The organism is Paracoccus sulfuroxidans, assembly GCF_007830335.1.
Taxonomy (GTDB): domain Bacteria; phylum Pseudomonadota; class Alphaproteobacteria; order Rhodobacterales; family Rhodobacteraceae; genus Paracoccus; species Paracoccus sulfuroxidans.
The window spans coordinates 1-55,814 of the sequence record NZ_VLKU01000001.1; the positions used below are offsets into that span (position 1 = coordinate 1).

Consider the following 55,814-nt stretch of genomic DNA (forward strand, 5'->3'; position numbering starts at 1 on the left):
ATCAGTTCGATCTCCTCGCGCTGGCGGCCAAGCTCCTGCCGGATCGCCCCGAAAATCGCGGGGTCACGGCTGTCAAGCGTCTCGGTGAAGAATCCTTGCAGGGGGTTTTGTACGTTCATGTTAGCTCCTCTCTAACCGGTCCAGCCCAGGGCTGACGAAATGCAATTCATGGTCTGCATCAGGGGCACTAGGCTGTCGCGTCCGGGGTTGGCGCGATAGTCATGCAAAAGGCTGATCTGCAGATCGTGCACGCGAACAAGATCCTCGCGGACACGGTTGTAATTGGCCGACATGTTCGGGAAACGCTGCCCGATCTGCTGGCCGCCGTTCAGGAAGGTCACCGCGTCACAGGTGTCGGTATATTCCTTGCAGATGCGGCCGAAGATGTCGTCGCGCACCGCCGGGTCCTTGACCAGCGTCGCGTATTTCGCCGCGATCTCCATATCGGCGTGGAAGAGCGATTTCTCGACCTCATCCACGATCAGGCGGAAAACGCGCGATTCCTTGAACATCCGCGCCAGCGTCTCGTCGCCCGCTTCCTGATGGAAGCGGCGATAGTTCGCGACGGCCGCGCCGAAACCATACCAGCCGGTGATCAGCTGGCGGTTCTGCGACCAGGCAAAGACCCAGGGGATGGCGCGCAGATCGTCAAGGCTTTGCGCCCCGAAGCGCCGCGCGGGGCGCGAGCCCATCTTCAGCTTCGCCAGTTCCTCGACCGGGCTCGCCTGCTGGAAATAGTCGATGAAGCCGGGCCGGTGCAGCAACCCGCGATAGGTTGTCTGCGACATGGCGGCCAGAGCCTCCATGGTGTCGTTGAACTCGGCCGAGCCGGGCGCCGCCGCCGTTTGCAGCGATTGCGCCAGAACCGAGGCCGCCAGCCGCTGCAGCTCATGCTGCGCGGTCGCGACATTGGCGAATTTCGCCGAGACGACCTCGCCCTGTTCGGTCGTGCGCAGCTGGCCGTTGACCGTGCCGCTGGGCTGAGCGGCAATCGCCCGTTCCGTCGGCGCGCCGCCACGGCTGACCGAACCGCCGCGACCGTGGAAGAACGAGGGAACCAACCGGTGGCCCGCTAGCACCTTGGTGATGCTGCGTTGCGCCTTTTCCAGCTCCCAGCTGGAGCAGAGGAAGCCGCCGTCCTTGTTGCTGTCGGAATAGCCCAGCATGATCTCGATGCGGCGATTGCCGTCTTCGAGGCTGCGCCGAGCCAGCGGGACGCGCAGCAGCTCGTTCAGGATCTGCGGCGCCGCGCGCAGGTCTTCGATGGTCTCGAACAGGGGCACGACCTTCAGATCGACCCGTTCGACACCGAAACCGGCATAGCGCGCCAGCAGATAGACCCCCAGCAGGTCGTCGCTGGACCGGGTCATCGACAGGATGAACGGCCCGATGGCGCGGGGATCGGCGCTCAGATGCGTCTCATGCATCAGCTTCAGCAGATCCAGCAGCTCATGCGCCTCATCGCCAAGACGGGTACGCTCCATGCGGGGCAGTTCGGGCTGCGACAGTTCGGTCCGCAGGCGCTGCGTCCATTCGGGCGTGCCATAGCTGGGGGCATCCTCGCCCCAGATCTCGCCCAGAACGCGGGTCGTGACCGAAGAGTTCTGGCGCACGTCCAGTGTGAAGGTGCGGAAGCCGAAAACCTCGGTCTGCCAGCGGATCGGACGGATGAACTGGCGCGCCAGATTTTCCGCGCCAATCGCGTCCAGCGCGGTCTCGACCCGGCGCAGCTCGGCGATGAAGTTGCGCACATGCGGATAGGCCAGCGCGGCATTCGTGTCATCCGGAGTGGCGGTCGCGGCCAGACGGCGCTCGATCGCGCTCATCGCCTGACGGAACATCTCGCCAGTGTTGCGCGGCTGCTGGCCCTCGGGCAGGGGGGCCGCGTCGATGACGGCGCGCAGCTCTTCGCGGGCCGTGTCGGCCAGTTGCGAGATGGTGCTGCTGATGCTGAGCCGCTGGGCGGCCAGCGTCACGCTTTGGCGATGCCGCTCGAGGATGGCGGCGCGGGCCTGACGCAGGGCATAGCGGGTCGTGGCCACGGTGACGCCGGGGTTGCCGTCGCGGTCGCCGCCGATCCAGGAATGGAAATGCAGGCAGGGCGTGACCTCGCCATCGGCGCCGAAATGCGTGTCGACCGCCAGCTGATAGCGGCCCGTCACATGGACGGCGGCGTCGTAAAGACTGTCGCGGAAGAACTGCAGGCCCCAGGCGATCTCGTCATTCGGAGAGGGACGCTCAAGCCGCAGTTCGCCCGTCATCCACAGAAGGTCGATTTCGCATTCGATGGCCTGCATCAGCCCGTCGCGTTCGCGGGGCGTCAGCGCCGTATTCTCCAGCTCAACCAGCATGCGATAGATGCGGCGGTGGATTTCCAGAACGGTGACGCGCTTGGCCTCGGTCGGGTGGGCGGTCAGGGTCGGGCCCACCAGAAGGTGACCGGCCGTGGCGCGGAACTGGGGCAGGGGCATGTCGGCCCCTTTTTCCAGCACGCGGGCAAAGCTGCCCTCGACCGCGCCGGGGCCGGTTTCGGCCTCGACCGTGCGACGCAAGCGGGTCGCGACGTTTTCGTCGATGATCCGCAGGATCTGGAACCAGATGTTCAGACCCTGCAGATACTCGGTGAGGTTGGCGGCATCAAGCTGGCCGCCCCCCTCATGCGCAAGGGCTGGCAGGATCTGCGGCGCGCGCCGTTCAAGGACACGCCGCCAGAGCCCGCGCAGGTCATTGCGCAACGCTTCCGCGTATTTATCCTGCCGGGTTTTCTGCATGTTCCCGGTGTCGATCCCAACAGCCCCATCTGCCATCAGTTCACCCGATCGCGCGGTTCGCGCCCTGCAAAGAAGTCTTCCAGATTGTCGATGACCCGGAAGCCCATGGCCTCGCGCGCTTCGCGGGTCGCGCTGCCTAAGTGTGGCAGCATGACCAGACGCTCGCTTTGCTTGAGGTCGGGGTTGATCGTCGGCTCGCCGTCGAAGACGTCCAGTGCCGCGCCGCCGATGGTTTCATACCACAGCGCCTGCGCCAGCGCGCTTTCGTCGATGACCTCGCCGCGCGCCGTGTTGATCAGATAGGCGTCAGGACGCATCAGACCCAGGCGGCGTGCATTGATCAGGTGGCGGTTGGCCGCGCCCCCGGGACAATGCAGCGAGATGAAGTCACATTCCGGCAGCAGCTCGTCGATCGAGGCGATCTGCGTGGCCTTGTTCTGGGCCAGCACCTCGGGGGCGACGGGGCTGCGGTTATAGGCCAGGATCTTCATCCCGAAGCCGTGGTGGGCGCGCCGGGCCATTTCCTGCCCGATGCGTCCGTATCCGATGATCCCCAGGGTCTTGCCCGAGACTTTCGTCCCGACCAGATGCGTCGGACGCCAGCCGGTCCACTCGCCCGCGCGCAGCTCACGTTCGCCTTCGCCGGCGCGGCGCGCCACCATCAGCATCAGCGTCATGGCCAGATCGGCGGTGCATTCGCTCAGCACGTCGGGCGTGTTGGTCACGACAATGCCGTGACCCGAGGCGCGCTCGACGTCGATGTGGCTGAAGCCGACACCGTAATTCGCGAAGATGCGGGTTTGCGGGCGTTCGATCTCCATCGAAGGCGTGCCGAGCTTGTCGGTCACCGTCGGCAGGATCGCATCGTACTGGCCCATGGCAGCCCGAAATTCTTCGGGCTGCATGGGCTTGTCGTCACGGTTCAGCTGAACTTCGAAGAGGTCATTGAGACGCGCTTCGACAGCAGCGGGCCAGCGACGGGTGACAAGAACCCTGGGTTTCGCCATCTTTCCCCCCTGTTTACTGCATGGCCCGGGCGATGGTCTCGCCGATCACAGCCGGGTTTTCCGCAATGGTGACACCGGCAGCGGTCAGGATCTCGACCTTTTCCGAGGCGCTTTCGCCGAAGGCCGAGATGATCGCGCCCGCATGGCCCATGGTGCGGCCTTTGGGTGCGGTCAGGCCCGCGATATAGGCGACGACCGGCTTCGTGACGTGGTCGCGGATATAGTCCGCGGCTTCCGCCTCTTGCGGGCCACCGATCTCACCGATCATGCAGATGATGTGGGTGTCGGGGTCGTTCTCGAACTGCTCGAGGACATCCTTGAAGGACGAGCCGTTGATCGGGTCGCCACCGATGCCGACCGAGGTCGAGATGCCGAGGCCACGCTCTTTCAGCTGCGCTGCAGCCTCATAGCCCAGCGTGCCCGAACGGCCGATGATGCCGACGTTGCCCTGCAGATAGATGTGGCCCGGCATGATGCCCAGCATCGCTTTGCCGGGGCTGATCGTGCCCGCACAGTTCGGGCCGGTCAGCACCATCCGCTTTTCCTTCGGGTAGCGGTACATGTAGCGCTTCACGCGGATCATGTCCTGCGCCGGGATGCCGTCGGTGATGCAGACGCAGTAGCGGATGCCCGCATCGGCGGCTTCCATGATCGAGTCGGCAGCCGAGGGCGGCGGCACGAAGACCAGCGAAGCTTCGGCGCCGGTGGCCTCGACGGCCTCCTTGACGGTGTTGAACACCGGAACGCCTTCACAGGTCTCGCCACCTTTGCCGGGGACGACGCCGCCGACAACATTGGTGCCATATTCGATCATTTCCTTGGTGTGGAAACGGGCCATCTTGCCGGTGATGCCCTGAACGATGACGGGGGTGTCGCTATCCAGAAAAATGCTCATCTCAGACGACTTTCAGATTGGTGTTGCGGGCATTGTCGCTTTTCCATGCAGCGACGACACGTTCAGCGGCCTCGTTCAGCGTGGTGGCGCGGATCAGGGGAAGACCGCTTTGCGCGATGATCTTCTGACCTTCTTCGACATTGGTGCCAGCCAGGCGCACGACCACCGGCACGTCGACCGGGTTTTCGCGCAGAACCTTGACCACGCCCTCGGCCACCCAGTCGCAACGGTTGATACCGGCGAAGATGTTGACCAGCACGGCCTGCACGTTCTTGTCCGACATCACCAGACGGAAGGCTTTCGCCACACGCTCGGGCGTTGCACCGCCGCCGATGTCGAGGAAGTTCGCAGGCTCGCCACCGGCCAGCTTGATCGTGTCCATGGTGGCCATGGCCAGACCGGCACCGTTCACGATGCAGCCGATGTTGCCCTCAAGACCGACATAGGAGAGGCCGCCGTCTGCCGCACGCGATTCACGCGGGTCTTCCTGCGACTTGTCGCGCAACTCGGCCACCTGCGGGTGACGGAACAGAGCGTTGTTGTCGAAGGTCATCTTCGCGTCGAGCGCCAGGATGCGGTCGTCCGAGGTGATCACCAGCGGGTTCACTTCGACCATGGTCGCGTCGAGTTCGCGGAAGGCGCGGTAGCAGCCCTTCAGCGTGCGCACCATCTGCTGGATCATCGCCGGCTTGATGCCAAGCGCGAAGGCGATTTCGCGGCACTGGAATTCCTGCAGACCGACAGCCGGTTCGACCGTGGCGCGCACGATGCTTTCCGGACGCTCGGCCGAGATTTCCTCGATCTCCATCCCGCCTTCACCCGAGGCCACGATCATCACGCGCTGGCTGGCGCGGTCCAGAACGAAGCCCAGATAGATTTCGCGGGCGATCGGCACAGCCGCTTCGACATAGACGCGGTAGATGCCTTTGCCTTCCGGGCCGGTCTGATGCGTGACCAGCTTCTGGCCGAACATCTCTTCGGTGACCTGCTGGATCTCGGTGTCGCTGTTACAGACCTTGACGCCGCCAGCCTTGCCGCGACCGCCTGCATGGACCTGAGCCTTGACGACCCAACGGTCGCCGCCCAGTTCGCGGGCGCGGTAAGCTGCCTGCTCGGGGCTGTAGGCCAGCGCGCCCGGTGCGATTCCGACCCCGAAATTATTCAGGATCTCTTTCGCCTGATACTCATGAATGTCCATCTAATCCTCCTCCCAAAGGGTGCAATTACTCGGCGGCGACAGCGGTCTTGTAGTGACGCTCAAGGCCAGCCATGACGGTCTGCATGTCGATATTGGCGCCCATGGCCGACATCTCGTCAGCGAAGCGCTGCACGATCTCGGTGATGGCGCGCTGGTTCAGCAGGTTCAGGATGCCGATGCGGACCTGGACGGGCTCGGACAGCGTCGGCCAGATGCCGAAGCCTTTCGAGCGGCAGGTCTGGACCAGTTCCTGTTCGCGGCCAGCAAGGCCATCGGGCAGGTTCAGAACGACCAGCGAGGTCATGTCCGAGGTCACCTTGCAACCCATCGCGGTCACGGCTTCACGCAGCGCGGCCTCGTGGAACGCATAGTCGCGGGCGCGCTTGGCCACGGTCTGCTGCAGCGTGATGCGCAGCGCTTCGTGGAAGGCGCAGACGGCATAGGCGCTGTGGGTGCGGTGATAGGTGCCTTTTTCGACGTCCTTGCCGTCGACGATGCCCCAGTGACGCGCTTCCAGGATCGGGTGGTGCACGAAGGTACGGGTCCCGGTCTTGCGCAGGTTCGCGATATAGCGGTCCGAGAAGGACACCGGCGCATAGGTCAGCGGCAGACAGCAGATGCCCTTCTGCGGGCAGGAGGCCCAACCATGGACGCCCGGGAAATCATCGATGGCGAAATCTTCGACGCCCAGCGACGACACGGCGTCGACCAGACCCATCACGTCATGCTTTTCACAGGCATCCGAGAAGCCGCGGATGTCGTTGATGCGGCCCGAGCCGGTTTCCCAATGCGCCATGGCGGCCCATTTCGGCTTGTGCTCGGCCAGCGCCTTCTCGACGATCTCGCCGGTGACCGACTGGCCATGCGGGACGTTGATGATGGTGACCGAGGCGGGCTGGGGGTCCAGCGGGTTCGCGGCCAGCTCCTCGGCGGTCGAGGCTTTCATGCGGACGGTCAGCCCGTCGATGCCCGAGAAGGTGCCGTTCACGAACATCACCACCTTGTCGCCGGGCAGAACGGCGCTGAACAGCGTATCAAGGCCGCTCCAGCCGGTTCCGGCCACGCCGAAGGTGTAGACATTCCTGGTCCCCATGACTTCGCGCAGCATCAGCTTGCACTCGACCATGCCGCGCAGGACGTCTGCCTGCATGTGGTCGGCCACGCCTGCACTGGCAAAACGCTGCAGGACTCGCGGATCGGTGTTGCCGGGCCCCGGACCTGCTGCCAGCGTCGGGGGGATCTCAAGCTGCCCGAAGATCGTTGCTTCAGTCATCGTTGTTTCCCTTTGATCTACTAAACTGAATGACAGGAAAAACCTTAACGGGCCTTTCAACAACGTCAGTTGCTCCTGCTTTTTGATATTTCTTTTGGTAGGAAATCGACTATACTAATGGGTAGTTCTGCGACTTTTCGCGGAGACATGCCTACCTAAATGGGTGGTTTTAGGGGCGAAATGAACAACTCTGGGACGAAAGATTCGGTAATTTCGATCATGCTGGCCGACAGCAACCCGCTGGTTCTCAGCGCGATGGCCGAGGTGTTCGAGCGTCATCCGCGATTCTCTCTGGTCGCGACGGCCTCGACGGCCGAGGGCTTTCTGGGAACGGCCATGCGGGTTCCGGCGCAGGTGGGCGTGATCGACTGGAACCTGCCGATTCTGGGCGGCGCGCGGCTGCTTGAGGTGCTGCGCGAACAGGAGCACGCGCCGCGCATCGTGGTTTACGCCGATGAGGGCAGCGATGCGCATCTGGGCGCGCTTGGGGCAGGGGCGGCGGGATTCGTCGCCCGCAACGGCCCGGTCGAGGCGCTGCTGGAGACCTGCGCCTCGGTTGCGGCGGGGCGGATGATCTTCCCCTATCTAGACGTTCGGCAGTTGCAGAACGACCCGATGAACATGCTCTCGAAACGCGAGACGAAGATGCTCGAGGCGTTGGCGACCGGGATGACGAACCGTGAACTGGCCCAGCAATTCGGCATCACCACCAACACCGTGAAGTTCCACCTGTCGAACCTTTACGACAAGCTGGCGGTGAAAAACCGGGCTCAGGCCATCGCGTTTTTCTATTCCAACAACCAGGGCCGAAAGCCCGACACAAGTGGCAGATGATATGAGACTTAAGTCGTCTGCGGAATAATAGTTCGCGGTTCTTTATTGACAGGAAAGAAAGTTGCTCCCTTCCTTGCGGGGATTTCAACAACCCGGCAGGAGCACCCAAAAGATGAGCTTCCATCCTATTGAACAAGCCCAGGCACGCCTGAATCGCAGCGAGCTGGCCGTCCCCGGCAGCCAGCCCAACATGTTCCAAAAAGCAGCGGAATCAGACGTTGACGTGATCTTCCTCGACCTCGAGGACGCAGTTGCGCCCGATGAAAAGGCGCAGGCGCGCAAGAACATCATCAAGGCCCTGAACGAGATCGACTGGGGCAAAAAATCGATGTCCGTGCGAATCAACGGCCTCGACACCCACTACATGTATCGCGACGTCGTCGACGTCGTGGAACAGGCGGGCGAGCGTCTGGACCTGATCATGATCCCGAAAGTGGGCACCGCCGCCGACGTCTATGCCGTCGACATGATGGTGACGCAGATCGAGGATGCGAAGGGCTATAAAAAGCGCATCGGTTTCGAGCACATCATCGAAACCGCGCTTGGCATGCAGAACGTCGCGGCCATCGCCGGCGCTTCGAAGCGCAACGAAAGCCTGCATTTCGGCGTTGCCGACTATGCGGCCTCGACCCGTGCACGCACCACCGTCATCGGCGGCGTGAACGAGCATTACTCGGTCCTGACCGATCCGGCGGCCGATGGCTCGCGTCAGATCCATTGGGGTGACATGTGGCACCACGCGCTGGCGACCATGGTCGTCGCCGCCCGCGCGAACGGCCTGCGCCCGATCGACGGTCCCTTCGGCAACTTCCAGGACCCGGATGGCTACAAGGCCGCCGCTTATCGCGCCGCCGTTCTGGGCTGCGAAGGCAAATGGGCGATCCACCCCAGCCAGATCGCTCTGGCGAACGAAGTGATGAGCCCCTCGGCTGCTGAAGTCGAGCGTGCTGAAAAGATCCTGAAGGCGATGGCGGAAGCCGAAGCCGCAGGCAAAGGCGCGGTGTCGCTGGACGGCCGCCTGATCGACTACGCGTCGATCCGTCAGGCTGAAGTGCTGGTCCAGAAGGCTCGTCAGATCGCCGCCTGAGGCCTAGATCTGAGTGAAAATGACTGGCCGGAGCATCGCTGCTCCGGCCAATCTGCGTTTGACCGTCGATTAGGGTCGCCGCTTATGGCGATCCCGAATCTGACGCGAACCCGCTATTAACTTCTATTATAATATATATTAAACAACTAACTATCTACGTATTCTGAAGTAAATTGTAGGTACTGTTCCAGTGCTCACGGCGGGCGGGACCGCGCCCATCAACCCATTCCCTCCCGGTCAGAGCTTGAATCGCCCGCCCCGGCGGGGAATATGCAGAGGCGATTGCGGGACGAAAGCAAAGGGACGACCTTCAGATGAGCGGTCAGGATGCCGGGAAAGACGATGCGCAGGCCCTGAAGGCAGAGCTTAAAGCCCAAGAGCGCGCCAACCGTCAGGCTGCGAACAAGGCCGAGCGTGAGGCGCGGCGCGAAGAGAATAAGGCCAAGCGTCAGGCCCAACGCAAGCCCGCTGCACCGGCCCGTACCGAAGCGCCGAAGCCCCGCGTCAAGCGCAAGCCCGCCGCGCTGCCCCCTCCCGCCATCCAGACCCGGCCTTTCAACATCCTGCTGGTCGGGCAAAACGGCGCGATTGGCCGTCAGGCGGCGATCTTTGCCGCGAGCCTTCGGCGCAACTCGCCGCAGTGGCAGGGCAGGCTGATCGTGGCCGAGCCGCAGAACGACGGCGCCTGGTCGGACGCGCAGGTGCGCATGACGCAGCCGACCCGCGATGCGCTGACCGCTTTCGGGGCGGAAATCCTGCCCTTCACCGCCCAGCATTTCGGCCGCTCTTATCCCTATGGCAACAAGATCGAGGCGCTTGCGGTCCTGCCCGCGGATGAGCCCTTCATCTTCTTTGACAGCGACACGCTGGTGACCGGCCCGCTGGAAAGCCTGGCACTGGATTTTGCGCGCCCCTCGGCCTCGATGCGCCGCACGGGGACCTGGCCGCAGCCGCCGCTTTACGGCCCCGGTTTCTCGGGTATCTGGAAATCGCTCTATGACCGGTTCGGCCTCGATTTCGCCTCGACGCTGGACCCCAGCCAGCCCGATGAGCATTGGGAGCATTACCTCTACTTCAACGCAGGCTGGTTCTTCGGGCCGGACCCCGCTGAATTCGGTCGCCGCTTCCTCGCATGGGCGCGCGCCGTCCGGGACGAGCCGGGCGATGCGCTGGCCTGCCAGAGCCTCGATCCGTGGCTTGATCAGGTGGTGCTGCCGCTGGTCATCCATTCCTTGGGCGGCGGGCGTCCCGATGCGGCCCTCGACGGTCTCGACGGGGCGGTCACCTGCCACTACCGCAACCTGCCGCTGATGTACGCGCGCGAGAATGAGCAGGTCCTAGATACCTATGAGGCCGTGACGCGTGACCCCGCGATTGCCCCCTTGATGCAGGGCGATGAAGAGTTTCGCCGCGTGGTCACCGAACAGGGTGGGCGCGATGTGATCCGTCCGATGTTCGAGGCCGAGATCGACGCCATGCCCGAAAACCTGCTGCGCCACCGCCTGCGCAAAGAGGGCTGGTGGTTCTGACGCCCACGCCCCGGAAATAAAAAGGCCCGCTGTTTTCAGCGGGCCTTTGTCACTCAGCGCAGGCTCAGGGCCTCATCGCAGCGGGCGCAGGTGCCCGGATGCTTATGCTCGCCCACATCGGGCAGGATCTTCCAGCAGCGCTGGCATTTCTCGCCTTCGGCGGTCTCGAAGACCACGCCGACGCCCGGCACCTCGGCCAGACGGAACGCTTCATTCGGGGCCGGATCGCCGGTCAGCACCAGATCCGAGGTGATGCAGACGGTGGCGAAATCGACCGATTGCAGCGCCGCCAGCACCGGGGCATCCTCGACATGGATCACCGGTGCCGCCTCCAGCGACGAGCCGATGACCTTGTCCGCCCGCTTCAGCTCCAGCGCCGCCGTGACCACGCGCCGCGCCCGGCGGATCGCGTCCCATTTCTGAGCCAGAGGCTCGTTCAGCCAGGCGGCAGGCGTCACCGGGAAGTCGTGCAGATGCACGCTGTCATCCTCGCCCGGGAAGCGGCTCAGCCAGACGTCCTCCATGGTGAAGGGCAGGATCGGCGCGAGCCAGGTCACCAGACGCTGGAACAGGATGTCCAGCACTGTGCGCACCGAACGCCGCTCCAGCCCCGAAGGCGCGTCGCAGTAAAGCGCGTCCTTGCGGATGTCAAAATAGAAGGCCGACAGATCGGTGGTCGCGAACTGGAAAAGCGTCTGGAACACGCCCTGGAAGTCATAGGCGTCATAGCCCTTGCGCAATTGCTGATCCAGCTGCGCCAGACGGTGCAGCACCCATTGCTCCAGCTCGGGCATGTCCTTGGGCTCGACGCGCTCGGCCTCGGTGAACCCGTCGAGGTTCCCCAGCACGAAGCGCAGCGTGTTGCGCAGACGGCGATAGCTGTCGGCGGTGCCCTTCAGGATCTCTTTGCCGATGCGCAGATCGGCGGTGTAATCCGATTGGGCGACCCAAAGACGCAGGATATCCGCGCCATATTCCTTGATGACATCGGCGGGCGAGACGGTATTTCCCAGCGATTTGGACATTTTCATGCCCTTCTCATCCAGGGTGAAGCCATGCGTCAGCACGCCGCGATAGGGCGCGCGGCCCCGCGTCGCACAGGCCTGCAACATCGAGGAATGGAACCAGCCGCGATGCTGGTCGGTGCCCTCAAGATACAGATCCGCAATCCCGTCGGGCGAGCCATCGGCCCGGTCACGGATCACGAAGGCATGGGTCGAGCCGGAGTCGAACCACACATCCAGCACGTCCATGACCTGAACGTAATCCTCGGGCGCGGCAACGCCCTCCAGCATGCGGGCCTTGAAGTCCTCGGCATACCAGGCATCGGCACCGTCCTTCTCGAAGGCGGCGATGATGCGGTCGTTGACGCGCTGGTCGCGCAGCAGGAAGTCCTCGGCATCGGGCTTGGCACCCTTGCGCACGAAGACGGTCAGCGGCACGCCCCAGGCGCGTTGACGCGAGAGCACCCAGTCGGGCCGGTGCTCGATCATCGAGAACAGACGGTTCCGCCCGGTCTGCGGCGTCCAGCGCACCAGCTTGTCGATCGAGGTCAGCGCACGGCTGCGGATCGTCGTGCCATATTCGTCCATGCCATCGCCCAGCACCTTGTCGATGGCGGCGAACCACTGCGGCGTGTTGCGATAGATCAGCGGCGCTTTCGAGCGCCAGCTGTGCGGGTAGCTGTGCTTGATCTTGCCCTTGGCCAGAAGCCCGCCCGACCAGGCCAGCTGCTTCAGGACCGAGACATTGGCCGGGCCCTCGCCCCCTTCCGGGGTGATGATCGCCTGCCCGCCGAACAGCGGCAGATCGGGGCGATAGCTGCCGTCCGGCTCAACGTTATAGGTCATCGGCAGGCCGAACTTCAGACCCAGCTGATAGTCGTCATCGCCATGCGACGGCGCGGTATGGACAAAGCCCGTGCCCGCGTCATCGGTGACGTGATCGCCCGGCAGCAGCGGGACGTCATAATCCCATTCGCCATTGCCACCCTCGACGCCACGGAACGGATGCGACAGCACCAGCCCCTCCATATCGGCGGCGGTGACATCGGCGAGGCGGGTAAAGCTTTCGACCTTCGCGGCCTTCATCACCGCCTCGGCCAGCGCATCGGCCACAACGATCAACTCACCCGCCTTGGCGGTCGCATTCTCGGCCACCTCGCCCAGCTCATAGAGCCCATAGGCGATCTCGGGGTGATAGGCGACGGCGCGGTTCTGCGGGATGGTCCAGGGCGTCGTGGTCCAGATCACCACGCTCGCGGGCTTCTTCGTTGCAAAAATACCCTGCGACGTCTCCACCGGGAATCGCACCCAGATCGTGTGGCTGGTGTGGTCGTGATATTCGACCTCGGCCTCGGCCAGCGCGGTCTTCTCGACCGGAGACCACATGACCGGCTTCGACCCCTGATAGAGGCTGCCGTTCATCAAAAGCTTCATGAACTCGGCCGCGATCACCGCCTCGGCGTGATAGTTCATCGTCAGGTACGGATCGTCCCATTTCCCGGTCACGCCCAGACGCTTGAACTCTTCACGCTGCGTCTCGACCCAGCCCTCGGCGAATTTGCGGCATTCCTGACGGAACTCGACGATATCGACATCGTCCTTGTTCTTCTGCTTCAGGCGGTATTGCTCTTCGATCTTCCATTCGATCGGCAGGCCGTGGCAGTCCCAGCCCGGCACATAGCGGGCGTCGCGGCCCATCATCTGCTGGCTGCGGGTGATGAAATCCTTCAGCACCTTATTCAGCGCATGCCCGATGTGCAGGTTGCCGTTCGCATAGGGAGGGCCGTCATGCAGGATGAAGGGCGAGCGGCCCTTCTCGCGGCGCAGGCGGTCATAGATGCCCAGACGCTCCCAGCGGGCCAGCCATTCGGGCTCGCGCTGCGGAAGGCCTGCGCGCATCGGAAAATCGGTTTCGGGAAGAAACACCGTGTCACGGTAATCGGGCGCGGCGGTGTCGGTCTTGGTGTCGCTCATCAGGCGGGAATCCTTCGGTTGCAGGGCAGGCGCGCTTTACCCGACGGCGAGGATCCCCTGCGCCGCCGGGACACTAATTCGATGAATCCGGTCCATGCTGAACATGGTTGGGTTTATATGAACTCGGCCCCCGACCTGCAAGCGGTCTGGCCGGTATTGTCAGATGCGGTGCCGCGCACCCTTGCGAGCGCGCGCGCCATGCGGCAAGCGGTTCGCATGGGACAGAAAATCGCCATAGCCGGGGCCGGGATCGGCGGCCTTGCAACCGCCGTGCTGGCAGCGCGGGACGGGCATGAGGTCACGGTCTTCGACCAGTTCGACGCGCCCCGGCCGGTCGGCTCGGGTCTGGTCATCCAGCCGGTCGGGCTTGCGGTGCTGGATCTGATCGGCGCGGGTGCGAATGCCCGCGACTGGTCCAGCCCCATCCGCCGCATGCAGGGGCATGAGGCGCGGCGCGGGCGGGTGGCGCTGGATGTCTCTTACCCCAAGGACGCGCCCGGTCGCGGCATCCACCGCGCGAGCCTTTTCGAATCCCTCTGGCGGCAGGCCCGGGCCGAGGGCCTGACCGTCGTCACCTCGGCGCGGGTGACCTCAGCCCCGCAGGACGGTCGCTGCCGCCGGGTCCTCTTGGAGGACGGGCGTGATTTCGGCCCCTTCGACCTGATCATCGACGCCAGCGGTGCAGGCTCAGCCCTCTCGCCGCTCAGGTCGCGCCCGCTGCGCTTCGGCGCGGTCTGGGGCACCGTTCCCTGGCCCGAGCAGACCGCCTTCTGCCGCGAAAGGCTGCGGCAATGCTATCTGGGCGCCAACCACATGATCGGTATTCTGCCCATCGGGCAACGCCCGGACGACCCCCAGCCCATCGCCGCCGTCTTCTGGTCGCTGCCGCAGGACCGCATCGCCGAATGGCAGGTCGCGCCGGTTGAGGCGTGGAAGCGGCAGGCGGAACGCCTCTGGCCGCAGATGGCACCGTTCCTGCAGACGATCCGCACGACCGCTGATATGACGCCCGCGCGCTACAGCCACGGCACGCTGATCCGGCCGCACGCGCCCGGCCTTGTCCATCTGGGCGACGCCGCCCATCGCGCCAGCCCGCAACTGGGGCAGGGGGCGAATATGGCGCTTCTGGATGCCCTCGCGCTGGTCACCGCGCTTCGCAGTGGCCCCGAGGATGCGCTGGCCGATTTCGCCCACATCCGGCGCTGGCATGTCTGGATCTATCAGACGATGAGCGCCTTCCTGACCCCGCTTTATCAATCCGACAGCCGCGTCCTGCCCTTGTTACGCGACCGCCTTCTCGCACCCGTCTCGGGCCTGCCGGTCGTGCGGGGCATGCTGACGCGCCTTGTCGCGGGCGACCTGATCCCGCCGCTCTCTGGTCTGCGCCTGCCTTAGGGCAGGGCGCGGCAAGTCGCCGCCTTGCGGGCGCTGCCCGGTCGCGCCATATCCATCGACATGAGCCTTTCGCGTTTCGATATCACGGCAGAAGAAATCGACCAGGTGGTCGCGGTCTTCTATTCCGCCGTCCGCCGGCACGAGGTGCTGGGCCCGGTCTTCGCCCGCCATGTCGACGACTGGCCCGCGCATGAGGAAAAGATCTGTCGCTTCTGGCGCAATGCGATCCTTTATGAGCGCAATTATGACGGCAACCCGATGCGTACACATCTGGCGGCGGGCGATGTGAAAGCCGATCATTTCGCCCCTTGGCTGATGCTCTTTGACGAAACCCTGCGCCGGGTCCTGCAGCCCGAAACGGCGCGCGCATGGTCGGCCCTGGCCCATCGCATCGGCGCGGGCCTGCGCATGGGGGTCGAGGATATTCGCGCCCCCCGCAGCGGTCCGCCGATCTTGCGCTAGCACCCCTACGGGTGTAAACAAAACGGGAACAGTCCGGGAGGCCCTCATGCAGATCGACTATCTGGAATTCTCCTCGCCCGAGCTTCAGAAGACGCAAGGCTTCTTTGCCAAAGCCTTCGGCTGGGACTTTGTCGACTACGGCCCCGAGTATCAGGAGATCTCGGGCGCGGGCCTGACCGGAGGCATTGCCGCAGGCCCCACGCGTGCACCGCTGGTCATCCTGAAAACCGATGATCTTGAGGCGGCGCTGGCCCGCGTCGAAGCGGCGGGCGGTCAGATCACCAAGCCCATCTTCGCCTTCCCCGGCGGACGCCGCTTCCAGTTCCTCGAGCCCGGCGGGACCGAAATGGCGGTCTGGTCCGAGGCCTAAAGCGGGTCGCGTGGCGGCCGGGGCTTATAGACCGGCAGCCGCCAGCCGCAGGTCATGCTGCCCGCCCTGAGCGCGATCACCACGGCCGAGCAGACGAGCAGGGCAATCGGACGGGCGACATCCAGTTGCAGCAAGATGACCGCCGCCAGCGCGCCCGCAAAGGCGGCGGTGATGTAAAGCTCGCCCTGCTTCAGGATCAGCGGCACCTCGTTACTGACCACGTCCCGCATCAGCCCGCCCATCGTGCCCGTGGTCATCCCCATCACCACGATGACCGTCGGGCTGACCTCCATGCTCAGCGCCACGCCCACCCCGGCGGGAACGGCCACTGCCAGCGCCATGGCATCCAGCCATAACAAGGCCTTGTAGCGGCTTTCCAGAAGATGCGCGGTGACAAAGACCAGTACGGCCGAGCCCGCGGTCAGCAGGATCAGCTCGGGCCGGTCGACCCAGAAGACCGGCAGGCGCCCCAGCATCAGATCGCGCATGGTGCCGCCGCCGATCCCGGTCAGCGTGGCAAAGAAGATGAAGCCGACCAGATCCAGCTGCCCCCGGCTCGCAACCAGCGCGCCGGTCAGCGCAAAGATGAAGACGCTGGCATAGTCCAGAAACGAGACCAGAAGCCCGATCTGTGTCATCCTGCCTTGGCCGGTTTGTAAGGTGCCATGCCGGCGCGGGCCAGCTCATCTGCGCGTTCGTTTTCGGGGTGGCCGGCATGGCCCTTGATCCATTCCCAGCGAACCTGATGGCGCGCCTGCGCGGCATCCAGACGCTGCCACAGATCGACATTCTTCACCGGCTTCTTGTCGGCGGTGCGCCAGCCGTTGCGCTTCCAGCCGTGCATCCATTGCGTGACGCCGTTCTTCACATAGGCGCTGTCGGTCGTCAGGGTCAGCGCGCTGGCGCGCGTCAGCACCTCCAGCGCCGAGATCGCCGCCATCAGCTCCATGCGGTTGTTGGTGGTGTCCGGCTCGCCGCCCGAAAGCTCGCGCTCCTTGACGATGGTGTCGCCATCCATGGCGCGCATCAGCACGCCCCAGCCTCCGGGGCCGGGGTTGCCGCTGCAGGCGCCATCGGTCCAGGCGTGAAGTTCCGTCATTCTTGCAATCCCGTCAGGCGCGCGCCAGCGCCAGTTTCAGCCCCAAGGCCCCGAATGAGGCCGCAAACGCCCGACGGATCCAGCGCATCGCCCGCGCCGATCCCAGCAGCGCATCGCGCCCGCTGGCCGCCAGGGCCGCATAGCCCAGAAAGGTCAGGAAGGTGACCAGCGAAAACACCGCGCCCAATTCGGCCATCAGCGGCAGGCCGGAACCGGCGGCCATGAATTGCGGCAGAAACGCCATGAAGAACAGCGGCAGCTTCGGGTTCAGGATGTTCAAAAGCACCCCGCGCCAGACGATCCGCCCCAGCGGCGCAGGTTCTGCGGGCGCGACCGACATGCTGCCCCGATCCTGCAACACCGCCCAGGCCATCCACAGCAGATAGGCCACGCCCATCAGCTTCACCGCCTGAAACAGAACCGCACTGGTGTGCAGCACCGCCGCCAGCCCGGCCATGGCGACGATCATGTGGAATATCGTGGCGATGGTGCAGCCGATGGCCGCCCAGAAGCCCGCCCGCATCCCGCCGCCCAGCGTCATCGAAAGCGTATAGACCACCCCGATCCCCGGAGAGACACAGACGATGAAGGCCGTCAGCAGATAATCCCAGCTCATCCGTCCAACCCTTTATATCCGGGCAGGGCGGCAATGCGCCCCAGCCAGCGATTGACCCCGGGAAAACGCTGCATCTCGAAACCGCCGCGCGACCCCGCCGTATGGGTATAGGCGTAAAGCGTCAGATCGGCGAGCGTCAAGCTTTCCCCGACCAGCCAGTCATGGCGCGCCAGCCGGTCCTCCATGATCTGCAACAGCGCATGCCCGCGCTCCAGCAACTCGGCCAGCCGCTCGGGCGTCGCCAGCGCGCGCCGCGCAGGATAGAACTGCAGCGCCCCCCGAACCGCGACGACCCCCTCATGCTGGTTCTGCTCCCAGAACATCCAGGCCAGCATCTCGGCGCGGGTAAACGCATCACACGGCACCAGTGCCGACCCTTCCCCCAGCCACATCAGGATCGCATTCGATTCCGGCAGCAAGCGCCCGTCATCCAGCTCCAGAACCGGAGCCTTGCCAAAGGGCAACCGCCCCTCCGCCCTGGCCTCCGCCAGCGCAACCGAGCTGTCCTCGACATCGACGATCTGGCACTCCCGCCCCAGCAGCGCCATGAGCAGCCGCACCTTGTAGCTGTTTCCGGATGAGGGCATCGAATAAAGCTTCACGGACGGGTCTCCATCTTTCATGTCGAAATATCCCGGGGGAGGCCCGCAGGGCCGGGGGCAGAGCCCCCTCTCGCTCACCTCGGCAAAGCGATCACGCCTCGCGCAGAACCCGCGGCACCTTGAATTCGACCCGCTCCAGCGCCGTCTCGACCAGCTCGACCGTCAGATCATAGCGCTGCCGGAAGGCGTCGACGACCTCATCGACCAGAACCTCGGGCGCGCTCGCCCCGGCGGTGACGCCGACCGCACGCGCACCCTCGATGGCGCGCCAGTCGATCTCATCGGCGCGCATGACAAGCTGCGAATAGGCACATCCGGCGGCACTTCCCACCTCGACCAGACGGCGCGAGTTCGAGCTGTTCGGTGCCCCGATCACCAGCAGCGCCTCGATCCGGTCGGCAATCGCCTTGACGGCCGCCTGCCGGTTCGTGGTGGCATAGCAGATGTCTTCCTTGGCCGGGCCGATGATGGCGGGAAAGCGCGCCTGAAGGGCCGCGACGATCTCGGCGGTGTCATCGACCGACAGCGTGGTCTGGGTGATGAAGGCAAGACGCGCGGGATCGCGCGGCACGACGCCCGCCACATCCGCGACGGTCTCGACCAGCAGAACCTCGCCCTGCGGCAACTGTCCCATGGTGCCCAGAACCTCGGGGTGACCGGCATGGCCGATCATGACCATCTGCAGGCCCTCGGCATGGTGACGCTCGGCCTCGACATGGACCTTGCTGACCAGAGGGCAGGTCGCATCGACAAAGACCATGTCGCGGCGGCGCGCCTCGGCGGGGATCGCCTTCGGCACACCATGGGCCGAGAAGATCACCGGGCGGTCATCGGGGCATTCGTCCAGCTCCTCGACAAAGACCGCGCCCTTGTCGCGCAGCCCGTCGACGACGAATTTGTTGTGCACGATCTCGTGGCGCACATAGACCGGCGCGCCCCATTTCTGCAGCGCGAGTTCGACGATCTTGATGGCCCGGTCGACACCGGCGCAAAAGCCGCGCGGGGCGGCCAGATAGAGGGTCAGGGGCGAAAGCGTGCTCATGCCTCTGACCTACCCTTGGGCGTGGGCCACTGCAAGGCGGCGGGCTGATCCAAAGGACCGATCACGCTCATTTGCCCTCGAACGAGGTCAGCACATGGACATCCTGCCCCAGTTCTTCCAGCAGCGCGCGGCCCCCCAGATCCGGCAGGTCGATGACGAAGGCGCAGCCGATGACCTCGGCGCCCAGCCGCTCGCACAGCGAGATCCCGGCGGCAGCAGTCCCGCCCGTCGCCAGCAGGTCGTCGACGATCAGAACGCGATTGCCGGGCACCAGCGCGTCGTCATGGATCTCCATCACGCCCTCGCCATATTCCAGCTTGTAGGTCTGGCTGACGACAGCACCGGGCAGCTTGCCCTTCTTGCGGATCGGCACGAAGCCCACGGACAGCTGATGCGCAATCGCGCCGCCCAGAATGAAGCCCCGCGCCTCAAGCCCCACGACCTTGTCGATCGCAAGCCCGGCATAGGGGGCCAGCAACTGGTCGACCGCCATCCGGAACCCACGCGCATCGGCAAACAGCGTGGTCACATCGCGGAAGATGATGCCCTCATGCGGGAAGTCATGGATCGTGCGGATATAGTCGCGGACGGTTCTGGTGTCGCGGGTGAAGCCGTTTCTGGCCGTGCTCATGGGCGTTCCATTTCGAAGGTCGAGGTGGTGGTCGTGTAATCCTTGTAGCCCAGCCGCGAAAGCCATCCATTGGCGCGCAGGTCGAACCGGCCATCGACAATGCAATCCTCGCGCAGATGGATGCCGGTGACGACGCCAAGGACCATCCAGTTCGCATCGCCCGCCAGCCGCAGGATCCGCGTCATGCGGCATTCGAGCGATGCTGCCGCATGGGCAACGCGGGGGCAGTCGATGGTCTCGCATTCGGCCGAGGCGATGCCGGCTGCCTCGAATTCGCTGACACCGGCAGGCAGGGCGGCCGAGCTTGCGTTCACCTGATCGCGCATCGCGCCATCGGCGATATTGACGCAGAAGACGCGCGATTCGGCGATCTGCGCCACGCTGTCCTTGGTCTGCGGGCGGTCGGGCTTTGACGAGGTCGAGGCGAACATGATCTGCGGCGGCACATAGGCCACGAGGTTGCAGAAGGAATAGGGCCCCAGATTGTCGCCAAGCGCACCGCGCGATGAAATCCAGCCGATGGGTCGCGGCGCGACGATGGCGTTCAGCGGATTATGGGGCAGGCCGTGCCCTTCCTCGGGTCGATAGAACATGGGGATCTCGCGACGTTTGGGTCGCTTTGGTCTGCCTGTGCTTCTCGGTCACGTCAAGACGCAGCGATTTTATCGTCACATGGTCGTGCGGGATGTTTAATACCGTGCAACTGCATGTTATCGGGCAACGCTGCCCTCACACCGCGTTGGAGCCGTGGCCCGGATGTATGAGCTTTGCCCCGAGACCGCTGACGACATTCATGAGGTCGAGGCCCTTCTGGACCTGTGCTTTGCGCCGGGCCGGACGGCGCTCTCCTCGTACCGGTTGCGGGACGGCGTGCCGCCCGTCTCGGCGCTGTGCCTTGTGTTGCGTAACGAAATGGACGTGCTGGTCGGCTCGATCCGCTATTGGCCGGTTCGGATCTCGGGCCGCTCGGTTCTGCTGCTCGGGCCGGTGTCGGTCCACCCGACCACGCAGGGCGAGGGGCTGGGCGCGTTCCTGATGCGCGAAAGTCTGGAAAAGGCCCGTGAGATGGGCTGGGCGCGCGTCATGCTGGTCGGTGATCTGCCGTATTATCAGCGCTTTGGCTTTAATAAGCTCGAAGGTGTCGAGATGCCGCCGCCCACCAACCCCGAACGTGTGCTGGGGTTGGAGTTGCAGCCCGGCGCATGGGAGGGCGTGACCGGTCTGGTTGAGCGTGAGACGGCACCGGACGTTCTGGCGGGACTGGAAGAGATCGCCGAAACGCCCGGGCTGCGCGGAAGCTGTGAAGAGGTCGAGCCCTCGCAGGCCAACCTCTCCAAAGGTTGAACTTATTCCGTGGCTTCCGAGGTGTATTTGAAGTCGTCTGGATGGTTCGTGACGCTGCCCGTCAGCGTTGCGTAAAGCAGGGTCTTGCCGTCGATCGACTCGGCATTGCCGCCGATGTTCAGCCATTCCAGTTTTTCGCTGGCACCGTCGTTTTCGCTGGTCGAAAGTACCCCGTACATCACCTTCTCTTGCGGCTCATAGAGCACCGCCATCGCATTCGCGCCGCAATCATGCTGCTTGCAGGCCGACATGGCGAGATAGGTTTTCCCGTCGAACGAGACCTCATCGCCCTCGGAGGTCACGGCATTCGCAGCGATCCAGTCGGGCATCTGGTGATCTGCGGCCATCTTGTCGAAGGCCTCTTTCATCGCGCTGTCGGTCGCCAGATCGGCCAGCGAAGGCTTGGCATCCTGCGCGAAAACTGGGGCAGTGGTCAGCAGGATTGCGACGGCGGTTGCGATCATTCTCATCTTGGGTCCTTCGGGTTGTTCGATGTGCAGGCTGTTGGCTGCTAAGGGAACTTGCAAGGCGGGGGATTGTTTCCCCCTGCAGAGTACACAGATTCATGATGGGACCGCTTCTGGTCCCGGGCCGGTATCCTGCGGGCAGGGAAACCCGGCGCCACAATCGCCCAGGCAGAGTTGATGAACCGCAACGTACCCGCCAGGAAAGCCCCGGTCGTCCTTCCTCCGATCGACGATCCCACCGTTCACGCCGAGATTGCGCGTCTGGCACGGCGCTACAAGGATGCGGGCGGTCTGGGGATGGAGATCCTGAACACCATCGGCGGCAAGGCCGAAGGGCTGATCGAGCGTCTGCCCGAGCCGGTGCGCAGCCGCATCGACCGGATTACCACGGCAGGGCTCAACGGTGCCTTTGATGCGGCCACCCGGACGCGGCGGCTGGTCAAGGACCGGGGCGACTGGTTCAACCGGTTGCTCTCGACAGCCTCGGGGGCGATTGGCGGCTTTGCCGGGATCGCGGGGGCGTCGCTGGAACTGCCGGTGACGATTACGCTGCTGCTGCGCGCGATCCTCGACATCGCAGCCGAGCATGGGTTCGACCCCGACAGCGATGAGGTGCGGGCCGAGGCGCTGCGTGTCTTTGCCTCGGCGGGTCCGCTGGCCGATGACGATGGCGCCGATCTGGGCCTACTGGCCGCGCGCATGTCGATCACCGGCACGACGCTGCAGGGGCTGATCACCAAGGTTGCGCCGAAACTGTCTGCGACCATGGCGCAGAAACTGGCGGCACAGGCGACGCCGGTGCTGGGCGCGGCGGCGGGGGCGGCGATCAACTACAGCTTCACCCGCTATTATCAGGAACTCGCACGGGTGAACTTTGGCCTGATGCGACTTGCGCGCGAAACCGGCCTGCCGCGCGAGGCGCTGGTCGAAGCGCTGGAGCTGCGCATGCGCCAGCTCGACGGCAAAGAGCGCCGCTCGGCCTAATCCTCGGTCTCGATTGCCAGTTGCAGCCCGGCGACGGGCGCGTCCAGATGGTCGATCCCCAGCGGGGCCGAGGGGCGCGCCAGCCGGGATTTCACGATCCAGTGCAGCCGTTCCTGCGCGCGGGTGATCGCCACATAGGCCAGCCGCTTCCACAGCGGAATGCCCGCCTCGGTGCGGTTCGACCATGCGGCGGCAGAGATGTCCGGCGCAAAAACCTGCACATCCGGCCATTGCGAGCCCTGCGCCTTGTGGATCGTCACCGCCGCACCATGCAGGAAGGTCGCGCCCATGCGCGCGGCATAGGGGATGAAGGGTTCCTCGACGTCGGGGGCCTCGATCTTGATGATGCTGGCGGCCGAGAGGCGCGGATCTTCGGCCCCCACCACATGCAGGCGCGAGAAGCCGGGCTTGCGCCCCGGTCCCAGATAGACGACCTGCGCGCCCTTGATCAGCCCGCGCGCCTCAAGGTCGATGCGTTTCTTGCGATGCTTGAGCGGCAGTTCCAACCCGTCGCAGATCAGCGGCTCGCCCGGCAGAAGCGCGTCGCCCGGCGCGCCATAGGCGGCGCGGAAGGCCTGGATCAGCTTGATCCGCGTCACATTGCGCCAGACCAGCACCGGGCTTTGCGCCATCAGATCGCTTTCCACACGCTCGGCCCAGATGACACGGGGGTCGCGGGCGGCGGCCTGCCGGACCATCCGCTCGAACCCGTCGAATTCCAGTTCCGGATCGGCTAGCGCATGGGCGAGGTCCAGAATCGGGCTGTCGTCGCTTTGCCGGTGGATGCGGTTCAGGACCAGCCGCTGCGAGGGGGCAAGCTTGTCGAAGACCATCTCGCCCGATTGACCCACGGGGGCCAGCTGGGCCGGGTCGCCGAAGAGGATCAGCACCGGGAAGATCTCGCGCAGATCCTCGAACTGGCGCTGGTCCAGCATCGAGGCCTCGTCGATCAACCCGATGTCCAGCCCGTCCTCGCGCCGCTTCCAGCCGCGAATGAAGTCCGAGCCGCGCAAACCCGCCGCCGCCAGCGCCCCGGGAATCGAGGCGTGCTGGTCATAGAAGGCCTTGGCGCGGTCCAGCGCCTCATCGGTCAGTTCGGGGATCTGCGGCCGCTCGCCCACGCCCGTCAGCCATTCGGCGATGCGTTCGTATTCGGGGTCATAGATCGGGGTGTAAAGGATGCGGTGGATCGTCGTCGCGGGCACGCCGCGCATGCGCAGAACGAAGGCCGCCTTGTTCGTGGGCGCAAGAATCGCGGCGGTGCGCTGATCCTTGCGGCGCTTGGCCTCATAATCGCCCGAGATGATGTCGACGCCCGCCTCGCGCAGCACGCGCGAGAGTTCCGCCAGCAGGAGCGTCTTGCCCGAGCCCGCCTTGCCGATCACTGCCATGACCCGGGCCTTGCCGGGCTGCGGCGGCAGGATCTCTTCCGTGGTCAGGTCGATGCCGTTTTCGGCCAGCACATCGGCCAGCGCATCCCAGGCTTCGGCCTGGTCGGAGGAGAGGACAGGAAGGCTCATGCTTCGTCTGTTAGCCCGGCAGGCCCCGGTTCGAAAGGGCAAACCGCCTCAGCTGCGTTCATCCTTGGGCGATCCCATGACCACATGGGTGGTGATGGTCGAGATCAGGGGGAAATCGCCCAGCACATCGGTGTGGAAGCGCTTGTAGGCGTCAAGGTCGGGCACTTCGATCCGCAGCAGGTATTCGGCGGCACCGGTGATGTTGTGGCATTCGCGGACCTGCGGGGCGGCCAGGCAGGCGCGCTCGAACGCCTTCTGCGCCTCGGTCGAGTGACGTGCGAGGCCCACCGTCACATAAGCGGTGAAGCCGTTCCCGCGCGACTGTGGGCTGACGATGGCGCGGTAACCCGCGATGATGCCCCGCCGCTCAAGATCCTGCACCCGGCGCAGGCAGGCCGAGGGCGAAAGCCCCACTTCGTTGGCAAGCTGTTGATTCGGAATGCGACCGTCATGCGACAGGATCTGCAATATCTTGCGGGATATCAGGTCCAGTTCGCTTTGAAATTGCGCCATATCGGGGTCTCGTTAACAATAAAACTCTGAAATTGTGTCTGCTACGAAATAATATCGCGAGACATTCGTGGGACATTCAAGATGACAATTCAGATCGCCCTCGCACTTACCGCCTTCGCCTTCGTCACATCCATCACTCCCGGCCCCAACAACATGATGCTGATGGCATCGGGCGCCAATTTCGGCCTGAGGCGCACCATCCCGCATATGCTGGGCGTGGCCCTGGGTTTCGGCGCCATGATCGCCCTGTTGGGGCTGGGCATGGATAAGGTGATCGCAGACCATCCCCGATTCATGCAAGTCCTCTATTTGTCCAGTATAATCTATGTTTTCTGGCTGGCGTGGAAGATTGCGACGGCTGCCGCGCCCGGAGGCCGGGCCGCAGGGGCCGCACCGATGAGTTTTCTGCAGGCCTGCGCCTTCCAATGGGTCAATCCGAAGGCCTGGGCCATGGCTTTGGGGGCGCTTTCGGCCTATGCGACCGACCGGGCCGGCGTGGCGCTGGTGGTGGTGATCTTCGTGCTGGTGAACCTGCCTTCGGTCGCGGTCTGGGCGGTCATGGGGCAGCGGCTGGGCAGCTGGTTGCAGAACCCGGGGCGGCTGATGCTGTTCAACCGCGCCATGGCGCTGCTGCTGGTGGCCTCGATGCTGCCGGTGATCCTGAACTAGCCGCTGGCGCTGACCGCGATCAGCAGCGCGACGCCCGCAACGATCAGCGCCATGCCCAGAAGCTGGCGCTGGCTTGCCCCCTCGCGGAAGATCCGGCCCGAGACGAGCTGCGCCATCACCACCTCGACCAGCGCCAGCGTGCGCACATTGGCCGCCGCCGTCAGCGCGAAGCCGTGAAACCAGAAGAATGAGGCAAAGGCGCCCAGAAAGCCCGCCCCCAGCGAGCCGCGCCAATGCCGGATGATGCCGCGCAGCGTTGCGCGGTCGCGCAGCAGAAACCAGGCCAGCATGATCGCGCTTTGCATCAGCAGCGACAGCGCAAGGATGGTCGAGGCGCGCAGGAAGGACAGGCCGTAGGGCAGGGCCAGGATCGCGCCCCGAAAGCCGATGGCCGAGAGCCCGAACAGCGCCCCCGCCGCAATGCCAAGACCCACCGCGCCCCAGCCGCCGCTGCGCCAGTTCGTCCCCGACATCAGCACGACACCGAAGGTCGCAATCGCGATCGCGGCCATGTGCACGGGGCCCAGAGTGTCGCCCAGCCACAGCGCGCCGAAGATCGCCAGCGTGACCGGCTCGGTCTTGATCAGCGCGGTGGTGACGCCGAAACCGCGCCGCTCCATCGCGGCCAGCATCAGGGCGGTCGCGGCGATTTGCGAGGCGGCGCCCACCAGCGTCGAGACCAGCGCCCGCAGGCCGGGTGTGGGGATCGGCGTGGTCGCCGACAGCGCCAGCAGGAAGACCGCAGCGAAGGGCAGGCCGAAGAGGAACCGCACGGCGGTCGCACCCATCGTCCCGATCTCGGCCGTCAGCTTGCGCTGTGCGGCGTTCCGCCCGGTCTGGGCGGCTGCCGCGATCAGCGTGACGACGATCCAGTTCAACCCTAGCCCCTGATCGCGGCCAGCATGCGGTGGACGTTGTCAGGATCGGCGTCCGGCGTGATGCCATGGCCGAGATTGAAGATATGCGGGCCACCCTGAAACGCCTCGACGATGCGGCGGGTCTCGTGCTCAAGTTCGGGACCGCCCTCGACCAGCAGGCGCGGGTTCAGGTTGCCCTGCACGCAACCGTCGGTCTGGACATTGGCGGCCGCCCATTCGGCATCGACCGAATTGTCCAGCGCCACGCAATCGGCGCCCACGGCGCGGGCAAAGCCCACGTAGCGCTCGCGCGCCTCGCGCGGGAAGGCGATGACCGGCACGTCCGGATGGCGCGCCTTCAGCGCCTGAATGATGCGGCGCGCAGGGGCCAGCGCGAAATCGTCGAAATCCTGCCCGCGCAGCGATCCGGCCCAGCTGTCGAACAGCTTGATGACCTCGGCCCCGGCCTCGATCTGGGCCGAGAGATATTCGATGGTCCCTTCCGCGATCCGGTCGATCAGCGCCGAGAAAGCCACCCGGTCCGCCGCCTTCATCGCATGCGCCGGGCCCTGATCGGGGGTGCCGCGCCCGGCGATCATATAGGTCGCGACCGTCCAGGGCGCGCCCGCAAAGCCGATCAGCGTCGTCTCGCGCGGCAGTTCGCGCGACAGGATGCGCACGGTCTCATAGACGGGCGACAGCGTCTCGTGGATCGCCTCGACCGGTTTCAGCGCAGCCACGCCCGCCGCGTCGGTGATGGTCGACAGGCGCGGGCCTTCGCCGGTCACGAACCAGACATCCGCGCCAAGTGCCTGCGGCAGCAGCAGAATATCGGCAAACAGGATCGCCGCGTCGAAGCCATAACGGCGGATCGGCTGCAGCGTGACCTCGGCCGCCAGCTCGGGGTTGTAGCACAGCGACAAAAAGTCGCCCGCCTGCGCCCGGGTGGCCCGGTATTCGGGCAAGTAGCGCCCGGCCTGCCGCATCATCCAGACCGGCGGAACCGCCTGGCGTTCGCCCGCAAGGGCACGAAGGATCGTTTTATCTGACATCTCTCACCTCTTGCTCTCCTTCATGGCCAGCCGGTCCCTGTTGTCAAGGCTGCGGGGGGGCGCTAAGGCGGTGGACATGACCAAGATGCCCGATCACACCCGCCCCCTTCGCATCGGCACCCGCGGCTCGGCGCTGGCGCTGGCGCAGGCGCATGAGACCCGTGACCGCCTGATGGTGGCGCATGGACTTGCCCAGGACGCTTTCGAGATCGTCGTCATCAAGACGACCGGAGACCGCATTCAGGACCGCTCGCTGAAGGAACTGGGCGGCAAGGGTCTGTTCACCCGCGAGATCGAGGATGCCCTGCTGGGCCGCGAGATCGACATTGCGGTGCATTCAATGAAGGACATGCCGACGATTCAGCCCGAGGGGCTGGTGCTTGACTGTTTCCTGCCGCGTGAAGACGTCCGCGACGCCTTCGTCAGCCCGCATGTGAACGCCATTTCCGAGCTTCCGCAGGGTGCCGTCGTGGGCTCGTCCAGCCTGCGCCGCCGGGCTCAGCTTCTGGCGCGCCGTCCCGACCTGCAGCTTGTCGAGTTTCGCGGCAACGTCCAGACGCGGTTGAAGAAACTGGACGACGGCGTGGCCGTTGCGACTTTCCTCGCCATGGCCGGGCTGACGCGGCTGGGCCTTGCCCATGTGGCCAAAAGCGCCATCGGCCCGGATGAGATGCTGCCCGCCGTCGCGCAGGGCTGCATCGGGGTCGAGCGGCGTCTGGATGATGCCGATGTGGCCAGGCTGCTGGCCACGATCAATCACACGCCCTCGTATCTGCGCATTCAGGCCGAGCGGGCGTTTCTGGCGCGGCTGGATGGCTCGTGCCAGACGCCGATTGCCGGGCTGGCCGAGCTTGACGGCGACCGCCTGCGCCTTCGGGGAGAGATCCTGCGCCCTGACGGCAGCGAGGTCATCGCCGGTGAGCGTGAGGGGTTGGCCTCGGACGGGGCGGCCATAGGCACGGATCTGGCCAATGAACTGCGCGGGCGCGCGCCTGCGGATTTCTTCGAGCAGCACTGATCAGGCGATCAGCCACAGCACCGCCATCAGCGCGCCCATCAGCATGACGGCGCGCCGGTAAAGACCTAGACCGCGCACCAGATCGGCGGCGGTCGGGTCGGGCGCGGTCTCGTTCAGCCAGGGCTCCAGCGTGACCTTTCCGCCATAGCTGCGCGGGCCCGACAGCCGCACGCCAAGCGCGCCCGCGAGCGCCGCCTCGGGCCAGCCTGCATTGGGCGAGCGGTGAAACCCCGCATCGCGCCGCATCACCCGCGCGGCCTGTGCCCTGACAGCACGCGAGGGTGCTGACAGCACGAACAGCAGCCCCGTCAGCCGCGAGGCGGGCAGGTTCACCAGATCATCCAGCCGCGCGGCCACTTTCCCGAAAAGCTCAAACCGCTCATTGCGGTGGCCGATCATCGAATCCATCGTGTTGATCGCCTTGTAGGCGGCAATCCCCGGCAACCCCAGCAGGGCGGCCCACAGAAGCGGCGCGATGATCCCGTCCGAGGTGTTTTCGCCAAGGCTTTCCAGCGTGGCGCGGGCGATGGGGGCAGGGCTGTCGCCCAGATCTCGCCCGACGATCATCGCGGCGGCGGCGCGGGCCTCGGGCAGGTCGCCCGCGCTCAACGGCCGGGCGACGGCGGCGACGTGATCGTACATCGAGCGTGCCGCGACCAGCGGCCATGCCAGCACCCCCAGAAGGATCGCGCCACCGGGCAGCGGGGCCAGCCGCGCCGTCAGCACCAGCGTGGGCAGCACGGCCGCGCCGATGATCACCAGCACGGTCAGCGCGCCCTTGAGGATTCGGTTCTGCCCCCGGTTCCAGCGTCGGTCCAGCGCGTTGATCAGCCGCGCCAGCCAGACGACCGGGTGGCCGATCCGGCGAAACAGCGCGTCGGGCCAGCCGATCAGCGCGTCGATGGCGAGCGCCGTCAGCGCAATCGTCAGGGTGGTCTCAAAGTCCATGATGCACGCGATTGACCGCCTCGATCCCCCAACCGGCAGGGCTGTGGGTCATGATCGTCAGCGAGAGCGGTGCCACGGCAAAGGCCAGCGCCTGCGGCCCGATCACCATGGCCAGCGCCGCGCGGACCGTGCCTGCATGGGCGATGATCGCGGTGGTGCCGCGCGCATGTTGCAGCGCCGCCTGCACACGGGCGGCCATATCCAGAAAGCTTTCGCCATCCGGCGGGCGGTGCGCGGCAAGGTCGGGCAGCGGCAGCGGCCCCAGATCGGGCAGGCTGTCGAAGGGCTTCCCTTCCCAGGCGCCGAAATCCTGCTCCCACAGGTCGGGGACCTGAGTCGCCACCAGATTCAGCGCAGCGGCGGTCATGCGCGTGCGCTGCGCGGGGCTGGTCCAGACGGAATCGGCCTTCAGCAACTGCACCCGCAGCCATGACAGCGCCGCCAGATCGGCGCAATTCGCCTGCGGGTCTGACCGGCCCGTCAGTCCCAGCGGATTGAGCACCGGCGCATGCCGCACCAGCAGCAAGCGGGTCGGGGGCGAGGGGGCGTCTTGCGGTGTCATCCAGTGGCCAATCATCCGAAAGCAAGTGCTTACTTACATCGCGCAAGGGATGGGCGCGCGCAGCGGCAATGTCAATCGCGGGCAGATTCGTTGATATAATTCAATTTATAACAATGAATTATGCGTAATTCATAAAGCAAAACATAAACCCGTTCGCTGCGTATAGAACGTCGAAAAGCTGTTGTCATGGCAATCTTTCGGCTAGGCTCAGATCAGCACTTGACCGGGCGCGGCAGTTCCGCGCATATTTATTTGAACGATCGTTCAATAACGGGAGAAATCGCCGATGTTCACCGCAGGCATGGAATTCGAACTGGGCGAGGATGTGAACGCGCTTCGCGATATGGTTCACCGCTGGTCACAGGATCGGATCAAGCCGCTTGCGGCCGAGGTCGACCGCTCGAACGCATTCCCCAATGAGCTCTGGACCGAATTCGGAGAGCTGGGCCTCTTGGGCATCACCGTTCCCGAACAATGGGGCGGCGCGGGCATGGGCTATCTGGCGCATACCGTCGCGACCGAGGAAATCGCCCGGGCCTCGGCCTCGGTCAGCCTGTCCTATGGCGCGCATTCGAACCTCTGCGTGAACCAGATCAAGCTGAACGGCACGGATGAGCAGCGGGCGAAATATCTGCCGGACCTGTGCTCGGGCAAGGCGGTGGGCGCGCTGGCCATGTCCGAAGAAAGCGCGGGCTCGGACGTTGTCTCGATGAAGCTGCGGGCCGAGAAGCGCAACGACCGCTATGTGCTGAACGGCAACAAATACTGGATCACCAACGCGCCCGACGCGAATACGCTGGTCGTCTATGCCAAGACCGACCCCGAGGCGGGCAGCAAGGGCATCACCGCCTTCATCGTCGAGCGCGGCATGGCGGGTTTCTCGACCTCGCCCCATTTCGACAAGATGGGCATGCGCGGCTCGAACACCGGCGAGCTGATCTTTGAAAACTGCGAAGTGCCCTTCGAAAACGTGCTGGGCCAGGAAGGCAAGGGCGTGCGCGTCCTGATGTCGGGCCTGGATTATGAGCGTCTGGTGCTGTCGGGCATTGGTCTGGGCATCATGGCCGCCTGCCTTGACGAGGTCATGCCTTATGTCAAGGAACGCAAGCAGTTCGGCCAGCCCATCGGGGCGTTCCAGCTGATGCAGGGCAAGATCGCCGATATGTATGTCGCGCTGAATACCGCACGCGCCTATGTCTATGAGGTCGCGCGCGCCTGTGACGCGGGCAAGGTCACGCGGCAGGATGCGGCGGGCGCGGTGCTTTATGCCTCGGAACAGGCGATGGTGCAGGCGCATCAGGCCGTGCAGGCCCTGGGTGGCGCGGGCTTCCTGAACGATTCCGTCGTCAGCCGTCTGTTCCGTGACGCCAAGCTCATGGAGATCGGTGCCGGCACCAGCGAGATCCGCCGCATGCTGATTGGCCGCCAGCTGATGGATATTGCCTGATGCGCGCGCTTGTCCTGCTGGCCTTTCTTGCCGGTCCCGCCTTCGCGCAGGACGTCGTCAGCTATGATGACGCGCTGCTTGCCGCCTGTCTGAACGATGTCTCGAAGCAGGAGGACGAGGGGACGAAGGGCGATCCGCGTCTCACCTGCATCGGCCAACCTGCGGCGGCCTGCATGCAGGGTGCGAATGGTGGGACTACCGTGGGCATGGTCCAATGCCTCGCGAAGGAAACAGCGCAGTGGGACAAGCTGCTGAATGACAACTATGCCAAGGCGCTCAAACGCTTCGAGGCCGCCGATGCCGAGTTGAAAGAACTGGGCTCGGCCGCATCGCCTGCGACCCCGGTTCTGAAAGAGGCGCAGCGCAGCTGGATCTCGTACCGTGACAAAAGCTGCGAGTTTGAGGCCGTCCGCTATCAGGGCGGCACGGCGGGCGGTCCCGCTGCGGGCACTTGCGCGCTGGATCTGACTGCCGCGCAGGCGTTGCGGCTGATGGACATTGCCGGGGATGGTGTCGGGGAATGACCTGCGGCCACCCATTTTTCTGTGAAGCGCATTTCTGTAACAGGAACAAGCCATGAAGCTCAGCTCTGCCGCGTTGCCCTCTTCTGACGCCTTCCGCGCCAATCGCGACGCGCATCTTGAGATGCTGGCCACCGTGCGCGAGGCGGCGGATGCCGCTGCGGCGGGCGGCGGCCCCAAGGCGCTGGAGCGTCACATCTCGCGCGGCAAGATGCCCCCGCGAGAGCGGGTGGCGAACCTGTTGGACCCCGGCAGCCCCTTTCTGGAAATCGGCGCGACTGCCGCGCATGATCTTTATGACGGCGCCGCCCCCGGTGCGGGCGTGATCGCAGGCATTGGCCGGGTCAAGGGGCAGGACGTGATGGTCGTGGCCAATGACGCGACGGTCAAGGGCGGCACCTATTACCCGATGACGGTGAAAAAGCACCTGCGCGCCCAGGAAATCGCGCAGGAATGCCATCTGCCCTGCGTCTATCTGGTCGACAGCGGCGGCGCGAACCTGCCCAATCAGGATGAGGTCTTCCCTGACCGCGACCATTTCGGCCGCATCTTCTATAATCAGGCGCAGATGAGCGCGATGGGCATTCCCCAGATCGCCGTCGTCATGGGCTCGTGCACCGCAGGAGGCGCCTACGTGCCCGCCATGTCCGATGTCACGATAATCGTGCGCAATCAGGGCACGATCTTTCTGGCGGGCCCGCCGCTGGTGAAGGCCGCGACCGGCGAGGTCGTCTCGGCCGAGGATCTGGGCGGGGGCGACGTGCACACGCGCCTCTCGGGCGTGGCCGATTATCTGGCCGAGGATGACGCCCATGCACTGGCGCTGGCCCGTCGCGCGGTCGGCAACCTCAATCGCAAGCTGCCCTCGACCGTGGTCTGGCAATCGCCCGAGGCCCCGGCCTATGACCCCGAGGAGATCCTTGGCGTCGTGCCCGCGAACCTGCGCACCCCCTATGACATCCGCGAGGTCATCGCCCGCACCGTCGACGGCTCGCGCTTCGACGAATTCAAGGCCCGCTTCGGCGAGACGCTGGTGACGGGCTTTGCCCATATCGAGGGCTGCCCGGTCGGCATCATCGCGAACAATGGCGTGATCTTCTCGGAAGCCGCCCAGAAGGGCGCGCATTTCATCGAGCTTTGCAGTCAGCGCGGCATCCCGCTGATCTTCCTGCAAAACGTCACCGGGTTCATGGTCGGGCGGAAGTACGAAAACGAAGGCATCGCCCGGCATGGCGCCAAGATGGTGACGGCGGTCGCGACGACCAATGTCCCCAAGATCACCATGCTGGTCGGCGGCAGCTTCGGCGCAGGGAACTATGGCATGTCGGGCCGCGCCTATTCGCCGCGCTTCCTGTGGACCTGGCCCAATTCGCGCATCTCGGTCATGGGGGGCGAGCAGGCGGCAGGCGTGCTGGCCACCGTCCGCCGCGACGGGATCGAGCGGGCAGGCGGCACCTGGTCGCCCGAGGAAGAGGCCGAGTTCAAGCGCCCCACTATCGAGATGTTCGAGCGACAGTCGCACCCGCTTTACGCCTCGGCGCGGCTTTGGGACGACGGCATCGTCGATCCGCGCAAGACGCGTGAGGTGCTGGCCCTGTCGCTGCGTGCCTGCCTCAATGCCCCGATCGAGCCGACGCGCTTCGGCGTCTTCCGGATGTAGGGGCGATGCAGGACGCTGTGGCAGAAAGACTTCGGCACTATCCCGACGCGGTGCGCACCCGCTTCGGCGATGGTCCGGAATTGTCGGCCCGTCTGCTGGACCTGATCCGTCAAGGCAAGAAAACGGGCACCTGCGGCGCACTGGCGCATTATGAAGCAGATGGAGAGCCTGTGCCCAGCAAGGGCGATATTGTCATCGCCGAGAATTGGGACGGGACCCCTGCGCTGGTCTACGAAGTCACTGGCGTGCACATCTGCCGCTTCGACGAAGTGACCGAGGCCTTCGCTTTGACGGAAGGCGAGGGTGACTACGACGACTGGAAGCGCGGTCATATCGACTATTTCACCCGCAACGGCGGCTACAGCCCCGATCTGCAAATCGTCTGTGAAAGCTTCCGCGTGATTGAGGTGCTTCCATGATCCGCACCCTCGCAGCCCTTACCCTGATGACAGGCACCGCCATGGCCGATCCCGCCGCCCTTCTGAACGCCGCCAACCGTGGCGACGCCGCCACCGTGAAGGCCGAGATTGCGGCGGGGACCGATCTGGAAAGCCGCAGCACCAAGGGCGAAACCGCGCTGCTGCTGGCGACCCATGGCAACCATGTCGAGGCCGCCCGCGCGCTGATCGAGGCCGGGGCCGATGTGAACGCCAAGGACCAGATGCAGGACAGCGCCTATCTTTACGCAGGCGCGCGTGGGCATGACCAGATCCTAGCCCTGACGCTGGCCCATGGCGCGGATCTGAAAAGCACCAACCGCTTTGGCGGCACGGCGCTGATCCCGGCGGCGGAACGCGGGCATGTCGACACCGTGGGCCTGCTGATCAAGGCGGGCGTCGATGTGAACCACGTCAACCGCCTCGGCTGGACCGCGCTGATGGAGGCGGTGATCCTGGCCGATGGCGGCCCCCGCCATCAGGAAATCGCCCGGCAGCTTCTGGCAGCCGGAGCCGACCCGAATATTGCCGATCATGACGGCCAGACGCCCCTGCAGCATGCCCGCCGCATGGGTCTGACCCGGATGGCCGAAATTCTTCAAGCGGCGGGTGGCCGGTGACCGGCCCCGCGCTCATGTCCTTACGGCGGCTTTGCCCCCCATCCAGAAGCGAGATGGCTGATGTTTGAAAAGATCCTGATTGCCAATCGCGGTGAAATTGCCTGCCGCGTGATCGACACCGCCCGCAGGCTGGGCGTGCGCACCGTCGCCGTCTACTCGGATGCCGACCGCGCCGCGCGGCATGTCGCCATGGCCGATGAGGCCGTCCGGATCGGCGGCCCTGCGCCCAGGGACAGCTATCTGCTGGGTGACGTGATCATTCAGGCCGCGCGCGACACCGGCGCGCAGGCGATCCATCCGGGCTATGGGTTCCTCTCGGAAAACCCTGATTTCGTCGATGCGGTCGAAAAGGCCGGGCTGGTCTTCATCGGGCCGTCCTCTTCGGCGATCCGCAAGATGGGGCTGAAGGACGCGGCCAAGGTGTTGATGGAGAAGGCGGGCGTTCCGGTCGTGCCGGGCTTTCACGGCGACAATCAGGAGGCGGGCTTCCTGAAGGAACAGGCTGACCGCATCGGCTATCCCGTCCTGATCAAGGCGGTCGCGGGCGGTGGCGGCAAAGGCATGCGACTGGTCGAAAAGCCCGCCGAGTTTGCGGCCGCGCTCGCCTCGGCGCAGGGTGAGGCCGCGACGGCCTTCGGCAACCCCGCTGTGCTGATCGAGAAATACATCCAGCAGCCCCGCCATATCGAGTTGCAGGTCTTTGGCGACGGCACCCGCGCGGTCCACCTGTTCGAGCGTGATTGTTCACTGCAGCGCCGCCACCAGAAGGTGATCGAGGAAGCCCCGGCCCCCGGCATGACCCCCGAGATGCGCGAGGCCATGGGCCTTGCCGCCGTCCGCGCCGCCGAGGCGATCGGCTATTCCGGCGCGGGCACGATCGAATTCATCGTCGACGGCTCGAACGGGCTGCGCCCCGATGGCTTCTGGTTCATGGAGATGAACACCCGCCTTCAGGTTGAGCATCCGGTGACCGAGCTGATCACCGGCGTCGATCTGGTCGAATGGCAGCTGCGCGTCGCCTCGGGTGAGCCGCTGCCCGCCCGGCAGGAGGATCTGTCGATCAACGGCCACGCCTTCGAGGCGCGGCTTTACGCCGAGGACGTGCCCGCAGGCTTCCTGCCCGCAACCGGCACGCTGGCGCATCTTCAATTCCCCGAGAACGCCCGGATCGAGGCCGGCGTGCGGCAGGGCGATGCGATCTCGCCTTGGTATGATCCGATGATCGCCAAGGTCGTGACCTTCGGCCCGACCCGCGACATCGCGCTGCGCGCGCTGGAGACCGCGCTGATCGACACCGAGGTTGCAGGCTCGGTCACCAACGTCGAATTCCTGATCGCGCTGACCCGGCACGAGGGGTTCGGCAAGGGCGAGGTCGACACCGGGCTCATCGGTCGCGATCTGGCGGAGCTGACCGAAGCCGCGAACCCCGACCCGCGCGCCCGCGCGCTGGCAGTGATCGGGCTGGCGGGTCTTGACGATCCGAAGGTCGTGGGCGGGGTCACGCTCTGGGCGCCGCTGAAGCGCACCATCACCTGGCAGGGCGGAGAGGCCGTGCTGGAGGTGCTGGGACCGGGCCGCGCCCGCGTCATCCTGGACGGCAGGCCCCATAATGTCGAATGGACCGGCGGGCGCTGGTGGGTCGATGGCCAGCCGCGTCGTTACCGCATCGTGAACCATGCCGCCGGGACCAGCGTCTTTGGCGGACGCCCGGTGACCCTGACCCCCGCCGATCCGCTGGACCGGGGCGGCGATGAGGCCGGGGGCGGCCTGACGCTTTCGCCCATGCCGGGGCTGGTCAAGGAGGTCTTCGTGACCGCAGGGCAGACGGTGACCGCAGGTGACCGGCTTGCGATCCTTGAGGCGATGAAGATGGAGCACACCCTGACCGCCGCCCGCGACGGTACCGTGGCCGAGGTGCTGACCCATGCCGGTGATCAGGTCGAGGCCGGTGCGCCGCTGATCCGGCTGGAAGATGACAATGGCTGAGATCACCCTGTGGCATGTGCCCATGTCACGCTCGGTCCGGGTGATGTGGCTGCTGGAAGAGCTGGGGCTGGAGTATGACCTCCAGACCCTGTCGCTGTTCGACGGCTCGATGCGGAAGCCACCCTATGACACGATCCATCCGGTCGGGCGCGTGCCCGCGCTGCAGATCGACGGGATGGTGCTGCACGAATCCGGCGCGATGATCGAATATCTGTGCGAGACGCGCGGGCCGGACCTGTGGCGCGCGCCGGGAGCCGAGGGGCGTGGCCAATGGCTCGACTGGCTGCATTTCGCCGAAACGCTGGGCCAGCATCTGGCGAACCTGACGCAGCAGCACATCGCACTGCGCGAGGATTGGCAGCGCTCGCCCACGGTGATGAAGCTTGAGGCGGCGCGGCTGGGCCGGGCGCTCAATCTGGTCGAGGCGGCGCTGCAGCACCGCGACTGGTTGATGGGCGCGTTTTCCGGCGTCGATTGCGCCGTGGGCTACAGCGTCGATCTGGCCAGCCGCTTCGTGCCCTTCAAGGCCCGCCCGGCGCTGGCCGCCTATCGCGACCGCATTGTGGCGCGCCCCGCCTTCCAGCGCTGCCAGCCCAAACCGGGCGATGACGTGATCTATCGCCACGAATTCTATGAGGTGCCCGATGTCTGATCCGGTCGAGATTTTCGAGGTCGGCCCGCGCGACGGGCTGCAGAATGAAAAGCGGCTGATCCCCGCCGCCGACAAGATCGCGCTGGTCGATCTGCTGTCGACCGCAGGGTTCCGGCGGATCGAGGTGACCAGCTTCGTCTCGCCCAAATGGGTGCCGCAGATGGGCGACGCCGCCGAGGTCATGGCGGGCATCACCCGCGCGCCCGGCATCAGCTATGCGGTGCTGACCCCGAACCTGAAGGGATATGAGGGCGCGCGCGCGGCCCGCGCCTCGGAGATCGCGGTGTTCGCCAGCGCCTCCGAGGGGTTTTCGAAAGCGAACCTGAACGCCACCATCGCCGAAAGCCTTGAGCGCATGCGCCCCGTGATCGAGGCCGCGAAGGCCGATGGCATCCCGGTGCGCGGTTATGTCTCGGTGGTGACGGATTGCCCCTTCGACGGCCCGACGCCGCCCTGCAACGTCGCCCGCGTGGCGGCGCTTTTGCGCGACATGGGCTGCTATGAGATCAGCCTGGGCGAGACTTTGGGCAAGGGCCGGGCCGAGACGGTGGACGCGATGCTGACGGCGGTCCTCTCTGAGGTGCCTGCCGCGCGGCTGGCCGGGCATTTCCACGACACCGAGGGCCGGGCGCTGGAAAACATCGACGTGTCGCTGGCGCGCGGGTTGCGGGTCTTTGACGCCGCGGTCGGCGGGCTTGGTGGCTGCCCCTATGCGCCCGGTGCCAAGGGCAATGTCGCGACCGAACGGGTCGCGGATCATCTGGCCGAACTGGGGCATCCCACCGGGCTTGATATGGAAATCGTCAGGCGGGCGGCCGATCTGGCCCGCAGCCTGCGCTGAGGGAAACGACATGTACCAGACCATCCGGATCGATCAGGATACGCGCGGCGTCGCCACCCTGTGGCTGGCGCGGGCCGACAAGCACAATGCGCTCTCGGCGCAGATGCTGCGCGACCTGACGGCGGCGGCGGGGGCGCTTGGCGCGGACGCCTCGGTGCGGGCCGTCGTGCTGGCTGCCGAGGGGAAAAGCTTCTGCGCGGGCGGCGATCTGGCCTGGATGCAGGAACAGATGGCCGCAACCGCCGAGGTCCGGCGCGAGGGCGCGCGCGAGCTGGCCTATATGCTGAAGGCGATGAACGAATTGCCGAAACCGCTGATCGGCCGCATCCACGGCAATGCCTTCGGCGGTGGCATCGGCATGATGTCGGTCTGCGACGTGGCGATTGGTGCAGAGGGCGCAAAATTCGGCCTGACCGAGACCCGGCTGGGCCTGATCCCCGCCACCATCAGCCCCTATGTTCTGGCCCGCATGGGTGAGGACAAGGCCCGCCGCGTCTTCATGTCGGCGCGCATCTTTGATGCCGAAGAGGCCGTGCGGCTGAACCTGCTGGCCTCGACCGTCTCACCGGAATCGCTGGACGCCGCCGTCGAGGCCGAGGTGCTGCCCTATCTCTCGGTCGCGCCGGGCGCGGTTGCGGCGTCGAAACGGCTGGCCCGCAGGCTGGGCCCGCGCATCGATGACGCGGTGATCGAATCGACCATCGACGATCTTGTCGCCGTCTGGGAAAACGACGAGGCCCCACATGGCATCGCGGCCTTCTTCGACAAGCAAAAGCCGCGCTGGCAGCAGGGATAAGCGCCAAGGCCGGGCCTTGCACGGCTGACATGGCGGGTCTTCCGGCAATGCGGTTGGCTTTGGTGGCGAAAGAATGTTAACGCCACCATCTAGCCTTTCCTGCCTGCGGACCTTTCGACATGACCTCGAAGCCGAACCTGTTTCTGACCGTGCTTGCGCTGTCTCTGGGCGCCTTTGCCATCGGGACCTCTGAATTCGCGGCGATGGGGCTTCTGCCATTCTATTCGACCGCCCTTGGCCTCAATGAGCCGCAGTCGAGCCTTGTGATCAGCGCCTATGCGCTTGGCGTGGTGGTGGGCGCGCCGCTGACGACGCTTCTGGGCGCGCGTCTGCCCCGGAGGCGCTATCTGGCGGCGCTGATCGGCATCTATGGGCTGATGAACATTCTGGCGGCGGTGCTGCCGGGCTATGACGCGCTGGTCGGCACGCGCTTTCTGGCGGGCCTGCCGCATGGCGGCTATCTGGGCGTCGCGATGCTGTTCGCCGCCGACGCCCTGCCGAAAGAGCAGCGCGCCAAAGGCGTGACGCAGGTGCTTCTGGGCCTGACCGTCGCCAATATCGCGGGCGTGCCGCTGGCGGGCTGGATGGGGCAGGAGCTGGGCTGGCGTTGGGGCTTTGCGCTGCCCGGTGCCGTGGCGCTGCTGGCGGCGGTGCTGATCCTGAAGCTTGCGCCGCGCGTCGGTGCCGATCCGAACGCCCGCCCCTGGTCCGAGATGCGCGCGCTCAGCAATCCCGGCGTCATCCTGATCCTGCTGGTGGGGGCCATCGGCAATGGCGGGATGTTTGCGATCTATTCCTTCCTGACCAAGGCGATGCTCGAGCTCAGCACGCCGCCCGGCTGGGCCGTGCCGGTCACGCTCGCGCTTTTCGGCATCGGCATGACGGTCGCCAGCATCGCGGCGGCGCGTATCACCATTCGCGTGGGGGCCTTCCGCGCCTCGCTTTACATCATGTGCTTCATGATGATGGCGCAGGTCTTTGCGGCGCTCTCGGTCGGAAGCTGGCGGATGATGGTGCTGTCGTCGCTGGTGCTGGGCCTCGGCAGTGGTCTCTTCGTGCCGCTGCAGACGCGGCTGATGGAGGTCGCGGGACATGCGCAATCCATGGCTGCGGCGATGAACCACGCCTCGTTCAACGCGGCCAATGCGCTTGGCCCCTGGCTGGCGGGGATGGCGCTTTACGCGGGCTGGGGCTGGCGCTCGCCCGCCTATGTCGCGCTTGGCCTGACGGTGCTGGGCCTGCTGTCGCTGGCTTTGGCCTTCTGGCAGGCACGCCGCTCGGGTACGGTCTGACAAAGCGAAGCCTTTGGCGGGATTGGGAAAAGTGACGCGCCCGGCGGGATTGGCCGGGACGCGCATGGTTGCCAGAGCGCCCTGCATGCGCTAACCGATCAGAGACGCCATTCCGTAAGGGAAAAGCCATGCGCGGACTCTGCAGCAGCCGGATCAGATGCGAATGGACGCCCTTCCGCCATTGCCGGAGGCTTGCCTGATGCAGATGCCCGAACCCGATGGCGCGATCATCGCCCGCCGCGTCGAGATTGCCGCCCTGCTGCGCGCTGCCGTGCCGGATGCGGTGATCGACGATCCGGCCGAGACGCGAGCCTATGAATGCGACGCGCTTTCCGCCTATCGCTGCCCGCCGCTGGCCGTCGTGCTGCCCGCCACCACCGAAGAAGTCGCGGCCGTGCTGCGCATCTGCCACCGTGAGGGTGTGCCCGTGGTGCCGCGCGGAGCAGGGACCAGCCTTGCGGGGGGCTCGATGCCGACGGCGGATGCGGTGGTTATTGGGCTCGCCCGCATGAACGCGGTGCTGGAGGCGGATTATGACAACCGCTTCATCCGCGTGCAGACGGGGCGGACGAACCTCTCGGTCTCGGGTGCGGTGGATGGCGCGGGGTTTTTCTATGCGCCCGATCCCTCCAGCCAGCTGGCCTGCGCGATCGGCGGCAATATCGGGATGAACTCGGGCGGGGCGCATTGCCTGAAATATGGCGTGACGACGAACAACCTGCTGGCGGTGAAGCTGGTGCTGATGGACGGCCAGATCGTCGATCTGGGCGGCCCGATGGGTGAGGCAGCGGGGCTGGACCTGCTGGGTGTCGTCTGCGGCTCGGAAGGCCAGCTGGGCATCGTGACCGAGGCGACCCTGCGCATCCTGCCGAAGCCCGCTGGCGCGCGCCCGGTGCTGGTCGCCTTCGATGCCAGCGAGACCGCAGGCGCCTGCGTCGCCGCCATCATCCGCGCGGGCATCTTGCCTGTCGCCATCGAATTCATGGACCGCCCCTGCATCCGAGCGACCGAGGCTTTCGCGCAGGCGGGCTATCCCGATTGCGAGGCCCTGCTGATCATCGAGGTCGAGGGCACCCCGCCCGAAATCGCCGAACAGCTGCAGCTGATCCGCCAGATCGCCGAGGGATTCTCGCCCGTCGAGTTCCGCGAAAGCCGCTCGGAAGAGGAATCGCGCCGCATCTGGCTGGGCCGCAAATCGGCCTTTGGCGCGATGGGCCAGATCAATGACTACATGTGTCTGGACGGGACCATCCCGGTCTCGGCCCTGCCGCAGGTGCTGGGCGGCATCGCGCGCCTCTCGGCTGAGTTCGGGCTTGAGGTCGCGAATGTCTTCCACGCGGGCGATGGCAATATGCACCCGCTGATCCTTTACGATGCCAACAAGCCCGGCGATCTGGAGCGCTGCGAGGAATTCGGGGCCGAGATCCTGAAGCTTTGCGTCGAGGTGGGTGGCTGCCTGACGGGCGAACATGGCGTGGGCGTCGAAAAGCGCGAGCTGATGACCACGCAATTCACCCTGACCGATCTTGAGGCGCAGATGCGGGTCAAGGATGTCTTCGATCCGCAATGGCTGCTGAATGCGGCGAAGGTCTTTCCGCTGTCGGTCTCGGCTTCGCGGCGCGAGGGGCGCAATGACCGGAAAGGGACAAGCGCGCATGCGGCCTGAAAGCGTCGAGGCACTGGCCGAGATTATCCGCCTGACCGACATGCCGCTGTCGCCCGTCGGCGGCGGCACGCGGCTTCGGCCCGGCGAAGGGCAGGGCGCGCGGATCGAGACGGGCAGGCTGAGCGGCGTCACGCATTATGAGCCCGAGGCGCTGACGCTGGTCGTGCGCGCCGGAACCAGCCTGCAGGCCGTGCAGGAGTTGCTGGCCTCGGAAGGGCAGATGCTGGCGTTCGAGCCGGACGGGCGGGCAGGCTCGACCATCGGCGGCGTGGTCGCGGCCAATGCCAGCGGCCCGCGTCGGGTGCAGGCGGGGGCCTGTCGCGATGCGCTGATCGGCGTGCAATTCGTCGATGGCCGGGGCGAGATCATTCGCAACGGCGGGCGGGTGATGAAGAACGTCACCGGCTATGATCTGGTCAAGCTGATGGCCGGATCGCGCGGGACGCTGGGGGTACTGACCGAATGCGCCTTCAAGACCGCGCCGATCCCGCAGGTCTCATTGACGCTGGCGCTGCCGGATCTGGAGGCGGGACCGGCGGTGGCCGCGCTGACCCGGGCGCTGACCGGGCCGTTCGATGTCTCGGGTGCCGGATGGCTGCCAGAGCGAGGTGCGCTGATCCGGCTGGAAGGGCTCGAGGGCTCGGTTGCGATCCGCAGGCAGACGCTGGCTGCGCGGCTGGAAGGGTTCGGCGGGCTGGTCGAGGTGCCGGGAATGAACTGGGCCGATCTGGTGCCTGAGGCGCGGGGCGGCGATCTGTGGCGGATCACCTGCCAGCCGACCGAGGCGCCCGCGCTGCTGGCCGCACTGCCCGAACCGCTGGCACTCGATTGGGGCGGCGCGCTGATCTGGGTTGAACTCCCGCCGGGCGAGATGCCGGTGCTGCCGTCCTGGTCGGGGCAAGCCCAGCGGGTGCGCGGCACGGAACCGGCGCTGGTGCCACCGATGAACAGCATTGTCGCGCGGCTGAACCGCGACCTGCGCGCGCGTTTTGACCCGCGCGGCATTCTGGTGGGAGAGGGCTGATGCAGACATTCTTTACCCCCGAGCAGCTCTCTGATCCGCTGACCGCGCGCTCGAACAAGGTGCTGCGGACCTGCGTCCATTGCGGTTTCTGTACGGCGACCTGCCCGACCTATCAGGTGCTGGGGGATGAGCTGGATAGTCCGCGCGGGCGGATCTATCTGATCAAGGACATGCTGGAAAGCGGGCGCGATGCTGATGAAAAGACCGTGCGCCATCTGGACCGCTGCCTGTCCTGCCTGAGCTGCATGAGCACCTGCCCCTCGGGCGTGAACTACATGCATCTGATCGACCATGCGCGCATCCATGTCGAAAAGACCTATCGCCGCCCTTGGCGCGACCGCGCGCTGCGCTGGCTGCTGGCGCGGTTGCTGCCCCATCCGGGGCGGTTTCGCCTGGCGCTGATGGGCGCGCGGATCGCGCGGCCCTTCGCCGGGCTGATGCCCGACCGGCGGCTGCGGGCGATGCTGGAAATGGCCCCGCGCCACATTCCGGGGCCCAGCCGTGACGACGATGGCCAGACCTTCGCGTCCGAGGGCACGCGGCGCGCGCGCGTGGCCCTGATGCCCGGCTGTGCTCAGCGGGCGCTGAACACCGACATCAATGCGGCGACGATCCGTCTGTTGCGCCGTGCCGGATGCGAGGTGGTGATCCCCGAGGCCTTCGGATGCTGCGGTGCGCTGACCCATCACATGGGTCGGGAAGAGGACGCGCTTCACTCGGCCCGCGCGGCGATCCGGGGCTTTCTGGCGGCGGATGCGGTTGCGCCCCTGGATGCGATCATCATCAACACCTCGGGTTGCGGCACGACGATCAAGGATTACGGCGCGATGTTTCAGGGCGATCCGATGGAGGCCGATGCGCGCCGCGTCGCCCTGCTGGCGCGCGACGTCACCGAATTCCTCGACGTGCATGGCCTGCCCGAGCGGACGCGCGAGACCGGCTCGCGCGTCGCCTATCACTCGGCCTGTTCGCTGCAGCATGGCCAGCAGATCCGCAACGCGCCGAAATCACTGCTGGCAGCGGCCGGATTTCAGGTGGTCGAGCCCGAGAACCCGCATCTCTGCTGTGGTTCCGCCGGGACCTATAACCTGCTGCAGCCCGAGCTTTCGGCTGAGCTGAAGCGGCGCAAGGTTGGAACGCTGGAGGTGCTGGGGCCCCAGATCATCGCGGCGGGCAATATCGGCTGCATGATGCAGATCGGCTCGGGGACGGGGATTCCCGTCGTGCATACGGTCGAGCTGCTGGATTGGGCGACAGGCGGGCCGCCGCCCGCAGCCCTTGAAACCGCCTGAACGCATTCCCAAATCCGAAGATGTCGGAGGGCCATTAAGGCGCCGATATTCCGCCCGCCCGAATTCGGGGGGCAGACGATGTATCGCTTTGAAAAGGATGCGAGAATGCGTAACTTTGATCTGAGCCCGCTTTACCGTGCCTCGGTTGGTTTCGACCGGATGGCCGATCTGATGGACCGGGCCCTGACGGCCGATGTTTCGGCCCCGACCTATCCCCCCTACAACATCGAGAAGACCGGCGAGAATGCGTATCGCATCTCGGTCGCGGTGGCCGGATTCGCGCCCGATGATCTGACCGTCGAGGTCAAGGAAGGCGTCGTGGTTGTGGCCGGGCGCAAGGCCTCGGAAGAGGAAGGCCGGACCTATCTGCATCGCGGCATCGCGACCCGTGCGTTCGAGCGCAAGTTCACCCTTGCCGATCACGTGCGCGTCGAGGGTGCGAGCCATGTCGATGGCATGCTGCATATCGAACTGCTGCGCGAGGTGCCCGAGGCGCTGAAATCGCGCCGGATCGAGATCAGCAAGGCGCCGAAAGCCGTCGAAAAGCTGGACGCCTGAGGGAAAGCCAGACCGGGGCGCTGCCCCGGACCCCGGGGTATTTCGGACAACGAAGAAGCGGAGGGTGCGGGGAACCGCGCCCTTTTTTTGTTCTCCGTGGTCAGAATTTGCGGCGGGCGCGCAGGGCGGCGGTGATGGTGCCGTCGTCGAGATAGTCCAGCTCTCCGCCGATGGGGACGCCCTGGGCGAGGCCGGTGATGGCGACCTGCGTCGGGGCAAGCGCGTCGGCGATGTAATGCGCCGTTGTCTGGCCTTCGACCGTTGCGGAGAGGGCGAGGATGACCTCGGTCACGTTTTCATCCGTGATGCGATTGATGAGTTCGGGGATGCGGAGATCTTCGGGGCCGATTTCATCGAGTGCCGAGAGGCTGCCGCCCAGCACATGGTAGCGGCCCCGGAACGCGCGGCCGCGCTCGAGCGCCCAGAGATCTGCGACATCGGTGACCACGCAGATTTCACCTGTGGCGCGGGACGGGTCCTGGCAGATCGGGCAGATGTCGGATTGGGTGACATTGCCGCAGGCGAGGCATTCGCGTGAGCTTTCCGCCACCGAAGCCAGAAGCGTGGCCAGTTGGGCCATCTGGCCCGCGCGGCGGCGGATCAGATGCAGCACGATGCGCCGGGCCGAGCGCGGGCCAAGACCGGGCAGGCGCGACATCATCTGGATGAGCGCCTCGATCTCTCCGTTGTCTTTATCGCCCGGCGAATGCATGGATCAGAAGGGCATCTTCATATCGGCGGGCAGGCCCATCTCACGCGTGAGGCGCGCCATTTCCGAGGCGGCCTTGTCCTGGGCGCGGCGCTGCGCGTCCTTGATGGCGGCCAGGATCAGGTCTTCGACCACTTCCTTGTCGTCCGGGCTGAAGATCGTGGGGTTGATGTCGAGGCCCACGAGTTCGCCCTTGGCGGTGGCGGTGGCCTTCACGAGGCCCCCGCCGGATTCGCCGGTGACCGTCAGATTGGCCAGATCTTCCTGCATCTTCGCCATCTTGGCCTGCATTTCCTGCGCGGCTTCCATCATCTTGCCGATGTCGCCCATATCGCCCAAGCCTTTGAACATGTCTTACTCCTCGTCCTCGAAGGGATCCCATTCCTCGACCTCGGCCACGGGGCCATCGGTCTGCTCATGCGGGGATGTATCGTCGCCGCTGCTGATTTCAACCTGCGGCGCGACCGGCACCGGGCGGATTTCGGTGATTTTCGCCTGCGGGAAGGCGGCGAAGATCGCCTGCACCACCGGGTCCTCCATCGCGCGGTCGCGGGCAGCCTGTTTCTCGGCGGCGCGGGTCTCGCTGATCGTGGGGGCGCCGCCCGAGCCGGTGACGGTCACCGTCCAGCGATAGCCGCCGGTCCAGCCGCGCAACCGCTCGCTGAGGCGCTGCGCCAGTTCGCGGGGCGCGTTGTCGGTCGGCTGGAACTCGATCCGGCCGGGGCTGTAGCGCACGAGGCGCAGGTGATCCTCGACCTGCAGGAGCAGCTGCATGTCGCGCATGCGGCGGATCAGCTCGATCACCGAGGCGAAATCGGGATAGCCTGCGATGGCATCGGGCGAGACGGCAAGGGCCGTCGCGGCACCGCCGTCCTGCATCACCACCGGGGCTGCAGGGCGGACCGCGCGCGGGGCCATCGCATGGGGGGCATCGCTTCGCTGGGCGTTACCGGCTGCCGGGCCACGGGCGAATTCACCCGCCGCAGCCGAGGCCTGGACCTTGCGGATCAGCGCCTCGGGGTCGGGCAGGTCGGCCACATGGGTCAGGCGGATGATCGCCATTTCGGCGGCCATCATGGCGTTCGGCGCAATCGAGACCTCTTCCAGCGCCTTCAGCAGCATCTGCCAGAGCCGCGTCAGCGCGCGCATCGGGATCCGCTGGGCGATGTCCTGACCGCGCGTGCGTTCGTCGGGGCCGATGGTGGGGTCCTCGATCGCTTCGGGCGTGATCTTCACGATCGAGATCCAATGGGTGATCTCGGCCAGATCGCGCAGCACGGCGACGGGGTCGGCGCCATCGGCATATTGGGCCTGAAGCTCGGTCAGGGCCTCGGCGGCGGCACCGCGCAGGATCATGTCGAAAAGGTCCAGCACCCGGCCCCGGTCGGCCAGACCCAGCATGGCGCGGACCTGCTGGGCGGTGGTTTCCCCGGCACCATGGCTGATCGCCTGATCCAGAAGCGAGGTTGCGTCGCGGGCCGAGCCTTCGGCGGCGCGGGTGATCAGCGCCAGCGCATCCCCGGTGATCTGGGCGTTTTCGCTGCCCGCGATCCTTTGCAGCAGCGCGATCATCACCTCGGGTTCGATCCGGCGCAAATCGAAGCGCTGGCAGCGCGACAGGACCGTGACCGGGACCTTGCGGATTTCCGTGGTGGCGAAGATGAATTTCACATGCGGCGGCGGCTCCTCAAGCGTCTTCAGAAGCGCGTTGAAGGCGCTGGTCGAGAGCATGTGGACTTCGTCGATGATGTAGATCTTGTAGCGCGCCGCGGCGGCCCGGTAATGGACGCTTTCGATGATTTCGCGGATGTCATTGACGCCGGTGCGCGAGGCCGCGTCCATCTCCATCACGTCGACATGGCGGCCTTCGGAAATCGCGACGCAATGTTCGCAGGTGCCGCAGGGTTCGGTCGTGGGGCCGCCCTGACCGTCGGGGCCGATGCAGTTCAGGCCCTTGGCGATGATCCGCGCGGTCGTGGTCTTTCCGGTGCCGCGGATGCCCGTCATGATGAAGGCCTGCGCGATCCGGTCGGCTGCGAAGGCGTTTTTCAGCGTGCGGACCATGGCGTCCTGACCGACCAGATCGGCAAAGGTCTCGGGGCGGTATTTCCGCGCCAGCACCTGATAGTTCTGTTCGCTGTCCGTCATCTTTCCGCCTGTCCTGCAACCGCGCCACCTTAGCGGCGCGGTCGGGGCGGGGCAACAACCCCGCTTTCGCAATCAGCGACGGTCAGGCCGTCCAGTCGAAGGTCAGCTCTTCGCGGAAGGCAAAGCGCGCGATGTGATCCTCGACCACCTGACGCCAGGGCGCGAGGGTCTCGGCATCGGCGGCAAAGGCCCGGATGCTCAGCTGGCTGGCCGATGCATCCAATTCGACGCCTTTGCCCTCATCATTCACGATCGAGGCATGGGTCGGGTCGAACTCGGTCGCGAATTTATGCGCCCAGTGCTTGGCCAGCTGCTGCAGATAGCGGCTGCCGTGTTCGGTGGCGATGGTGACCGTGGTGCTGACGGGCTCAGCCATCGAAATTGACCTCTTCGATCAGCTTCAGCGCCTCGGGACGCAGGGCCGAAATTTCGCTCAGCGGCGTCGTGTCGGCGGTGAAATCGCCCCAGCTTTGCACCAGCTCCGAGCGGGCAACGCCGTCCTTGATCGGGAATTCGTTGTTGGTTTCGGCGTAGATCTTCTGCGCCTCGTCACCGGCCAGGAACTCGACCAGTTTCAGCGCGGCTTCCTTGTTCGGGGCCGATTTGGTCATCGCCACGCCCGAGACGTTCACATGCGTGCCGCCGCCTTCGAAGGTCGGGAAGACGATGCGGACCGATTCCGCCCAGGCCTTCTGTTCGTCATCCTTCAGCATCGCGCCCATGTAATAGGTGTTGCCCAGGCTGATGTCGCATTCGCTGGCCCAGATCGACTTGACCTGATCGCGGTCGCCGCCTTCGGGTTTCTTCGCCAGGTTGGCCTTCACGCCTTCCAGCCAGGTCTTGGTCGCCTCGGCGCCGTGATGCGCCAGATAGGCGGCGGTCAGCGCGACGTTATAGTCATTGGTGAAGCTGCGGGTGCAGATGCGGCCCTTCCATTTCGGATCGGCCAGATCCTCATAGGTGGTGACTTCGCCGTCCTTCACCCGGTCCTTGCTGGCATAGACGATGCGCGCGCGCGTCGTCAGGCCGTACCACTGGCCATCGGCGTCGCGCAGATCGGCGGGGATGGCGGCGTCCAGCGTCGGATCTTCGATCTTCTGGGTGACGCCCGCGTCCTTGACCTCGCCCAGACGGGCGACGTCGACGGTCAGCACCAGATCGGCGGGCGAGCGGTCGCCCTCGGCCTTCAGGCGCTCGACCATGCCCTTGTCGACGAAGGCGATGTTGACCGGAATGCCGGTCTCGGCGGTGAAGGCATCGATCAGCGGCTGGATCAGCGCGGGCTGACGGTGCGAATAGACATTCACCTCTTCCGCGAATGCGGGGGCGGCCATCGCGAGGATGCTGGTCGAAATCAGGGCAAAGCGCATAGTTGACTCCAATGGTCGGGTTCCATGGGATGTCTGACCTAAACGGCTCCTTCCGTCAATCGTTGATAAAAAGACTAGGGAAGCGTCGGCTATTCCGTCGGGGGGCCCGCTTTGCTATCGTCGGGCGATGAAACGACGCGAATTCATGGCCGTCCTTGGGGCGGCGCTGGCTGCTCCTGCGGTGATTTCGGCGCAGGGCCGCGCCTCGCTGGAGGCGCTGCTGGATGAGGCGAAGGTGCATCCGCAACTGCGCGCCATCGCCATCTGGCAGGAGGGGCGCGAGGTCACCGCGCGCGGCTATAACGGTTTCACCCCGGACCGGCCGACGAACATCAAATCTGCCTCGAAGTCGATCATCTCGGCGCTGACGGGCATCGCGATTTCGCGCGGGTTTCTGAGCGGGACGGATCAGCTGATCGCGCCCTTGATGAAGGCCGATCTGCCGCGCGATCCGGATCCGCGACTGGCGCAGGTGACGCTGGGAAATCTTCTGTCGATGCAGGCGGGGCTCGCGCGGCAATCGGTGCCGAATTATGGCCGCTGGGTCAGCAGCCCGAACTGGGTGCGTGCGGCGCTGGCGGCCCCGTTCGAGCAGGACCCCGGCGGGACGATGCAATATTCCACCGCCTCAACGCATCTGGTCTCGGCCATCCTGACGCGGGTGACGGGGCGGCCGACGATCTCGCTGGCGAATGACTGGCTGGGGCGCCTGCCGCGATTTTCCGTCACCAGCTGGCAGCAGGACCCGCAGGGTATCTATCTGGGCGGCAATGAGATGGCGATGTCGACCCGGTCGCTGCTGGCCTTCGGCGCGGCCTATGCCGCGGGAGGGGCAGGGGTGATCCCGCCCGAATGGATCGCTGAAAGCTGGACGCGGCGCACCTCGTCGATCTTCAACGGGCAGGACTATGGCTATGGCTGGTTCATCAGCAGCACCGGCGGCCGGGATGTGCGCTTCGGCTGGGGCTATGGCGGGCAGATGATCTATGTCTTTCCCGCCACGGACGGGCTGAAACCGGTGGCCATCGCGATGACTTCTGACGCCAATCAGCCCTCGGCCCGGACCGGCTACCGCGAGGAGCTGCACACCCTGGCCGGGCGGCTGGTGCAAGAACTGTGAGATGCGGCAGCGGGGGGCGTTGACGACCCGCGCGGCCCGGCATATCTGCGCCGCATGGCACGCGCACCTCTTTTACAACTTACCGATATTTCGCTGACCTTCGGCGGCAATCCCGTGTTCGACGGGCTCGACATGACCGTCCAGCAGGGCGACCGGCTGGCGCTGGTCGGCCGTAACGGTTCGGGCAAGTCGACGCTGATGAAGATCATGGCGGGGCTGGTCGAACCCGACAAGGGGCAGGTGGTGACGCCTGCGGGCATCCATGTCGGCTATATGGAGCAGGACCCGGACCTCTCGGGCTTCCAGACGCTGGGCGAGTTCGCCCGCGCCAGCCTGCCCGATGGCGAGGGCTACCGCGTCGAGATGGTGGCCGAGGGGCTGAAGTTCGACCCCGACCGGCCCGTCGCCACCGCCTCGGGCGGCGAGCGTCGCCGCGCGGCGCTGGCCCGGCTGCTGGCCGAGGCGCCGGACCTCATGCTGCTGGACGAGCCGACGAACCATCTGGACATCGAGGCCATCGGCTGGCTGGAAGAGCAGCTTTCGACCAGCCGCTCGGCCTTCGTGCTGATCTCGCACGACCGGGCGTTCCTGCGCAATCTGACGCGCGGCACGCTGTGGATCGACCGTTCCGAGGTGCGCCGTCAGGATCGCGGCTTCGAGAATTTCGAAGATTGGCGCGAGACCACCTGGGCCGCCGAGGATGAGGCGCGTCACAAGCTGGACCGCAAGATCAAGGCCGAGGCCCGCTGGGCCGTCGAAGGCATCAGCGCCCGGCGCAAGCGCAATCAGGGCCGCGTCCGCGCGCTGGCGGAACTCCGTGCCGAACGGGCAGGGCAGATCCGTCGGCAGGGCACGGCGGCGATGGAACTCGACGCCGGCCCGCAATCGGGCAAGCGTGTGATCGACGCCAAGGCGATCTCGAAAGCCTTCGGCGACCGCACCATCCTTGAGCCCTTCGACCTACGCGTCCTGCGTGGCGACCGCGTGGCCTTCGTCGGCCCGAACGGCGTCGGCAAGACCACGATGATCAAGATGCTGACCGGCGAGCTGGCCCCCGACAGCGGCGAGATCACCTTCGGCACCAATCTGGACGTCGCGATCTTCGATCAGGCCCGCAGCGCCATCGACGAGAGCGTCAGCTTGTGGAACGCGCTGACGGGCGATCCCTCGATGAGCGTTTCGGGCAATTCCGATCAGGTGATGGTGCGCGGCACGCCCAAGCATGTGGTGGGCTATCTGAAGGATTTCCTGTTCGACGAGGCGCAGGCCCGCGCCCCGGTCGGCAGCCTGTCGGGCGGCGAAAAGGCGCGACTTCTGCTGGCGCGGATCATGGCGCGCAGCTCGAACCTTCTGGTGCTGGACGAACCGACCAACGATCTGGACGTCGAGACACTGGACCTTTTGCAGGACATCCTGGGCGAATATGACGGCACCGTGCTGCTTGTCAGCCACGACCGCGATTTCATCGACCGGGTGGCGACAACCACCGTGGCGATGGAGGGCGACGGCCGCGCCACGATCTATCCGGGCGGATGGTCCGACTACCGCGCGCAGCGGCAGGAGAGTGCGCCCGCGGCGACCCGGCCCGCGCCCGCAGGGGCCAAGCCGGCCACCGAGGCAAAGCCCGCCGAGCCTGTGGCAGCCGCGAAACCCGGACTGACCTTCTCGGAGAAGAAGCGGCTTGAGGCGCTGCCTGGCATCATGGAACGTCTGGAGGCAGAGATCGGCAAGCTGCATGAATTCCTCTCGGACCCTGATCTCTTTTCCTCGGCCCCGGCGAAGTTCCAGAAGGCCAGCGACGGGCTGGTCGAGCGCCAAACGGCACTGGCGAATGCGGAAGAGGAATGGCTGGGTCTGGCCGAGCGGGATCAGGGCTAGATCGCGCGCGTCAGGGCAAAGAGGCTAGGCAATCCGTCAATCTTGCTGCTCCGCCCCAGGTTTCATAGGCTACTTTCGCGGCCAGCCCCGCAGCCTCTGGAGCCTCAGCTTTATAGGTGGTCTTGCCGCCCTTGTCGCCGAAAAAAAACCAAACTACCCGCGCCTGATCGACTTGGCCCTCGAACCTCTCGGCGCGCGAGATCGGGTTCTTTGCGGGAAGTCCCGCCAACGCGCGTGCAAGTGCAGGTGTCGCTTCCCCGACGCGAGGGCCAAGATCCCCGACGACGAAGGGAACGGCGATACCGCGCCTCGGATCGACCGCCACGCCGAAACTTCCGATACCAACACCGTTTGCTTGCAGTGTCGCGGATCTTGGAATGACCGCTGCGGGAACAATCATCGGATTTGCATAGCGGGATTGATCGGCTTGATTTGTGATCCGGGAATCAAAAAACGCGGTTGGAGAAACATAAAAGCCCGAGCCGTCAGAATTGGCGACAGGCACTACTGAATTCACGCGCTTTCCTGCAATAACTACCGAACCCTGCCCCAGAATGCCGTACCATTCAATCGCGCCGATTGACGGCGTGCGCCAATTCGCGGCCCCGATGCGCTGGAAATCCTGCATGAATTTTCCCGTGCACGTCTGATTGTTCTCTGAGCCTTGATACGACGATCCGTCTGGCAAATTGACTTTTCCCGCATTGCAAAGATGGATGAGGGCACCTGCCGCCGCGTTTTCCGGGTGATACGCGCGTCCATAGCCGTCGATGTTGATGTTGACTTTGGCGCGTCCAAGAAGTGTTCCATCATCAAGCTGATACGCGGGCTGCATGCCCCTAATGCTACCTGCCGATTGCAATGAACCGCAATCAGCCATCAGTGAAAACGGAATAAGAGAGAGGGCTGCTGCGAGGTGGATTGAATTCTGCATGACAGTCACCTTCAGAAAGTGAAGCCACAGGGGCAAGCTAATACTGGGGGCGAAACAGAATATCGATTCTTATTTTAATATGGATTCTACTACCGGATCCAATTCCGGCAAATGAAAAAGGGCGCCCCGAGGGACGCCCTTTGTCTGTCTTGCGACAGCGGATGATTACATCATGCCGCCCATGCCGCCCATGTCGGGCATGCCACCAGCCGCAGCTTTCGGCTCGGGCTTTTCGGCGATCATCGCTTCGGTGGTGATCAGCAGGCCAGCAACCGAGGCCGCGTTTTCCAGCGCGGTACGGGTCACTTTGGCCGGGTCGATCACGCCGAACTTGAACATGTCGCCGAACTCTTCGGTCTGCGCGTTGAAGCCGAACGAGGTCGAGTCCGACTCGCGGATCTTGCCCGCAACGACAGCGCCGTCGACGCCCGAATTTTCCGAGATCTGGCGCAGCGGAGCTTCCAGAGCGCGGCGGATGATCGAGATACCGACGTCCTGATCGGCGTTCGCGCCTTTCAGACCGTCCAGAACCTTCGTCGCCTGAACCAGAGCAACACCACCGCCGACGACGATGCCTTCTTGAACGGCCGCACGGGTCGCGTTCAGCGCGTCATCAACGCGGTCTTTGCGCTCTTTCACTTCGACTTCGGTCATGCCGCCGACGCGGATGACGGCAACGCCACCGGCCAGTTTGGCAACACGTTCCTGCAGCTTCTCTTTGTCGTAGTCCGAGGTGGTTTCCTCGATCTGCTGACGGATCTGCGACACGCGGGCTTCGATCTCAGCCTTCTCACCAGCGCCATCAACGATGGTGGTGTTGTCCTTGTTGATCGAAACTTTCTTGGCGCGGCCCAGCATGTCGACGGTGACATTCTCAAGCTTCATGCCCAGATCTTCCGAGATCACCTGGCCGCCGGTCAGGATCGCGATGTCCTGCAGCATGGCCTTGCGGCGATCGCCGAAGCCCGGAGCCTTGACGGCAGCGATCTTCAGACCGCCACGCAGCTTGTTGACGACCAGCGTGGCCAGAGCCTCGCCTTCGACGTCTTCAGCGATGATCAGAAGCGGCTTGCCCGACTGGATGACCGATTCCAGCAGCGGAACCATCGGCTGCAGCGACGAGAGTTTCTTCTCGTGCAGCAGGATCAGGGCGTCTTCCAGATCGGCGACCATTTTCTCGGGGTTGGTCACGAAATAGGGCGACAGGTAGCCGCGGTCGAACTGCATGCCTTCGACGACTTCGACTTCGGTGTCCATGCCCTTGTTTTCTTCGACGGTGATCACACCCTCGTTGCCGACGCGCTGCATGGCTTCAGCGATCTGCTTGCCGATCGACTCTTCGCCGTTGGCCGAGATGGTGCCGACCTGCGCGACTTCGGCGCTGTCGTTCACCGGACGCGAAGCAGCTTTGATGGCTTCAACGATCTTGGAGGTCGCCTGATCGATGCCGCGCTTCAGGTCCATCGGGTTCAGACCGGCTGCAACCGACTTCAGACCTTCTTTGATGATGGCCTGAGCCAGCACGGTCGCGGTGGTGGTGCCGTCGCCAGCTTCGTCATTGGTGCGGGCTGCGACTTCTTTCACGAGCTGCGCGCCCATGTTTTCGAACTTGTCCGAAAGCTCGATTTCTTTCGCAACGGTCACACCGTCCTTCGTGATGCGCGGTGCGCCGAAGGATTTGTCGATGACGACGTTGCGGCCTTTCGGGCCAAGCGTCACTTTGACAGCATCGGCGAGCGTGTTGACGCCCTTCAGCATGCGGTCGCGGGCATCGGTGTCGAATTTGACGTCTTTTGCCATTTTCTAATTCCCTGAATTGATTGAGTTAAAGGATGGACGATCAGCTCAGGCGATGACGCCGAGGATGTCGCTTTCCTTCATGATCAGCAGCTCTTCACCGTCGACGGTGACTTCGGTGCCCGACCATTTGCCGAACAGGACGCGGTCGCCCGCCTTGACTGCCGGAGCGATCAGCTCGCCCGAGTCCTTGCGCGCGCCTTCGCCGGTCGAGACGACTTCGCCTTCAGCGGGCTTTTCCTTGGCGGAATCGGGGATGATCAGGCCGCCCTTGGTCTTCTCGTCCGACTGGACGCGACGGACCAGAACGCGGTCATGCAGCGGTTTGAATGCCATTGGAACACTCCGGTGTTTCAGGTTGCAGTGTTGTTTCTGGCACTCAGGCTTGCCGAGTGCCAATGAAGCCCATCTAGGCAGCGTGCCTTGCCGTGTCAACGCCCGTGATCTAGGAATCTTCTCCGAATGCAGATGACCGCCGGAGCCGCAGCCGGTGCGCTGGAAAATGGGTGGCCGATTTGGATAAGCGCTTGCGCGTATTGATTATTGCCGAGGCCGCCAATCCCGAATGGGTGTCGGTGCCGCTGGTCGGCTGGTCGCTGGCAACCGCTTTGCGCGGTGTCGCGGATGTCCATATCGTCACCCAGATCCGCAACCGCGATGCCTTCCTGCGGGCGGGCCTGACCGAAGGGCGCGACTTCACCGCCATCGACAGCGAGAAGCTGGCGGCCCCGCTGTGGAAAGCCGCCGAAAAGCTGCGCATGGGCAAGGGCGTGGGCTGGACGATGACCACCGCAATCTCGGCCCTGGGGTACGGCTATTTCGAGCGCAAGCTGTGGCAGATCTTCGGCCCGGCGATCCGGGCGGGCGAATATGACATCGTGCATCGCGTGACGCCGCTGACGCCCACCGCCAACAGCCCGCTGGCGCGAAAATGCGCGCGGGCGGGCGTGCCCTTCGTGCTGGGGCCGCTGAATGGCGGCGTGCCCTGGCCCAAGGGTTTCGACGCCGAGCGGCGGCGAGAGAAGGAATGGCTCTCGTATATCCGGGGCGTCTACAAGCTGCGACCGGGCAGGGGGGCGATGCTGGATGCGGCGGCGGCGATCATCTGCGGCTCGATGCACACGCTGGGTGAGATCCCGGCGCGGCACGCTGCCAAGACCGTCTGGCTGCCCGAAAATGCCATCGACCCGGCGCGCTTTTCCCTGACGGCGGCACAGCCCGGAACGCTGCCCTTGCGCGGGTGCTTCATCGGGCGGCTTGTGCCCTACAAGGGCGCAGATATGGCGATCGAGGCGGCGCTTCCGCTGCTGAAATCAGGCGCGCTGCATCTCGACATCATCGGC

55 protein-coding genes (1 of these 55 running past the window's edge) are annotated in these 55,814 nt (G+C 65.3%); 27 read left to right on the forward strand and 28 right to left on the reverse strand.

Annotated elements, in window-relative coordinates:
- Positions 1-131 precede the first annotated feature (131 nt).
- Genes IQ24_RS00005 through IQ24_RS00025 form a run of 5 tightly spaced genes read right to left on the reverse strand, consistent with a single transcriptional unit; the run spans position 132 to position 7,144 of the window.
- Positions 132-2,807: a phosphoenolpyruvate carboxylase gene (locus IQ24_RS00005; RefSeq protein WP_242007839.1), complete on the reverse strand. Its 2,676-nt coding sequence runs from the start codon at positions 2,805-2,807 to the stop codon at positions 132-134.
- Positions 2,807-3,778: a 2-hydroxyacid dehydrogenase gene (locus tag IQ24_RS00010; protein ID WP_145395665.1), complete on the reverse strand. Its 972-nt coding sequence runs from the start codon at positions 3,776-3,778 to the stop codon at positions 2,807-2,809. Before IQ24_RS00010 ends, IQ24_RS00005 begins: the two co-directional genes overlap by 1 nt.
- A 13-nt stretch (positions 3,779-3,791) precedes the next feature.
- On the reverse strand, positions 3,792-4,673 hold the full coding sequence (gene sucD, locus IQ24_RS00015; protein WP_145395666.1) for a succinate--CoA ligase subunit alpha: 882 nt from the start codon (positions 4,671-4,673) through the stop codon (positions 3,792-3,794).
- A gap of 1 nt (position 4,674) precedes the next feature.
- A complete protein-coding gene (locus IQ24_RS00020; RefSeq protein ID WP_145395667.1) occupies positions 4,675-5,871 on the reverse strand; it encodes a malate--CoA ligase subunit beta in 1,197 nt (398 codons plus the stop codon).
- A gap of 25 nt (positions 5,872-5,896) precedes the next feature.
- Complete coding sequence (locus tag IQ24_RS00025; RefSeq protein ID WP_145395668.1) at positions 5,897-7,144, reverse strand: pyridoxal-phosphate-dependent aminotransferase family protein; 1,248 nt, start codon at positions 7,142-7,144, stop codon at positions 5,897-5,899.
- A gap of 180 nt (positions 7,145-7,324) precedes the next feature.
- Between IQ24_RS00025 and IQ24_RS00030 the strand changes: the two genes are divergently transcribed.
- From IQ24_RS00030 to IQ24_RS00040, 3 genes are all read left to right on the forward strand, one after another.
- A complete protein-coding gene (locus IQ24_RS00030; protein WP_242007840.1) occupies positions 7,325-7,978 on the forward strand; it encodes a response regulator transcription factor in 654 nt (217 codons plus the stop codon).
- Between the two features lie 112 nt (positions 7,979-8,090).
- On the forward strand, positions 8,091-9,065 hold the full coding sequence (locus IQ24_RS00035; RefSeq protein WP_145395669.1) for an HpcH/HpaI aldolase/citrate lyase family protein: 975 nt from the start codon (positions 8,091-8,093) through the stop codon (positions 9,063-9,065).
- A 314-nt stretch (positions 9,066-9,379) separates the two neighbouring features.
- On the forward strand, positions 9,380-10,594 hold the full coding sequence (locus IQ24_RS00040) for a hypothetical protein (RefSeq protein ID WP_242007841.1): 1,215 nt from the start codon (positions 9,380-9,382) through the stop codon (positions 10,592-10,594).
- Positions 10,595-10,647: 53 nt separating this feature from the next.
- Here the strand turns inward: IQ24_RS00040 and ileS are convergent, their stop codons facing one another.
- Positions 10,648-13,572, reverse strand: a complete 2,925-nt coding sequence (gene ileS, locus IQ24_RS00045; protein WP_145395670.1) for an isoleucine--tRNA ligase — start codon at positions 13,570-13,572, stop codon at positions 10,648-10,650.
- Positions 13,573-13,788: 216 nt separating this feature from the next.
- Between ileS and IQ24_RS00050 the strand changes: the two genes are divergently transcribed.
- Genes IQ24_RS00050 through IQ24_RS00060 form a run of 3 tightly spaced genes read left to right on the forward strand, consistent with a single transcriptional unit; the run spans position 13,789 to position 15,799 of the window.
- Positions 13,789-14,967: an FAD-dependent oxidoreductase gene (locus IQ24_RS00050; protein WP_145395671.1), complete on the forward strand. Its 1,179-nt coding sequence runs from the start codon at positions 13,789-13,791 to the stop codon at positions 14,965-14,967.
- Between the two features lie 60 nt (positions 14,968-15,027).
- The gene (locus tag IQ24_RS00055; protein WP_145396116.1) at positions 15,028-15,429 is read left to right on the forward strand and encodes a group III truncated hemoglobin; all 402 of its coding nucleotides are present in this window, start codon (positions 15,028-15,030) and stop codon (positions 15,427-15,429) included.
- A gap of 46 nt (positions 15,430-15,475) precedes the next feature.
- Positions 15,476-15,799 carry a VOC family protein gene (locus IQ24_RS00060; RefSeq protein WP_145395672.1) on the forward strand — a complete coding sequence of 108 codons (324 nt, stop codon included), beginning with the start codon at positions 15,476-15,478 and terminating at the stop codon, positions 15,797-15,799.
- Here IQ24_RS00060 and IQ24_RS00065 read toward each other — a convergent pair.
- The 7 genes from IQ24_RS00065 to IQ24_RS00095 form a co-directional block, all read right to left on the reverse strand.
- Positions 15,796-16,437 (reverse strand): trimeric intracellular cation channel family protein, encoded by a 642-nt coding sequence (locus IQ24_RS00065; RefSeq protein WP_145395673.1) that lies wholly within the window; start codon positions 16,435-16,437, stop codon positions 15,796-15,798. The two genes, IQ24_RS00060 and IQ24_RS00065, sit on opposite strands and share 4 nt — an antisense overlap.
- Positions 16,434-16,898 (reverse strand): ribonuclease HI, encoded by a 465-nt coding sequence (gene rnhA, locus IQ24_RS00070; RefSeq protein ID WP_145395674.1) that lies wholly within the window; start codon positions 16,896-16,898, stop codon positions 16,434-16,436. Before rnhA ends, IQ24_RS00065 begins: the two co-directional genes overlap by 4 nt.
- Before the next feature lie 13 nt (positions 16,899-16,911).
- Positions 16,912-17,514 (reverse strand): LysE family translocator, encoded by a 603-nt coding sequence (locus IQ24_RS00075; protein WP_145395675.1) that lies wholly within the window; start codon positions 17,512-17,514, stop codon positions 16,912-16,914.
- Positions 17,511-18,116 (reverse strand): glutathione S-transferase family protein, encoded by a 606-nt coding sequence (locus IQ24_RS00080; RefSeq protein WP_145395676.1) that lies wholly within the window; start codon positions 18,114-18,116, stop codon positions 17,511-17,513. Before IQ24_RS00080 ends, IQ24_RS00075 begins: the two co-directional genes overlap by 4 nt.
- A gap of 91 nt (positions 18,117-18,207) precedes the next feature.
- Complete coding sequence (gene ispH, locus IQ24_RS00085) at positions 18,208-19,158, reverse strand: 4-hydroxy-3-methylbut-2-enyl diphosphate reductase (RefSeq protein WP_145395677.1); 951 nt, start codon at positions 19,156-19,158, stop codon at positions 18,208-18,210.
- A 67-nt stretch (positions 19,159-19,225) separates the two neighbouring features.
- Entirely contained in the window at positions 19,226-19,789 is a 564-nt protein-coding gene (locus tag IQ24_RS00090; RefSeq protein WP_145395678.1) for an adenine phosphoribosyltransferase, read from the reverse strand.
- The gene (locus tag IQ24_RS00095; RefSeq protein WP_145395679.1) at positions 19,786-20,382 is read right to left on the reverse strand and encodes a flavin reductase family protein; all 597 of its coding nucleotides are present in this window, start codon (positions 20,380-20,382) and stop codon (positions 19,786-19,788) included. The genes IQ24_RS00090 and IQ24_RS00095 overlap by 4 nt, the downstream gene beginning before the upstream one ends.
- A gap of 163 nt (positions 20,383-20,545) precedes the next feature.
- On the opposite strand from IQ24_RS00095, the gene IQ24_RS00100 reads away from it, so the two are divergent.
- Positions 20,546-21,133, forward strand: coding sequence for a GNAT family N-acetyltransferase (locus IQ24_RS00100; protein ID WP_145395680.1), 588 nt, complete (start codon positions 20,546-20,548; stop codon positions 21,131-21,133).
- Between the two features lie 2 nt (positions 21,134-21,135).
- On the opposite strand, the gene IQ24_RS00105 is transcribed toward IQ24_RS00100, so the two are convergent.
- A complete protein-coding gene (locus tag IQ24_RS00105) occupies positions 21,136-21,603 on the reverse strand; it encodes an Ivy family c-type lysozyme inhibitor (protein ID WP_145395681.1) in 468 nt (155 codons plus the stop codon).
- A 174-nt stretch (positions 21,604-21,777) separates the two neighbouring features.
- On the opposite strand from IQ24_RS00105, the gene IQ24_RS00110 reads away from it, so the two are divergent.
- A complete protein-coding gene (locus IQ24_RS00110) occupies positions 21,778-22,584 on the forward strand; it encodes an EcsC family protein (RefSeq protein WP_145395682.1) in 807 nt (268 codons plus the stop codon).
- Here IQ24_RS00110 and IQ24_RS00115 read toward each other — a convergent pair.
- Both IQ24_RS00115 and IQ24_RS00120 read right to left on the reverse strand, forming a co-directional pair.
- Positions 22,581-24,104 (reverse strand): ATP-dependent DNA helicase, encoded by a 1,524-nt coding sequence (locus IQ24_RS00115; protein WP_145395683.1) that lies wholly within the window; start codon positions 24,102-24,104, stop codon positions 22,581-22,583. The two genes, IQ24_RS00110 and IQ24_RS00115, sit on opposite strands and share 4 nt — an antisense overlap.
- Before the next feature lie 48 nt (positions 24,105-24,152).
- Positions 24,153-24,617: an Lrp/AsnC family transcriptional regulator gene (locus tag IQ24_RS00120; protein WP_145395684.1), complete on the reverse strand. Its 465-nt coding sequence runs from the start codon at positions 24,615-24,617 to the stop codon at positions 24,153-24,155.
- Positions 24,618-24,698: 81 nt separating this feature from the next.
- Between IQ24_RS00120 and IQ24_RS00125 the strand changes: the two genes are divergently transcribed.
- Entirely contained in the window at positions 24,699-25,286 is a 588-nt protein-coding gene (locus IQ24_RS00125; protein ID WP_145395685.1) for a LysE family translocator, read from the forward strand.
- Here the strand turns inward: IQ24_RS00125 and IQ24_RS00130 are convergent.
- The gene (locus IQ24_RS00130) at positions 25,283-26,164 is read right to left on the reverse strand and encodes a DMT family transporter (protein WP_145395686.1); all 882 of its coding nucleotides are present in this window, start codon (positions 26,162-26,164) and stop codon (positions 25,283-25,285) included. The two genes, IQ24_RS00125 and IQ24_RS00130, sit on opposite strands and share 4 nt — an antisense overlap.
- Before the next feature lie 2 nt (positions 26,165-26,166).
- Complete coding sequence (hemE, locus tag IQ24_RS00135; protein WP_145395687.1) at positions 26,167-27,195, reverse strand: uroporphyrinogen decarboxylase; 1,029 nt, start codon at positions 27,193-27,195, stop codon at positions 26,167-26,169.
- Positions 27,196-27,271: 76 nt separating this feature from the next.
- On the opposite strand from hemE, the gene hemC reads away from it, so the two are divergent.
- A complete protein-coding gene (hemC, locus tag IQ24_RS00140; RefSeq protein ID WP_145395688.1) occupies positions 27,272-28,213 on the forward strand; it encodes a hydroxymethylbilane synthase in 942 nt (313 codons plus the stop codon).
- Here the strand turns inward: hemC and cbiB are convergent, their stop codons facing one another.
- A complete protein-coding gene (gene cbiB, locus IQ24_RS00145) occupies positions 28,214-29,161 on the reverse strand; it encodes an adenosylcobinamide-phosphate synthase CbiB (protein ID WP_145395689.1) in 948 nt (315 codons plus the stop codon). It lies immediately after the preceding gene.
- Complete coding sequence (locus IQ24_RS00150; RefSeq protein WP_145395690.1) at positions 29,151-29,723, reverse strand: histidine phosphatase family protein; 573 nt, start codon at positions 29,721-29,723, stop codon at positions 29,151-29,153. The genes cbiB and IQ24_RS00150 overlap by 11 nt, the downstream gene beginning before the upstream one ends.
- Positions 29,724-30,009: 286 nt before the next feature.
- Between IQ24_RS00150 and IQ24_RS00155 the strand changes: the two genes are divergently transcribed.
- The 14 genes from IQ24_RS00155 to IQ24_RS00220 all read left to right on the forward strand — a co-directional run bounded on the left by IQ24_RS00155 (position 30,010) and on the right by IQ24_RS00220 (position 44,515).
- Entirely contained in the window at positions 30,010-31,170 is a 1,161-nt protein-coding gene (locus IQ24_RS00155) for an isovaleryl-CoA dehydrogenase (protein WP_145395691.1), read from the forward strand.
- The gene (locus IQ24_RS00160) at positions 31,170-31,694 is read left to right on the forward strand and encodes a lysozyme inhibitor LprI family protein (protein ID WP_145395692.1); all 525 of its coding nucleotides are present in this window, start codon (positions 31,170-31,172) and stop codon (positions 31,692-31,694) included. The genes IQ24_RS00155 and IQ24_RS00160 overlap by 1 nt, the downstream gene beginning before the upstream one ends.
- Positions 31,695-31,746: 52 nt before the next feature.
- Entirely contained in the window at positions 31,747-33,351 is a 1,605-nt protein-coding gene (locus tag IQ24_RS00165) for a carboxyl transferase domain-containing protein (protein WP_145395693.1), read from the forward strand.
- 17 nt (positions 33,352-33,368) lie between these two features.
- Complete coding sequence (locus IQ24_RS00170; RefSeq protein ID WP_242007842.1) at positions 33,369-33,770, forward strand: ASCH domain-containing protein; 402 nt, start codon at positions 33,369-33,371, stop codon at positions 33,768-33,770.
- Entirely contained in the window at positions 33,767-34,408 is a 642-nt protein-coding gene (locus IQ24_RS00175) for an ankyrin repeat domain-containing protein (RefSeq protein WP_145395695.1), read from the forward strand. Before IQ24_RS00170 ends, IQ24_RS00175 begins: the two co-directional genes overlap by 4 nt.
- 60 nt (positions 34,409-34,468) lie before the next feature.
- On the forward strand, positions 34,469-36,394 hold the full coding sequence (locus IQ24_RS00180) for an acetyl-CoA carboxylase biotin carboxylase subunit (protein WP_145395696.1): 1,926 nt from the start codon (positions 34,469-34,471) through the stop codon (positions 36,392-36,394).
- Positions 36,387-37,046, forward strand: coding sequence for a glutathione S-transferase family protein (locus tag IQ24_RS00185; protein WP_145395697.1), 660 nt, complete (start codon positions 36,387-36,389; stop codon positions 37,044-37,046). The genes IQ24_RS00180 and IQ24_RS00185 overlap by 8 nt, the downstream gene beginning before the upstream one ends.
- Complete coding sequence (locus IQ24_RS00190) at positions 37,039-37,887, forward strand: hydroxymethylglutaryl-CoA lyase (RefSeq protein ID WP_145395698.1); 849 nt, start codon at positions 37,039-37,041, stop codon at positions 37,885-37,887. The genes IQ24_RS00185 and IQ24_RS00190 overlap by 8 nt, the downstream gene beginning before the upstream one ends.
- Positions 37,888-37,897: 10 nt before the next feature.
- Positions 37,898-38,683 carry a crotonase/enoyl-CoA hydratase family protein gene (locus IQ24_RS00195; RefSeq protein ID WP_145395699.1) on the forward strand — a complete coding sequence of 262 codons (786 nt, stop codon included), beginning with the start codon at positions 37,898-37,900 and terminating at the stop codon, positions 38,681-38,683.
- 119 nt (positions 38,684-38,802) lie between these two features.
- Complete coding sequence (locus IQ24_RS00200) at positions 38,803-39,975, forward strand: MFS transporter (protein ID WP_145395700.1); 1,173 nt, start codon at positions 38,803-38,805, stop codon at positions 39,973-39,975.
- A 199-nt stretch (positions 39,976-40,174) separates the two neighbouring features.
- Positions 40,175-41,641, forward strand: a complete 1,467-nt coding sequence (locus IQ24_RS00205) for an FAD-linked oxidase C-terminal domain-containing protein (protein ID WP_145395701.1) — start codon at positions 40,175-40,177, stop codon at positions 41,639-41,641.
- Positions 41,631-42,665: an FAD-binding protein gene (locus IQ24_RS00210; protein WP_145395702.1), complete on the forward strand. Its 1,035-nt coding sequence runs from the start codon at positions 41,631-41,633 to the stop codon at positions 42,663-42,665. Before IQ24_RS00205 ends, IQ24_RS00210 begins: the two co-directional genes overlap by 11 nt.
- Positions 42,665-43,957, forward strand: coding sequence for a glycolate oxidase subunit GlcF (gene glcF / locus IQ24_RS00215; protein ID WP_145395703.1), 1,293 nt, complete (start codon positions 42,665-42,667; stop codon positions 43,955-43,957). The genes IQ24_RS00210 and glcF overlap by 1 nt, the downstream gene beginning before the upstream one ends.
- 105 nt (positions 43,958-44,062) lie before the next feature.
- Entirely contained in the window at positions 44,063-44,515 is a 453-nt protein-coding gene (locus tag IQ24_RS00220; RefSeq protein ID WP_145395704.1) for an Hsp20 family protein, read from the forward strand.
- 100 nt (positions 44,516-44,615) lie between these two features.
- Here the strand turns inward: IQ24_RS00220 and recR are convergent, their stop codons facing one another.
- The 5 genes from recR to IQ24_RS00245 form a co-directional block, all read right to left on the reverse strand.
- The gene (gene recR / locus IQ24_RS00225) at positions 44,616-45,227 is read right to left on the reverse strand and encodes a recombination mediator RecR (RefSeq protein ID WP_145395705.1); all 612 of its coding nucleotides are present in this window, start codon (positions 45,225-45,227) and stop codon (positions 44,616-44,618) included.
- A 3-nt stretch (positions 45,228-45,230) separates the two neighbouring features.
- The gene (locus IQ24_RS00230; RefSeq protein ID WP_145395706.1) at positions 45,231-45,575 is read right to left on the reverse strand and encodes a YbaB/EbfC family nucleoid-associated protein; all 345 of its coding nucleotides are present in this window, start codon (positions 45,573-45,575) and stop codon (positions 45,231-45,233) included.
- 3 nt (positions 45,576-45,578) lie between these two features.
- The gene (locus IQ24_RS00235; protein WP_145395707.1) at positions 45,579-47,372 is read right to left on the reverse strand and encodes a DNA polymerase III subunit gamma/tau; all 1,794 of its coding nucleotides are present in this window, start codon (positions 47,370-47,372) and stop codon (positions 45,579-45,581) included.
- An 82-nt stretch (positions 47,373-47,454) separates the two neighbouring features.
- The gene (locus IQ24_RS00240; RefSeq protein WP_145395708.1) at positions 47,455-47,748 is read right to left on the reverse strand and encodes a DUF2218 domain-containing protein; all 294 of its coding nucleotides are present in this window, start codon (positions 47,746-47,748) and stop codon (positions 47,455-47,457) included.
- Positions 47,741-48,742: a Fe(3+) ABC transporter substrate-binding protein gene (locus IQ24_RS00245; RefSeq protein ID WP_145395709.1), complete on the reverse strand. Its 1,002-nt coding sequence runs from the start codon at positions 48,740-48,742 to the stop codon at positions 47,741-47,743. The genes IQ24_RS00240 and IQ24_RS00245 overlap by 8 nt, the downstream gene beginning before the upstream one ends.
- Before the next feature lie 127 nt (positions 48,743-48,869).
- Here IQ24_RS00245 and IQ24_RS00250 point away from each other — a divergent pair, with 127 nt between their 5' ends.
- Positions 48,870-49,862: a serine hydrolase domain-containing protein gene (locus tag IQ24_RS00250; RefSeq protein ID WP_145395710.1), complete on the forward strand. Its 993-nt coding sequence runs from the start codon at positions 48,870-48,872 to the stop codon at positions 49,860-49,862.
- A gap of 54 nt (positions 49,863-49,916) precedes the next feature.
- On the forward strand, positions 49,917-51,740 hold the full coding sequence (locus tag IQ24_RS00255; protein ID WP_145395711.1) for an ABC-F family ATP-binding cassette domain-containing protein: 1,824 nt from the start codon (positions 49,917-49,919) through the stop codon (positions 51,738-51,740).
- Between the two features lie 10 nt (positions 51,741-51,750).
- On the opposite strand, the gene IQ24_RS00260 is transcribed toward IQ24_RS00255, so the two are convergent.
- The 3 genes from IQ24_RS00260 to IQ24_RS00270 form a co-directional block, all read right to left on the reverse strand.
- Complete coding sequence (locus IQ24_RS00260) at positions 51,751-52,674, reverse strand: hypothetical protein (protein ID WP_145395712.1); 924 nt, start codon at positions 52,672-52,674, stop codon at positions 51,751-51,753.
- A gap of 165 nt (positions 52,675-52,839) precedes the next feature.
- Positions 52,840-54,474 carry a chaperonin GroEL gene (groL, locus tag IQ24_RS00265; RefSeq protein ID WP_145395713.1) on the reverse strand — a complete coding sequence of 545 codons (1,635 nt, stop codon included), beginning with the start codon at positions 54,472-54,474 and terminating at the stop codon, positions 52,840-52,842.
- 45 nt (positions 54,475-54,519) lie between these two features.
- On the reverse strand, positions 54,520-54,807 hold the full coding sequence (locus tag IQ24_RS00270; RefSeq protein WP_145395714.1) for a co-chaperone GroES: 288 nt from the start codon (positions 54,805-54,807) through the stop codon (positions 54,520-54,522).
- A gap of 191 nt (positions 54,808-54,998) precedes the next feature.
- Between IQ24_RS00270 and IQ24_RS00275 the strand changes: the two genes are divergently transcribed.
- A protein-coding gene (locus IQ24_RS00275; protein ID WP_242007843.1) for a glycosyltransferase family 4 protein crosses the window boundary here: on the forward strand, positions 54,999-55,814 show its 5' portion. The gene runs 474 nt beyond the window's last position; 816 of the gene's 1,290 nt are visible here — the first part of the coding sequence; the start codon lies at positions 54,999-55,001; its stop codon lies off the right edge, out of view.

Bases quoted from the DNA above. Each gene is read 5' to 3' on its own strand.
- recR (WP_145395705.1), bottom strand. From the start codon at position 45,227: ATGCATTCGCCGGGCGATAAAGACAACGGAGAGATCGAGGCGCTCATC.
- IQ24_RS00075 (WP_145395675.1), bottom strand. From the start codon at position 17,514: ATGAGCTGGGATTATCTGCTGACGGCCTTCATCGTCTGTGTCTCTCCG.
- IQ24_RS00060 (WP_145395672.1), top strand. From the start codon at position 15,476: ATGCAGATCGACTATCTGGAATTCTCCTCGCCCGAGCTTCAGAAGACG.
- cbiB (WP_145395689.1), bottom strand. From the start codon at position 29,161: ATGGACTTTGAGACCACCCTGACGATTGCGCTGACGGCGCTCGCCATC.
- IQ24_RS00120 (WP_145395684.1), bottom strand. From the start codon at position 24,617: ATGGCGCAATTTCAAAGCGAACTGGACCTGATATCCCGCAAGATATTG.
- IQ24_RS00195 (WP_145395699.1), top strand. From the start codon at position 37,898: ATGTACCAGACCATCCGGATCGATCAGGATACGCGCGGCGTCGCCACC.
- IQ24_RS00125 (WP_145395685.1), top strand. From the start codon at position 24,699: ATGACAATTCAGATCGCCCTCGCACTTACCGCCTTCGCCTTCGTCACA.
- IQ24_RS00260 (WP_145395712.1), bottom strand. From the start codon at position 52,674: ATGCAGAATTCAATCCACCTCGCAGCAGCCCTCTCTCTTATTCCGTTT.
- hemC (WP_145395688.1), top strand. From the start codon at position 27,272: ATGACCAAGATGCCCGATCACACCCGCCCCCTTCGCATCGGCACCCGC.
- IQ24_RS00155 (WP_145395691.1), top strand. From the start codon at position 30,010: ATGTTCACCGCAGGCATGGAATTCGAACTGGGCGAGGATGTGAACGCG.
- IQ24_RS00090 (WP_145395678.1), bottom strand. From the start codon at position 19,789: ATGAGCACGGCCAGAAACGGCTTCACCCGCGACACCAGAACCGTCCGC.
- IQ24_RS00065 (WP_145395673.1), bottom strand. From the start codon at position 16,437: ATGACACAGATCGGGCTTCTGGTCTCGTTTCTGGACTATGCCAGCGTC.
- IQ24_RS00255 (WP_145395711.1), top strand. From the start codon at position 49,917: ATGGCACGCGCACCTCTTTTACAACTTACCGATATTTCGCTGACCTTC.
- IQ24_RS00200 (WP_145395700.1), top strand. From the start codon at position 38,803: ATGACCTCGAAGCCGAACCTGTTTCTGACCGTGCTTGCGCTGTCTCTG.
- rnhA (WP_145395674.1), bottom strand. From the start codon at position 16,898: ATGACGGAACTTCACGCCTGGACCGATGGCGCCTGCAGCGGCAACCCC.
- ileS (WP_145395670.1), bottom strand. From the start codon at position 13,572: ATGAGCGACACCAAGACCGACACCGCCGCGCCCGATTACCGTGACACG.
- IQ24_RS00050 (WP_145395671.1), top strand. From the start codon at position 13,789: ATGGGACAGAAAATCGCCATAGCCGGGGCCGGGATCGGCGGCCTTGCA.
- IQ24_RS00250 (WP_145395710.1), top strand. From the start codon at position 48,870: ATGAAACGACGCGAATTCATGGCCGTCCTTGGGGCGGCGCTGGCTGCT.
- IQ24_RS00245 (WP_145395709.1), bottom strand. From the start codon at position 48,742: ATGCGCTTTGCCCTGATTTCGACCAGCATCCTCGCGATGGCCGCCCCC.
- IQ24_RS00230 (WP_145395706.1), bottom strand. From the start codon at position 45,575: ATGTTCAAAGGCTTGGGCGATATGGGCGACATCGGCAAGATGATGGAA.
- IQ24_RS00235 (WP_145395707.1), bottom strand. From the start codon at position 47,372: ATGACGGACAGCGAACAGAACTATCAGGTGCTGGCGCGGAAATACCGC.
- IQ24_RS00020 (WP_145395667.1), bottom strand. From the start codon at position 5,871: ATGGACATTCATGAGTATCAGGCGAAAGAGATCCTGAATAATTTCGGG.
- IQ24_RS00180 (WP_145395696.1), top strand. From the start codon at position 34,469: ATGTTTGAAAAGATCCTGATTGCCAATCGCGGTGAAATTGCCTGCCGC.
- IQ24_RS00190 (WP_145395698.1), top strand. From the start codon at position 37,039: ATGTCTGATCCGGTCGAGATTTTCGAGGTCGGCCCGCGCGACGGGCTG.
- IQ24_RS00160 (WP_145395692.1), top strand. From the start codon at position 31,170: ATGCGCGCGCTTGTCCTGCTGGCCTTTCTTGCCGGTCCCGCCTTCGCG.
- IQ24_RS00095 (WP_145395679.1), bottom strand. From the start codon at position 20,382: ATGTTCTATCGACCCGAGGAAGGGCACGGCCTGCCCCATAATCCGCTG.
- IQ24_RS00220 (WP_145395704.1), top strand. From the start codon at position 44,063: ATGCGTAACTTTGATCTGAGCCCGCTTTACCGTGCCTCGGTTGGTTTC.
- ispH (WP_145395677.1), bottom strand. From the start codon at position 19,158: ATGAGCACGCTTTCGCCCCTGACCCTCTATCTGGCCGCCCCGCGCGGC.
- IQ24_RS00040 (WP_242007841.1), top strand. From the start codon at position 9,380: ATGAGCGGTCAGGATGCCGGGAAAGACGATGCGCAGGCCCTGAAGGCA.
- hemE (WP_145395687.1), bottom strand. From the start codon at position 27,195: ATGTCAGATAAAACGATCCTTCGTGCCCTTGCGGGCGAACGCCAGGCG.
- IQ24_RS00100 (WP_145395680.1), top strand. From the start codon at position 20,546: ATGTATGAGCTTTGCCCCGAGACCGCTGACGACATTCATGAGGTCGAG.
- IQ24_RS00055 (WP_145396116.1), top strand. From the start codon at position 15,028: ATGAGCCTTTCGCGTTTCGATATCACGGCAGAAGAAATCGACCAGGTG.
- IQ24_RS00210 (WP_145395702.1), top strand. From the start codon at position 41,631: ATGCGGCCTGAAAGCGTCGAGGCACTGGCCGAGATTATCCGCCTGACC.
- IQ24_RS00005 (WP_242007839.1), bottom strand. From the start codon at position 2,807: ATGGCAGATGGGGCTGTTGGGATCGACACCGGGAACATGCAGAAAACC.
- IQ24_RS00105 (WP_145395681.1), bottom strand. From the start codon at position 21,603: ATGAGAATGATCGCAACCGCCGTCGCAATCCTGCTGACCACTGCCCCA.
- IQ24_RS00185 (WP_145395697.1), top strand. From the start codon at position 36,387: ATGGCTGAGATCACCCTGTGGCATGTGCCCATGTCACGCTCGGTCCGG.
- glcF (WP_145395703.1), top strand. From the start codon at position 42,665: ATGCAGACATTCTTTACCCCCGAGCAGCTCTCTGATCCGCTGACCGCG.
- sucD (WP_145395666.1), bottom strand. From the start codon at position 4,673: ATGAGCATTTTTCTGGATAGCGACACCCCCGTCATCGTTCAGGGCATC.
- IQ24_RS00025 (WP_145395668.1), bottom strand. From the start codon at position 7,144: ATGACTGAAGCAACGATCTTCGGGCAGCTTGAGATCCCCCCGACGCTG.
- IQ24_RS00115 (WP_145395683.1), bottom strand. From the start codon at position 24,104: ATGAGCCTTCCTGTCCTCTCCTCCGACCAGGCCGAAGCCTGGGATGCG.
- groL (WP_145395713.1), bottom strand. From the start codon at position 54,474: ATGGCAAAAGACGTCAAATTCGACACCGATGCCCGCGACCGCATGCTG.
- IQ24_RS00010 (WP_145395665.1), bottom strand. From the start codon at position 3,778: ATGGCGAAACCCAGGGTTCTTGTCACCCGTCGCTGGCCCGCTGCTGTC.
- IQ24_RS00035 (WP_145395669.1), top strand. From the start codon at position 8,091: ATGAGCTTCCATCCTATTGAACAAGCCCAGGCACGCCTGAATCGCAGC.
- IQ24_RS00110 (WP_145395682.1), top strand. From the start codon at position 21,778: ATGAACCGCAACGTACCCGCCAGGAAAGCCCCGGTCGTCCTTCCTCCG.
- IQ24_RS00240 (WP_145395708.1), bottom strand. From the start codon at position 47,748: ATGGCTGAGCCCGTCAGCACCACGGTCACCATCGCCACCGAACACGGC.
- IQ24_RS00030 (WP_242007840.1), top strand. From the start codon at position 7,325: ATGAACAACTCTGGGACGAAAGATTCGGTAATTTCGATCATGCTGGCC.
- IQ24_RS00175 (WP_145395695.1), top strand. From the start codon at position 33,767: ATGATCCGCACCCTCGCAGCCCTTACCCTGATGACAGGCACCGCCATG.
- IQ24_RS00205 (WP_145395701.1), top strand. From the start codon at position 40,175: ATGCAGATGCCCGAACCCGATGGCGCGATCATCGCCCGCCGCGTCGAG.
- IQ24_RS00150 (WP_145395690.1), bottom strand. From the start codon at position 29,723: ATGACACCGCAAGACGCCCCCTCGCCCCCGACCCGCTTGCTGCTGGTG.
- IQ24_RS00270 (WP_145395714.1), bottom strand. From the start codon at position 54,807: ATGGCATTCAAACCGCTGCATGACCGCGTTCTGGTCCGTCGCGTCCAG.
- IQ24_RS00165 (WP_145395693.1), top strand. From the start codon at position 31,747: ATGAAGCTCAGCTCTGCCGCGTTGCCCTCTTCTGACGCCTTCCGCGCC.